The sequence below is a fragment of the Ensifer sp. genome (genome assembly GCF_035999185.1).
Classification (GTDB): domain Bacteria; phylum Pseudomonadota; class Alphaproteobacteria; order Rhizobiales; family Rhizobiaceae; genus Ensifer.
Genome location: NZ_DASYHB010000029.1, coordinates 1 through 46,513 on the forward strand (window position 1 = coordinate 1; position 46,513 = coordinate 46,513).

47 protein-coding genes are annotated in these 46,513 nt (G+C 62.3%); 17 read left to right on the forward strand and 30 right to left on the reverse strand.

Annotated features, from left to right (window positions below; translation table 11 throughout):
• From VGO04_RS02810 to VGO04_RS02820, 3 genes are all read left to right on the forward strand, one after another.
• Nucleotides 1–361: aromatic amino acid lyase (locus tag VGO04_RS02810; protein WP_327494443.1), on the forward strand; the 361-nt coding region annotated here is incomplete at its 5' end.
• Between the two features lie 14 nt (nucleotides 362–375).
• The gene (gene hutU / locus VGO04_RS02815) at nucleotides 376–2,049 is read left to right on the forward strand and encodes a urocanate hydratase (RefSeq protein ID WP_327494444.1); all 1,674 of its coding nucleotides are present in this window, start codon (nucleotides 376–378) and stop codon (nucleotides 2,047–2,049) included.
• Nucleotides 2,050–2,315: 266 nt separating this feature from the next.
• Nucleotides 2,316–2,954 (forward strand): hypothetical protein, encoded by a 639-nt coding sequence (locus tag VGO04_RS02820; RefSeq protein ID WP_327494445.1) that lies wholly within the window; start codon nucleotides 2,316–2,318, stop codon nucleotides 2,952–2,954.
• Nucleotides 2,955–2,960: 6 nt separating this feature from the next.
• Here VGO04_RS02820 and VGO04_RS02825 read toward each other — a convergent pair whose 3' ends face one another.
• The 6 genes from VGO04_RS02825 to VGO04_RS02850 all read right to left on the reverse strand — a co-directional run bounded on the left by VGO04_RS02825 (nucleotide 2,961) and on the right by VGO04_RS02850 (nucleotide 9,734).
• Nucleotides 2,961–4,178, reverse strand: coding sequence for an MFS transporter (locus tag VGO04_RS02825; protein WP_327494446.1), 1,218 nt, complete (start codon nucleotides 4,176–4,178; stop codon nucleotides 2,961–2,963).
• 86 nt (nucleotides 4,179–4,264) lie between these two features.
• Nucleotides 4,265–5,707, reverse strand: coding sequence for a M81 family metallopeptidase (locus VGO04_RS02830; RefSeq protein ID WP_327494447.1), 1,443 nt, complete (start codon nucleotides 5,705–5,707; stop codon nucleotides 4,265–4,267).
• An 11-nt stretch (nucleotides 5,708–5,718) separates the two neighbouring features.
• A complete protein-coding gene (locus VGO04_RS02835) occupies nucleotides 5,719–7,638 on the reverse strand; it encodes a beta-N-acetylhexosaminidase (RefSeq protein ID WP_327494448.1) in 1,920 nt (639 codons plus the stop codon).
• 22 nt (nucleotides 7,639–7,660) lie between these two features.
• Nucleotides 7,661–8,437: an SDR family oxidoreductase gene (locus tag VGO04_RS02840; protein WP_327494449.1), complete on the reverse strand. Its 777-nt coding sequence runs from the start codon at nucleotides 8,435–8,437 to the stop codon at nucleotides 7,661–7,663.
• A gap of 21 nt (nucleotides 8,438–8,458) precedes the next feature.
• Entirely contained in the window at nucleotides 8,459–9,322 is an 864-nt protein-coding gene (locus tag VGO04_RS02845; RefSeq protein ID WP_327494450.1) for a MurR/RpiR family transcriptional regulator, read from the reverse strand.
• A 22-nt stretch (nucleotides 9,323–9,344) separates the two neighbouring features.
• Nucleotides 9,345–9,734: a RidA family protein gene (locus tag VGO04_RS02850; protein WP_327494451.1), complete on the reverse strand. Its 390-nt coding sequence runs from the start codon at nucleotides 9,732–9,734 to the stop codon at nucleotides 9,345–9,347.
• 113 nt (nucleotides 9,735–9,847) lie between these two features.
• Here VGO04_RS02850 and VGO04_RS02855 point away from each other — a divergent pair, with 113 nt between their 5' ends.
• Nucleotides 9,848–10,339 (forward strand): hypothetical protein, encoded by a 492-nt coding sequence (locus VGO04_RS02855; protein ID WP_327494485.1) that lies wholly within the window; start codon nucleotides 9,848–9,850, stop codon nucleotides 10,337–10,339.
• A 31-nt stretch (nucleotides 10,340–10,370) separates the two neighbouring features.
• Complete coding sequence (locus VGO04_RS02860) at nucleotides 10,371–11,846, forward strand: M81 family metallopeptidase (protein ID WP_327494486.1); 1,476 nt, start codon at nucleotides 10,371–10,373, stop codon at nucleotides 11,844–11,846.
• A gap of 188 nt (nucleotides 11,847–12,034) precedes the next feature.
• On the opposite strand, the gene VGO04_RS02865 is transcribed toward VGO04_RS02860, so the two are convergent.
• The 10 genes from VGO04_RS02865 to osmF all read right to left on the reverse strand — a co-directional run bounded on the left by VGO04_RS02865 (nucleotide 12,035) and on the right by osmF (nucleotide 22,417).
• Nucleotides 12,035–13,168: a sn-glycerol-3-phosphate ABC transporter ATP-binding protein UgpC gene (locus tag VGO04_RS02865; protein ID WP_327494452.1), complete on the reverse strand. Its 1,134-nt coding sequence runs from the start codon at nucleotides 13,166–13,168 to the stop codon at nucleotides 12,035–12,037.
• A gap of 90 nt (nucleotides 13,169–13,258) precedes the next feature.
• Nucleotides 13,259–14,488, reverse strand: a complete 1,230-nt coding sequence (locus tag VGO04_RS02870) for an ABC transporter substrate-binding protein (protein ID WP_327494453.1) — start codon at nucleotides 14,486–14,488, stop codon at nucleotides 13,259–13,261.
• A gap of 37 nt (nucleotides 14,489–14,525) precedes the next feature.
• A complete protein-coding gene (locus VGO04_RS02875) occupies nucleotides 14,526–15,383 on the reverse strand; it encodes a carbohydrate ABC transporter permease (protein ID WP_327494454.1) in 858 nt (285 codons plus the stop codon).
• A complete protein-coding gene (locus tag VGO04_RS02880; RefSeq protein WP_327494455.1) occupies nucleotides 15,380–16,264 on the reverse strand; it encodes a sugar ABC transporter permease in 885 nt (294 codons plus the stop codon). The genes VGO04_RS02875 and VGO04_RS02880 overlap by 4 nt, the downstream gene beginning before the upstream one ends.
• A 13-nt stretch (nucleotides 16,265–16,277) precedes the next feature.
• Nucleotides 16,278–17,435 (reverse strand): Gfo/Idh/MocA family oxidoreductase, encoded by a 1,158-nt coding sequence (locus tag VGO04_RS02885; protein WP_327494456.1) that lies wholly within the window; start codon nucleotides 17,433–17,435, stop codon nucleotides 16,278–16,280.
• A 241-nt stretch (nucleotides 17,436–17,676) separates the two neighbouring features.
• Nucleotides 17,677–18,489, reverse strand: coding sequence for a pirin family protein (locus VGO04_RS02890; protein ID WP_327494457.1), 813 nt, complete (start codon nucleotides 18,487–18,489; stop codon nucleotides 17,677–17,679).
• A 75-nt stretch (nucleotides 18,490–18,564) separates the two neighbouring features.
• Nucleotides 18,565–19,302, reverse strand: a complete 738-nt coding sequence (locus tag VGO04_RS02895) for an ABC transporter permease (RefSeq protein ID WP_327494458.1) — start codon at nucleotides 19,300–19,302, stop codon at nucleotides 18,565–18,567.
• Nucleotides 19,302–20,240, reverse strand: coding sequence for an ABC transporter ATP-binding protein (locus VGO04_RS02900; protein ID WP_327494459.1), 939 nt, complete (start codon nucleotides 20,238–20,240; stop codon nucleotides 19,302–19,304). Before VGO04_RS02900 ends, VGO04_RS02895 begins: the two co-directional genes overlap by 1 nt.
• Nucleotides 20,237–21,457: an ABC transporter permease gene (locus VGO04_RS02905; RefSeq protein WP_327494460.1), complete on the reverse strand. Its 1,221-nt coding sequence runs from the start codon at nucleotides 21,455–21,457 to the stop codon at nucleotides 20,237–20,239. Before VGO04_RS02905 ends, VGO04_RS02900 begins: the two co-directional genes overlap by 4 nt.
• A gap of 48 nt (nucleotides 21,458–21,505) precedes the next feature.
• Complete coding sequence (gene osmF / locus VGO04_RS02910) at nucleotides 21,506–22,417, reverse strand: glycine betaine ABC transporter substrate-binding protein OsmF (RefSeq protein WP_327494461.1); 912 nt, start codon at nucleotides 22,415–22,417, stop codon at nucleotides 21,506–21,508.
• Nucleotides 22,418–22,753: 336 nt separating this feature from the next.
• On the opposite strand from osmF, the gene VGO04_RS02915 reads away from it, so the two are divergent.
• Nucleotides 22,754–23,221, forward strand: coding sequence for a DUF4126 domain-containing protein (locus tag VGO04_RS02915; RefSeq protein ID WP_327494462.1), 468 nt, complete (start codon nucleotides 22,754–22,756; stop codon nucleotides 23,219–23,221).
• On the forward strand, nucleotides 23,218–24,594 hold the full coding sequence (locus tag VGO04_RS02920; protein WP_327494463.1) for an FAD-containing oxidoreductase: 1,377 nt from the start codon (nucleotides 23,218–23,220) through the stop codon (nucleotides 24,592–24,594). Before VGO04_RS02915 ends, VGO04_RS02920 begins: the two co-directional genes overlap by 4 nt.
• A gap of 30 nt (nucleotides 24,595–24,624) precedes the next feature.
• On the opposite strand, the gene VGO04_RS02925 is transcribed toward VGO04_RS02920, so the two are convergent.
• The 8 genes from VGO04_RS02925 to VGO04_RS02960 all read right to left on the reverse strand — a co-directional run bounded on the left by VGO04_RS02925 (nucleotide 24,625) and on the right by VGO04_RS02960 (nucleotide 31,853).
• Nucleotides 24,625–25,776: a M20 aminoacylase family protein gene (locus VGO04_RS02925; RefSeq protein WP_327494464.1), complete on the reverse strand. Its 1,152-nt coding sequence runs from the start codon at nucleotides 25,774–25,776 to the stop codon at nucleotides 24,625–24,627.
• Nucleotides 25,777–25,786: 10 nt separating this feature from the next.
• A complete protein-coding gene (locus tag VGO04_RS02930; RefSeq protein ID WP_327494465.1) occupies nucleotides 25,787–26,551 on the reverse strand; it encodes an ABC transporter ATP-binding protein in 765 nt (254 codons plus the stop codon).
• A 15-nt stretch (nucleotides 26,552–26,566) separates the two neighbouring features.
• Entirely contained in the window at nucleotides 26,567–27,268 is a 702-nt protein-coding gene (locus tag VGO04_RS02935; RefSeq protein ID WP_327494466.1) for an ABC transporter permease subunit, read from the reverse strand.
• Nucleotides 27,268–27,981 (reverse strand): ABC transporter permease subunit, encoded by a 714-nt coding sequence (locus VGO04_RS02940; RefSeq protein WP_327494467.1) that lies wholly within the window; start codon nucleotides 27,979–27,981, stop codon nucleotides 27,268–27,270. The genes VGO04_RS02935 and VGO04_RS02940 overlap by 1 nt, the downstream gene beginning before the upstream one ends.
• Nucleotides 27,982–28,132: 151 nt before the next feature.
• Nucleotides 28,133–28,933 (reverse strand): transporter substrate-binding domain-containing protein, encoded by an 801-nt coding sequence (locus tag VGO04_RS02945; RefSeq protein ID WP_327494468.1) that lies wholly within the window; start codon nucleotides 28,931–28,933, stop codon nucleotides 28,133–28,135.
• Between the two features lie 29 nt (nucleotides 28,934–28,962).
• Nucleotides 28,963–29,766 carry a dimethylarginine dimethylaminohydrolase family protein gene (locus tag VGO04_RS02950; RefSeq protein ID WP_327494469.1) on the reverse strand — a complete coding sequence of 268 codons (804 nt, stop codon included), beginning with the start codon at nucleotides 29,764–29,766 and terminating at the stop codon, nucleotides 28,963–28,965.
• 31 nt (nucleotides 29,767–29,797) lie between these two features.
• Nucleotides 29,798–30,769: a citrulline utilization hydrolase CtlX gene (gene ctlX / locus VGO04_RS02955; protein ID WP_327494470.1), complete on the reverse strand. Its 972-nt coding sequence runs from the start codon at nucleotides 30,767–30,769 to the stop codon at nucleotides 29,798–29,800.
• A 1-nt stretch (nucleotide 30,770) separates the two neighbouring features.
• Complete coding sequence (locus VGO04_RS02960) at nucleotides 30,771–31,853, reverse strand: ornithine cyclodeaminase (RefSeq protein WP_327494487.1); 1,083 nt, start codon at nucleotides 31,851–31,853, stop codon at nucleotides 30,771–30,773.
• Between the two features lie 92 nt (nucleotides 31,854–31,945).
• Between VGO04_RS02960 and VGO04_RS02965 the strand changes: the two genes are divergently transcribed.
• From VGO04_RS02965 to VGO04_RS02985, 5 genes are all read left to right on the forward strand, one after another.
• Nucleotides 31,946–32,371 (forward strand): Lrp/AsnC family transcriptional regulator, encoded by a 426-nt coding sequence (locus VGO04_RS02965; RefSeq protein WP_043613515.1) that lies wholly within the window; start codon nucleotides 31,946–31,948, stop codon nucleotides 32,369–32,371.
• Between the two features lie 52 nt (nucleotides 32,372–32,423).
• Nucleotides 32,424–32,945 (forward strand): hypothetical protein, encoded by a 522-nt coding sequence (locus VGO04_RS02970; RefSeq protein WP_327494471.1) that lies wholly within the window; start codon nucleotides 32,424–32,426, stop codon nucleotides 32,943–32,945.
• 56 nt (nucleotides 32,946–33,001) lie between these two features.
• Nucleotides 33,002–33,529 carry an N-acetyltransferase gene (locus tag VGO04_RS02975; protein WP_327494472.1) on the forward strand — a complete coding sequence of 176 codons (528 nt, stop codon included), beginning with the start codon at nucleotides 33,002–33,004 and terminating at the stop codon, nucleotides 33,527–33,529.
• A 53-nt stretch (nucleotides 33,530–33,582) separates the two neighbouring features.
• Nucleotides 33,583–33,999 (forward strand): MarR family winged helix-turn-helix transcriptional regulator, encoded by a 417-nt coding sequence (locus VGO04_RS02980; RefSeq protein WP_327494473.1) that lies wholly within the window; start codon nucleotides 33,583–33,585, stop codon nucleotides 33,997–33,999.
• A 185-nt stretch (nucleotides 34,000–34,184) separates the two neighbouring features.
• Nucleotides 34,185–35,480, forward strand: a complete 1,296-nt coding sequence (locus VGO04_RS02985) for an MFS transporter (protein ID WP_327494474.1) — start codon at nucleotides 34,185–34,187, stop codon at nucleotides 35,478–35,480.
• Between the two features lie 58 nt (nucleotides 35,481–35,538).
• On the opposite strand, the gene VGO04_RS02990 is transcribed toward VGO04_RS02985, so the two are convergent.
• The 3 genes from VGO04_RS02990 to VGO04_RS03000 form a co-directional block, all read right to left on the reverse strand.
• Entirely contained in the window at nucleotides 35,539–35,967 is a 429-nt protein-coding gene (locus VGO04_RS02990; RefSeq protein ID WP_327494475.1) for an OsmC family protein, read from the reverse strand.
• Nucleotides 35,968–36,089: 122 nt separating this feature from the next.
• Complete coding sequence (locus VGO04_RS02995) at nucleotides 36,090–37,679, reverse strand: ABC transporter substrate-binding protein (protein ID WP_327494476.1); 1,590 nt, start codon at nucleotides 37,677–37,679, stop codon at nucleotides 36,090–36,092.
• Between the two features lie 10 nt (nucleotides 37,680–37,689).
• The gene (locus VGO04_RS03000) at nucleotides 37,690–38,379 is read right to left on the reverse strand and encodes an XRE family transcriptional regulator (protein WP_327494477.1); all 690 of its coding nucleotides are present in this window, start codon (nucleotides 38,377–38,379) and stop codon (nucleotides 37,690–37,692) included.
• Nucleotides 38,380–38,580: 201 nt separating this feature from the next.
• Here VGO04_RS03000 and VGO04_RS03005 point away from each other — a divergent pair, with 201 nt between their 5' ends.
• Genes VGO04_RS03005 through VGO04_RS03025 form a run of 5 tightly spaced genes read left to right on the forward strand, consistent with a single transcriptional unit; the run spans nucleotide 38,581 to nucleotide 42,621 of the window.
• Nucleotides 38,581–39,573 (forward strand): ABC transporter permease, encoded by a 993-nt coding sequence (locus VGO04_RS03005; protein WP_327494488.1) that lies wholly within the window; start codon nucleotides 38,581–38,583, stop codon nucleotides 39,571–39,573.
• 13 nt (nucleotides 39,574–39,586) lie between these two features.
• Nucleotides 39,587–40,492: an ABC transporter permease gene (locus tag VGO04_RS03010; protein ID WP_327494478.1), complete on the forward strand. Its 906-nt coding sequence runs from the start codon at nucleotides 39,587–39,589 to the stop codon at nucleotides 40,490–40,492.
• Complete coding sequence (locus VGO04_RS03015) at nucleotides 40,492–41,325, forward strand: ABC transporter ATP-binding protein (protein WP_327494479.1); 834 nt, start codon at nucleotides 40,492–40,494, stop codon at nucleotides 41,323–41,325. Before VGO04_RS03010 ends, VGO04_RS03015 begins: the two co-directional genes overlap by 1 nt.
• Nucleotides 41,322–42,062 carry an ABC transporter ATP-binding protein gene (locus VGO04_RS03020; RefSeq protein ID WP_327494480.1) on the forward strand — a complete coding sequence of 247 codons (741 nt, stop codon included), beginning with the start codon at nucleotides 41,322–41,324 and terminating at the stop codon, nucleotides 42,060–42,062. The genes VGO04_RS03015 and VGO04_RS03020 overlap by 4 nt, the downstream gene beginning before the upstream one ends.
• 52 nt (nucleotides 42,063–42,114) lie before the next feature.
• Nucleotides 42,115–42,621, forward strand: coding sequence for a GAF domain-containing protein (locus VGO04_RS03025; protein WP_327494481.1), 507 nt, complete (start codon nucleotides 42,115–42,117; stop codon nucleotides 42,619–42,621).
• Nucleotides 42,622–42,767: 146 nt separating this feature from the next.
• On the opposite strand, the gene VGO04_RS03030 is transcribed toward VGO04_RS03025, so the two are convergent.
• From VGO04_RS03030 to VGO04_RS03040, 3 genes are all read right to left on the reverse strand, one after another.
• The gene (locus VGO04_RS03030; protein ID WP_327494482.1) at nucleotides 42,768–43,859 is read right to left on the reverse strand and encodes a sn-glycerol-3-phosphate ABC transporter ATP-binding protein UgpC; all 1,092 of its coding nucleotides are present in this window, start codon (nucleotides 43,857–43,859) and stop codon (nucleotides 42,768–42,770) included.
• Between the two features lie 84 nt (nucleotides 43,860–43,943).
• Nucleotides 43,944–45,398 carry an extracellular solute-binding protein gene (locus tag VGO04_RS03035; RefSeq protein ID WP_327494483.1) on the reverse strand — a complete coding sequence of 485 codons (1,455 nt, stop codon included), beginning with the start codon at nucleotides 45,396–45,398 and terminating at the stop codon, nucleotides 43,944–43,946.
• Between the two features lie 40 nt (nucleotides 45,399–45,438).
• Nucleotides 45,439–46,467, reverse strand: coding sequence for a carbohydrate ABC transporter permease (locus tag VGO04_RS03040; protein WP_327494484.1), 1,029 nt, complete (start codon nucleotides 46,465–46,467; stop codon nucleotides 45,439–45,441).
• Between the last annotated feature and the right edge of the window lie 46 nt (nucleotides 46,468–46,513).

The following is a 46,513-nucleotide window of genomic DNA, read 5'->3' on the forward strand; positions in this document are numbered from 1 at the left end:
CAAGCAGCGCGCCGCCGCCTGCTCGATCGACTCGACGCCGACCAGCGCCAATCAGGAAGACCACGTCTCGATGGCGGCGCATGCCGCGCGACGCCTCTCCGAGATGGCCGACAATCTCGCCAATATTCTCGGCATCGAACTCCTGGTCGCCGCGCAAGGCATTGAGCTGCGCGCGCCGCTGCAAACCAGCCGCGCCCTGTCGGCCGTCATCGCGCGGCTGCGGGAGCGCGTCCCGCCGCTCGATGCCGATCGCTATATGGCGGACGACCTCGCTGCTGCGGCGGCGCTCGCTGCAAGCGACGACCTTGCCGACGCTGCGCGGCCCGCGCTTGCGCATGATCCTTTCCCACCGCTCCTCTGACCAAGAGACCCGCCATGAACCGCCGCCTCGACAACGCCCGCATCATCAAGAGCCCGCATGGGACTAACTTGAGCGCGAAGAGCTGGTTGACCGAAGCGCCGCTGCGCATGCTGATGAACAACCTCGACCCGAACGTCGCGGAAAACCCGCACGAACTGGTCGTCTATGGCGGCATTGGCCGGGCTGCGCGCACCTGGGCCGATTTCGACAAGATCGTCGAGACGCTCAAGGACCTCAACGACGACGAGACGCTGATGGTGCAGTCCGGAAAGCCGGTCGGCGTCTTCCGCACGCACAAGGACGCGCCACGCGTTCTGATCGCCAACTCCAACCTCGTGCCGCACTGGGCGAACTGGGATCATTTCAACGAGCTGGATAAGAAGGGTCTCGCCATGTACGGCCAGATGACCGCTGGCTCGTGGATCTACATCGGCACGCAGGGCATCGTTCAGGGCACCTACGAGACCTTCGTGGAAGCCGGCCGCCAGCATTACGGCGGCAACCTCAAGGGCAAGTGGGTGCTGACCGGCGGCCTCGGCGGCATGGGCGGCGCCCAGCCGCTCGCAGCGGTCATGGCCGGCGCGTCGTGCCTTGCGGTCGAATGCAACCCGGACTCGATCGATTTCCGCCTGCGCACCCGCTACCTCGACGAAAAGGCCGAGACGCTGGATGAGGCGATGGAAATCATCGCCCGCTGGACCAAGAACGGCGAAGCGAAGTCCGTCGGCCTGCTCGGCAACACCGCCGAAATCCTGCCCGAGATGGTTCGCCGCGGCATCCGCCCCGACATGGTCACCGACCAGACCTCTGCCCACGACCCGGTCAACGGCTACCTGCCGAAGGGCTGGACCATGGCCGAGTGGAAGGCCAAGCGCGAAAGCGACCCGAAGGCCGTCGAAAAGGCAGCGCGCGCCTCGATGCGCGAACATGTCGAAGCGATGATCGCCTTCCAGGACATGGGCATCCCCACCTTCGACTACGGCAACAACATCCGCCAGGTCGCCAAGGAAGAGGGCCTCGAATACGCCTTCGCCTTCCCGGGCTTCGTCCCGGCCTATATCCGTCCGCTGTTTTGCCGCGGCATCGGCCCGTTCCGCTGGGCGGCGCTGTCGGGCGATCCGGAAGACATCTACAAGACTGACGCCAAGGTCAAGGAACTGCTGCCCGACAACAAGCACCTGCACAACTGGCTGGACATGGCGCGCGAGCGCATCTCCTTCCAGGGTCTGCCGGCACGCATCTGCTGGGTCGGCCTCGGCGACCGCCACCGCCTCGGCCTCGCCTTCAACGAGATGGTCAGGAATGGCGAGCTGAAGGCCCCTGTTGTCATCGGCCGTGACCACCTCGACAGCGGTTCGGTCGCCTCGCCGAACCGCGAGACCGAAGCGATGAAGGACGGCTCGGACGCCGTTTCCGACTGGCCGCTCTTGAACGCGCTGCTCAACACCGCATCGGGCGCCACCTGGGTCTCGCTTCATCACGGCGGCGGCGTCGGCATGGGCTTCTCGCAGCACTCGGGCGTCGTCATCTGCGCCGACGGTACCGATGATGCGGCCAAGCGCCTGGAGCGGGTGCTCTGGAACGACCCGGCAACTGGTGTCATGCGCCACGCCGATGCGGGCTACGACATCGCGCTCGAATGCGCCAAGGAAAAGGGGCTGCGCCTGCCGGGCATTCTCGGCAACTGATCCGCTCTCGACCGACATCTCAAGGACATACTGATTGGGGCGCCGAAAGGCGCCCCAATCACTTTTTGATGAGACTAGCGTCAGGACTGCGTCTTCCTCGCTCCGGCGCCTTGCAGCTGTTGATAGCAATGCTAGAAAAATCGAGATGCCATCGCATTGCCGGCGACCCGTTGCGGAACATCTTTGCTCGCTCAGCAAGCGCTGGTTTTTTATGAGAAAGCTTCATGCACTAGGGCAGGTACGGGAGAAGAACCATTAGACATCTTATGTTTGCCACCGGGCTTCTTGCGAGCGTCTTTGTTGCCTCGTCTGCGGTCGCTCAAAACGTGAGTTTCTTCGGCCCAGTTCGCAATGGAGAACGGCATTTTACCGCCTTCCCGGAATTTGTCGGCGTCGGAATGAGCCAAGGGGAGACCAAGAAGAGGGACGTCGTCTTCTCTACAATTCAAATGATCGCCATGGCCGCCGGAATTGAGACCAAGGCCCAACCGGGGCTCGGAAGAAACACCATCGGCGTGATCTTCAGAAAGGACGTCGTCAAGAATGGCCGGGTCGACGTCAGCAAGATTGAAGATTTCGGCTTCGACCCCTACTACGAGCGGCTGCTGAACGATACTGCGGCAACTGGCGTGCCAAATTGCGCTTCCGCCGTGAACTATTCCGCCGAAGGGCGATTTGACCGAGCTGTCATCGTTGCAAACAGCGATGTCCCCGATCAGGAATTGGCGACCTGCGTGGCGCAGGCCCAGGCGCACGCTCTGGGGATCGCCACGTTCACCTCCAGCAAAGCCGACTTTTCGCGCTTCTTCGCGAGGATCATGATCCTCGCCGATCAAAAGAAGAAATGTCTCCAGGACAACCAGACCAAACTCACCTGCAGTTTTGTCGACGAGCCCTGGGACTAAGCCCATCTAGCGACGGATCTTACCCTTCCCTGTTCTATCGCCATCAAGCGCCAACAGCAGCAACAGGCCGGCAAATCCCCCGACACCGCCGAGCAGCGCCGTTCCTGAATAATCACTGAGCCGAGTGCCGAGTGCAAAAAGCCCGGCGCAAAGGCCGCCGCTTAAAAACAGGTTCACCGCGATCAGCGAGCTTCCCAAGCCCGGCCGATCGGCGATCAGTTCCTGAAGGTAGCTGATGGGGATGGTGATCAATGCCGCTGCACCAAAGGCGCTGATCAGCGTGAGGGCGTAGATCTGCCACGTCGCCGTCGAAAACCCGAGTAGCACCATGTAGCCGATGTAGATGGCCGTCCCCAATGCCAGCGCCTTGAACGGCACCAAGCTCATCTGGATGCGCGCCCAGACGAAGATGAAGACGACTTCGAGGAAGGCGACGATGCCGACGATGATGCCGATGTCGGTAACGCTGCCGCCGATCTCGTCGGTCATGATCAAGGGCAGAACCGCGGCATTGACATGCAGCGTCGATGTGATGGTGGCGACCGCTATCACCCTGAAGAAGATGCGCGGTGCCAGGATCTCCCGAAACGACGTCCAGTAGGAAAGCCGCTTGCCGAGCGAAGCGTCGGCCCCGCCTTCGTTGGGCAGTCGAAAATAGACGATCAACAGATTGGCGAGGCAACCAAGGCAGGCGAGCAGATAGGCGGGCAGCATGCTTTCGCCACCCGCCAGCGCGAAGCCGACCAAGCCAGGTACCAGAACCCAGGACACCGATATCGCCGCGCGCGCGCCCGTCGTCAGCGATGCCGCGTCATGCCCGCTCATGCGGCGCGCGATGCTGCGAACATTGGCGAAAAGCAGCGTGTAGAGCGCACCGTAGATCGGCAGGAACACCAGGACACTGACGACGAAGCTCGCCTGGTAAGGCAATACATAGACAATGCCGTAACCGACAACGCCGAACAGGATCGCCGTCGACATCAACAGCCGATAGTTGCCGACACGATCGGCCAGGATGCCGATCGAGACGCTGACGATGACATTGACCGTGGAGGCAAGCAGGATCAGCAGCGAATAGACGGCGTCGCTCAGGCCCAGTTCGTTGATGCCGACGACGGATTGGTAAGGAGATGTGGCAGCACCGGCAAAGCCGAAGAGAAAGATCGCCAGCATGCTGATCCGCATGCCTGGGTTGCGCATGGCGCTGAGAAGGGTCGAAGTCATGGTAAAAGGCGGCCACAAAGTGGAGGAAAGCGGGGAAGGAGAAAGCCCGCCCGATGCCGGGCGGGGTAAAATAGAAATGCCAAGTTTCAGTCGTGGTCCGACCAGCGCGCGGACAAGCGGGCGACGGGTTCGAAAGCAAAGTCCGGGTCGAAGGGGAAGGTCGGCCGTTGCCGACGTTGGCTGGCAAGGCCGGCGATATCCTGATTGACGACACCTTCCGTCAGCGCCATCAGGTTGGGATTGGCGATCGGCGCCAGTTCGGGCGAAAGGTAGCCCGACTTGACGACGAGCAGCCGCACCGCCTGCGGATCGAGGCCAAGCCGACGGAAATCCTCGATATTGTGGTAGGGCCTGCGCCGCGCGGCAATGACGATATCGATGGCGCCGACGCGAACCACGGCCTGCCGTTCCTTCACCGCTCCCGGATCGTCCAGCCTGACGATCCCCACCAACATCTCGGCGGCTGGGCTTGCCGGGTCGAGGCTGCCTCCGATCTTCAGCATCAGGGTATCGCCGACGCTGGCCGCAAAACACGCCTCGACCGCCGGTCGATCCGTTATGCCGGCAATCAGTGCGCCGCGCCAACCGCGAGCCAGGAGCGCCTTCAGCACATCGGCCCGGTCGCCGACGCCGCCGCCCGTCGGATTGTCACCGGAATCGGCAAGAATGATCGGCGCCGTTGTCGCCCGTTCGGCGATATCCAGCATTTCGTTGAGCGGCCCTGTGACCGGGCCGAAACGGAAGTTGCGCCGTTCGCGCCAGTATCCGGCAGCGATTTCCTCCGCCGCCTGTTTGGCTGCGATCCTGTCCGAACCAGTGACCACGGCGCAGGATGTCGCCCGCGGCTCGTCGGCCCAGACGTAACCCACCATCAGATTGGCGTCGAGAATGCCCGGCCGCTTGTCGATCTCAGGCAACTGCGCATAGAGCGCCTTTGCCGGTTCATCCTCGGTGGACGTGCATTCTCCGGGCAGAAGCACGGGCACCGGGGCCCAGGCGACGCCCGGACGCGTCCCGTCGCGCAACGCTGCGACGAGCATCGACCAGGCGCGCGTCATCGTTTCCGGCGTATCGATATGCGGCGCAGTCCGGTAGGCAGCAAAGATGTCGAGCTGATCGATGATCCTCTGGCTGACGTTGCCGTGCAGATCGTAGCTTGCGGCAATCGGGCAATCTGGCCCGACGACCGCGCGGGCGGCCGATATCCAGTCGCCTTCTGCATCGTCCATCCCATCGACCTTGATCGCGCCATGCATGGCGAGGTAGAGCCCGTCGATCGGCAGGGCGCCACGGAGCAATGCCAGGAATTCCGCCTTGAAAGCGTCGTAAGTTGCGCGAGACACGGGACCGCCGGGAACGGCGCGCGCATGCAGCAACGGGAGATGCTCGACGCCTTCGGCCTTCATGAAGCTGAAATAGTCTGCGTCCAGCAACGTTTGTCCGCGCAGCACGCGAAAGTCCTCTTCCGTCATGAGGACGGGCGAATAGGTGCTGCATTCGGTGTGGATGCCACCAACGGCAATGCGCATGAGCGGTTCTCTCAAAGATTGGGGCTGAGCGGGGCGATCGCTGCGAAACGCAGCCAGTCCTTTTCCGCCTTCGGCGTCCAGGCGGCTTCCGCAATTGCCGGCAGTCGCGGGAAGACGAGATGGTTGAAGTAGTCGCGCGAAAGGAAATGCTCACACCAGATGCAAGCCTGGATGCCTCTGAGGCGCGGTTTCAGGGCATCGGGGAAATCGCCCTCGGCCTCGTAACCATAGGTATGAGCCGGTGTCGCCGTGCCGGCCCAGCTTGCACCGGGCTCCTGCCAGGCATCGGCCTGCGCCATATCAAGGTAGTAGGCCTGTCCTGGGGTCATCACCACGTCATAGCCTTCGCGTGCCAGCTCGATGCCGGCCTCCGGGCGCTCCCAGGCCATCAGCAACGTGTCGACCGTTGACACGCCGCCGCCATGCGCCACTTCGTTCCAGCCGGCCAGCTTGCGTCCGCGCGCCGTCAGCATCGCCTTTATGCGCCTGAGGAAGTATGACTGCAGCGCAAATGTACCGGAAATGCCTTCCCGTTCCATCAGCTTCTTGGCCAGTGGCGAGGCGAGCCACGAACCGTTGGCGACCTCGTCGCCACCTATGTGGATGTATTCGCTTGGGAAGAGCTCGACCATCTCGTCGAACACCTTCTCGAGAAACTCATAGGTAAACGCAACGGCCGGGTTGAGCGCATTGTTCGGATAACCCTGGACCGAATGATAGCTCTCCGGCGCTTCCTGGCCGTCGGTCAGGTCCGGCAGCGCGACGAGCGTGGCCGTCGAATGACCGGGAATGTCGATCTCCGGCACGACATCGACATGAAGTGCTGCTGCCCGTGCGACGATCGCCTTGACGTCCGCCTGACTGTAGAAGCCGCCGACCGGTTCTGCGCCGTTGCCGAGTTGCGGCAAGAGTGGCTCGTCCGGGCCACGCAGGACGCCGAGCGTCGTCAAGGCCGGGAAAGCCCTGATTTCCAGGCGCCAGGCCTCGTCGTCCGACAGGTGCCAGTGGAAGACGTTCATCTTGAACCAGGCGAGAATGTCGATCAGTCGGGCCACATCGGCAGCCGGATAGAACTGGCGCGATACGTCAAGATGGCAACCGCGCCAACCATAGCGCGGCGCATCCGAGATCGTGCCGCTCTCGGGAAAGCGGAACGTGCCGGGATGCTTGCGCGCGCCATCCAGGAGTTGGACGAGGCTCGTCAGGCCGTATTGCCGACCGGCGCTGCCACCGAAACCTAGGCGGATCTCGGTCGCCGAAAAATCGAGGCGATAGCCGTCACTCGGCAGGGACTTGTCCGAGGTGAACACGACCGGGCGTCCCTGGGCGGAAGCAGACAGGCTGAAGGGTGCGTGCGCGGCAGGAAACAGCCGATGGAACATCGCAAGGACGGTGTCGATCGCTGCGATCGCTTCGCGATCGGTGCCGTGTGCCGGATAGAGAACCACGGGAAAGCCCTGCCCTGGGCGAAGCGCAAGTGTCGCCGGCCAGGGTTGCAGCGCGTAGGGCTGGTCGAGTTTGCCCTCCGGCAGCCGCTGAGGTGGCGGCTCGCTGACGGCGTTTTCCAGCAGCAGGTCGGAAACCGCGACCGGCACATGCCGGCCATCGCCAAGTGTCAGATAGGCGGACTTCGCACCGTCGGTGCAATGGCGCGCGTTGCGATGCAGGCCGCTGACCGTGAAGACCCAGCTTTCTCCGTTTTCGATCATCAGGCCCGCAGGCGGCGCGAATTCGTGAAAATTGGCATTGCGCCGCAGGAAGACCGCATTCTCGCAAGCCTTGGGATCGATGACGCGTGTCAGCGAGGTATAGGCAATCGTGAAACCCGACAACGGGCCACCGGAGAAATTGTAGAGCGTGAAGGTAAACCGCCCGAACGGCCCGCCGTCCGGCTGCCAGGAGGCCTCGAGACGATAGGAAACCGGATGCATGCACGTCCTCCGAATGCTGATGTCAGTAATGGCTCGATTGTGAGAATGTCCGCGCCAGCTCCGCCTGCCCGGCGGTGAGGCCGCAATCGACCGGCAGGCAGACGCCCGATATCGCAGCGGCGAGCGGCCCCGCCAGGAAATGCACGGCATTGGCCACATCGTCCGGGTTGACGATCCGCTGCAGCGGATACCAACGGCGCGCCTCCTCGAAGACCTCAGGATTTACCGCAGCCCTCGCCTCCCAGGCCTGGGTCCGCACCGTGCCGGGCGCCACCGCGTTCGATCGGATGCCGAACTTGCCGTACTCGACCGCGATAAGGCGGGTCAGATGCAAAAGCCCCGCCTTTGCCGCGCTATAGGCCGGATGCCCGAAGACGTTCATACCGTTGACCGAGGCGATGTTGACCACCGATCCGCGTGTCTCTTTCAACATGTCCTCGACTGCACGAAAGGTGAGAAACGCCGCTTCGAGGTTCAGCGCATTGTCCATGCGCCAGATCTCGGGCGTCGTGTCCTGCAGGCTGACGGCGCGGGCAGCACCCGCATTGTTGACGAGCGTGCGAACCGCGCCTCCGCCCTTCGCAGCTGCCGCCATCGCCGCGACACTCTCGGCATTGGTCACGTCGCACGGCGTGGCGATGAAACGCGGGCCGCCGCCAAGTTCGCGCGCCGCCCGTTCCGCCGCCTCCGCATCGATGTCCACGAGCAGGATAACATCATGATCGTCGGACAGGCGCCGGGCGATGGCACGGCCGATATCACCGGCTGCACCGGTTACGATCGCAAGCGATTGCGTCATGGGCGGACCTTTCGCGGCACGTCAGTCTCCGAGCAACTGGCGATCGTCACCGTCGCGGTGTGTCACCAGCTGCTGCTTGATGCGCCGAAGTGTTGTGGTCGCCTGCGGCTGCACGCGGTAAGCGACGAGGCTGGAGAGGATATCGAGCAAAGCCAGATAGGCGATGCGGGTGGAGGTGGGACGGTAGATATTGTTGCCTTCGGGCAAATCGACCGGAACCGTGATGCTGGCGGCAGCTGCAACCGGGCTGCCGCTCTGCGTCAATGCGATGGTCGGCACCTTCAATTCGCGCGCCAGCGTGAAGGCGCGTACGAGCTCGGCGTTGCGACCGGAAAAGGACGAGCCGATGAGCACGTCCGTCGGCCGTGCCGCCGCCGCCATCATCAGCTGCATGCTGTGGTCTGAACTGGCGGTAATGCGCAGGCCGTAGCGAAAGAGCCGGTTCTGCAGCTCGCCGGCGATCATCGAGGAATTGCCGCCGGAACCAAAGGCGTAGATCATTTCCGCTGCAGCAATGCGCTCGACCGCCTGCTCGATCGCCGCAAGATCGAGCGATCGATGCAGCAGGAACAGCGCGTTCTGCGACTTGGTGATGATGTCCTGGGCGACATCGCCGGTTTCGCGGCTTTTCGGCTCCGGCTTGAGGTAACGCATGCCGATATAGGCCGTGCGGGCGAGCTGCACCTTGAAGTCGGAGAAGCTGTCGCAACCGAGCCGGCGACAGAAGCGGGTGACGGTCGGCGGAGACACGTCCGCCTTGCTCGCGAGCTCGATGATGGAGGCGTTTACCGCGAACTCGAAGTCATTCAGCAGAATATCGGCAATCCGGTTTTCCGATTGGGAGAGCCGCCCTTTTTCTTCCTGCAGTGTCGCGAAGATGTCCATCGCCCGCTTACGCCTTGCTTGATCAGCCTTCCTTCGGCTTGTAGGCGACGCAGTCGATCTCAACCTTGCAATCGACCATCATCGACGACTGGACACAGGCCCGCGCCGGCGGATGTGCACCGAAATACTCCTGGTAGATCTTGTTGAATGTCCAGAAATCACGCGGGTCGTCGAGCCAGACGCCGCAACGAACCACATGTTCCGGACCGTACCCGGCCTCCGTGAGAATGGCCAGCACATTGGCGATCGTCTTATGCGTCTGCGGGATGATCCCACCTTCGATGATCTCGCCGTTTTCCATGGCGACCTGCCCGGAGACATAGAGCCAACCGTCGGCCTCGACTGCACGTGCGAAGGGCAAGGGCTTGCCGCCAGCACCGACTTGCACAGTACCGTATCTCTTGATGGTCATGTCCGCCTTCGTGCAAATTATTTTCTTCGATCGTTGACAAGTGACCATAGAAAGCGGAATTTGACCAGCGAAAAACACCGTTCATGAAAAGAATTTCAATCCAGGGCGAGAATATGCGGGATCCCTTCCTCAACCCATTCCCCTCCTCCGACGTCGCACGTCATTCGATCTGGGAGATGCTTGTCTCGCGCGACATCACCGCTTTTCTGGCTGCGGACTGGTCGATGGTGTCAGGCGATTTCGTCGAGGAGGGCTTCATCGGCATCGACGGCCGCCGCGAAACCAATCCGGACAATTGGCGGCTGACGTTCCCGTCGCTTGCCGCCTATCGCGACGAGTGGCTGCGCCAGGCGAACGACTTCGCGAAGGAGAGCTTCGCCGAAGATCCGCGCAACGCGATCTTCACGACGACGACGCTCGAAGACATCGAGATCAACGGCGACCAGGCGCTCGCGCGCAAGAAGTTCGACGGAAGCCTCAAGAAGTCGGACGGCAGTGTCGACGTCCTGAAATGGCAGACCGTCTATTACTGCCGCTTCCATCAAGGGCGCTGGAAGATTGCCGGTTTCACCGGTTACCTGCCGAACCCGATGGGCGCGGCCTAAGCGCGACGCGGCACAGAAAAAGGCAATGGCATTGCGGATCTTCACAGCGGCGCTCGCGACCGAAACCAATACCTTCTCACCGATCTGCATCGACCGCCGGGCGTTCGAAGCCTCGCTCTATGCGCCTCCCGGACAACACCCGGAAACACCGACGCTCTGCACCGCGCCGATCACGGTCGGCCGCGGCGTCTGCGCAGAGAAGGGCTGGACGCTGATCGAGGGCACCGCGACCTGGGCCGACCCGGCCGGCCTCGTCAACCGAGAGACCTATGAGAGCCTGCGCGACGAAATCCTCGGTCAGTTGCGGGCAGCCATGCCCGTCGACGCCGTGGTTCTCGGTCTGCATGGAGCCATGGTCGCCGACGGTTACGAAGACCCGGAAGGTGACCTGCTCTCGCGCGTTCGCGAGATCGTCGGGCCTGATATCCTCGTCTGCGCCGAACTTGACCCCCACAGCCACCTGACGGCCAAGCGTGCGGCAGCGTCGAACTTTTTCGTCTACTTCAAAGAGTTTCCGCACACCGATTTCGTCGATCGTGCCGAGGATCTCTGGCGGATTGTTGTCGCGACACTCGAGGGCCGGGCAAATCCGGTGATGTCGATCTTTGACTGTCGGATGATCGACGTCTACCCGACCTCGCGTGAGCCGATGCGGTCCTTCGTCGACAAGCTGATGCGGATCGAGAAGGAAGATCAGGACGTCCTTTCGCTCTCCGTCATCCATGGATTCATGGCGGGCGATGTGCCGGAAATGGGCACGAAGCTTCTTGCCGTCACCAACGGCAAGCCGGAAAAGGGCGCAAGCCTGGCGCGTGAGCTGGGGCTCGAGCTTTTCTCCCATCGCGGAACCTTCATCATGCCGCAGATCGACGAGAAGGAAGCCGTTTCCCAGGCGCTCGCTGCATCGAAGGGTCCTGTCGTGATCGCCGATGTCTGGGACAATCCAGGCGGCGGCACGGCCGGCGACGCGACGGTTCTGCTTGAGGAACTGCTGGCGCGGGGCGCAACCGACGTCGCCGTTGGCACGATCTGGGATCCGATGGCCGTGCAGATCTGCATGGCAGCTGGCGAAGGGGCCGAGATCCCGCTGCGCTTCGGCGCCAAGTCGGCGCCCGGAACCGGTAATCCGGTCGATGGAACGGTCAAGGTGGTCAAGCTCGTACGTGACGCCGAAATGCGTTTCGGCGAGAGTTTCGCGCCTTTCGGCGATGCCGCTCACATCCACCTCAATGGCATCGACATTATCCTCAATTCCACCCGCGCGCAGAGCTTCGATCCGAGCCTATTTTCGGTGATGGGCATCGACCCGACAGCCATGAAGATCCTGGTCATCAAGTCGACGAATCACTTCTACGCATCGTTCTCGAAGATCGCGTCTGAGATCCTCTATTGTTCGGCCGGAACGCCCTACCCGAACAACCCGGCAAGGACCGACTACAAGCGGGCCCGCAAGGATATTTGGCCCAAGGTCGCCAATCCGCACGAAACGGAAAAGGGCGCGGCCTGATCCGTTTCTACGGAGCCGCGCGTCTTTCTCAGGCACGCAAAGGTCGCTGTCGCTCTACGAATACAAGAAACGTGCAGTCGCGTGCAGACACCGCGCTTCGCCGGTGCTGCGACGGTCTCAAGACTAAAAATGAATGGACCGCCATCTCGTCAAGGACAGCGGTCCATTTCCTTTTCTGAACGCCGCAATCAGGCCGCAGCCGGATCCAGCACGCCCATGTCGATGTCGGTCAGTTCGACCCGGCGCTCGAGCGCAAGACCGGCCTCGTCAAAGAGGTGGCAATCGGCAGCGCGAATGCCGGTCTGCACCGTCTCTTCCGGCCGGATGGCCGCGGTGCCTGGCAACATGGCGCAGAAATTCTCGCCCTCACCGCCGACCGCCGCATAGGCGACCGTGTGAGCGCCGAGGCGCTCGATCACCGTTGGCGTCACCTTGAGGGCAAGATCGGCGGTGCCGAGCACAATGTGCTCCGGCCGCACCCCCAGCGTCAGCGTCCGTCCGACGAGGTTGCCCCGCGGCGTGACGGGGATGACTGCGGTCTGCCCCTTGTAATCCACCTCAACCCCTGCATCGCTGACCGCTTTGCAGGTGACCGGCAGGAAGTTCATCTTCGGATTGCCGATAAAGCCGGCAACGAAGGTGTTGGCAGGCTTGTGATAGAGCTCCAGCGGCGCGCCGGTCTGGGCAATCTCACCGGCATTGAGCACGACGATCCGGTCCGCCATCGTCATCGCCTCGACCTGGTCGTGCGTGACGTAGATCATCGTTGCCTTCAATTGCCGGTGCAGTTTCGCCAGTTCGATGCGCATGTCCGCTCTGAGGGCCGCATCAAGGTTCGACAGCGGCTCGTCGAAGAGAAAGATCTTCGGCTCGCGCACGATCGCTCGCCCGATCGCGACACGCTGGCGTTGGCCGCCGGACAACATGCCCGGCTTCTGCTGCAAGCGTTGGTCCAGGTGCAGGATGCGCGCGGCATGCTCCACCTTTGCCTTCAGCTTGTCCTCCGCCATCTTTTCCACCCGAAGCGGAAAGGCGATGTTCTCGAAGACGGTCATGTGCGGGTAGAGCGCGTAGGACTGGAAGACCATGGCGATGCCGCGCTTGACCGGCGGCAGATCGTTGACGCGCTTGTTCTCAATCAGGATGTCCCCCGAGCTGGTCTCATCGAGGCCGGCTATCATCCTGAGCAAGGTCGACTTGCCGCAACCGGAGGGTCCGACGAAAACGACGAACTCACCGTTCTTGACTTCGAGATCGATGCCTTTCAGCACCTCGAACGTCCCGTAGAATTTCTGAACCTTGTTGAGATTGAGCTGTCCCAAGAAACTGTCTCCGGCCACCGGCGAGAAGCGGCTCATTTATAGCAAAACAAAGTAGGGGCCGCGAACCCTAAAGCCCGCGGCCCGATGGCTTTACTTGAATTCTTCGAGGTCGCCAGCGGCCTTCTTCAGGGCATCCGCCGGCTCGGCCTTGCCGGTCACGACCGACTGGACCATCTCGATGATGACGTTCTGGAAGCCCTTGTAGTCGGTGAAGAGCGGCTCCGGACCACCATAGGTGATGCCGTCGATGAACGGCTTCCAATAGGGATCCTTCTTGACGAATTCGTCGACCATCGGCGACGGACGCAGCGGCGTCAGACCGGCGCCGCCCTGGAGTTCATATTCGCCTTGCGGACCCGGCGAGGTGATGAACTTCGCGAACTCGATTGCCTTCTCCTCGACGCCCGAACCCTTGAAGATCGCCAGGCTGTCGGTGATGAGCAGCGTGCCCTCGCCCTTGGCTTCCGGGCCGAGCGGCAGCGGCGCAACGCCCCAGTTGACCTTGGTTTCCTTCAGGCGCGTCGCCGCACCCGAACCAGCCTGAATCATGCCGACCTTGCCATCGAGGAAGATGGCGCGGATTTCGTTCTGCTCGTAGGCAGTGGCGCCTTCGACCGAGTAGGGCGTGATGTCCTTGTAGGCCTGGAGAGCTGCAAGCACCTGCGGGCTGTCGATAACGATCTTGTCGCCGTCGATGACCTTGCCGTTGTTGGTGTACACCCAGTGCATGAACTGGTGCATCGTGTTGTCGAAGGTCTTGGCCGGCAGGCCGTAACCGGCAATACCGGTCTTTTCCTTGATAGCCTTGGCGAACTCGATTTCTTCGGCCCAGGTCTTCGGCGGCGTCTCGGGGTCAAGGCCAGCCTGCTTGAACAGGTCCTTGTTCCAGTACAGCGCCTTGGTGGAGAACGCGATCGGAACGCCCCACTGGTTGTTGTCGAAGGTTACGGTATCGACGATGTTCGGATAGTAGGTCTTCTTTTCGTCGTCCGTCATCGGCACCGGAACGATAAGGTCGTTCTGGGCGAATTCCTTCAGCGTGCGCGAGCCGACATAGGCCATGGCGACCGGTGTTCCGGCGGCAGCAAGCGTTGTGGCCTTGTCCTGGCACTGGGCCCAGCCGACGACTTCCGGGGTTACCTTCCAGCCCGGGTTTTTCTCTTCCCACTGCTTGATGTACTTCTCGTGCACCGCATCCATGGTGTCGCCGCAATAGATCCAGCTGATCTCCTGATCAGCCGCCTTGGCGGTCACTGCGCCGAGCGCGGTCGAGCCGAGCAGGGCAAGGGCGAGTACCCCCGTCTTGAATTGGATAGACACTTTTTAAGCTCCCGTTCTCTGGTGGTTGACTTAAGTCTTATTGTTTCACCGCGCCCGCGGTCAGCCCGCTGACGAGATAGCGTTGCAAGAGGAAGATCACGACGACGGCCGGCGCAATGCCGACGAAGCTTGCGGCCATCAGCTCGTTCCAGACCACTTCCTGGCGTCCGAAATAGGCGAAGAGGCCGACCGGCAGCGGCATGTACTCACTCTTGGAATTGAAGGTCAGCGCGTAGATGAACTGCTGGGCATAGGCGCCGATGAAGGTGGTGATCGCCACCACGGTGATACCAGGCATGGCGATCGGCAGGATCACCCGGCGCAGCGTGTAGAAGTGGCTGGCTCCGTCGACGAAGGCTGCCTCGTCCAGTTCACGCGGGATACGCATCATGTAAGTGCGCAACAGCCAGATCGCCGAGGGGATCAGGAAGGCGACACCCGGCACGATCATCGCAAGATAGGTGTTGAGCACGCCGAAGGTGCGCATCAGCCGGAACAGCGGTATGAGCAGCACCGCGCCCGAAAACATGTTGACGGCCAGGAACGCGCCGAGAAGAACGCCGGCGCCGCGGAAGTTGAAGCGGGCGAAAGCGTAAGCGGCGGGAATGACCAGCACCAGCACGATGGCCGTGACGATGGTGGAGATGAAGAAGGAATTGAAGATGTAGCGGGCAAAACCCGGCACGCTTTCCCACATCGTGAAGTAGGCGGTGAAGGAGCCGTTTTCCGGCCAGAAGCGATAGGGCGAGGAGAACAAAAGCCCGAGCGGCTTCAGCGACACCAGGAACCCTTCGACGAAGGGCGCGAGGATGAAACACAGGAAAAGGAAGATGCCGGCATAGATGCCCACAAGTTCGTACCAGCGGTAGCGATTGATCAGCGCAGGCTGGCTCATTTCTGTTCCCCCTGAGAAAGGCGGCTTGTGACCCGGAAATAGGCAAAGCAGAAGATCGACAGGAAGATGCAGATCAGCACCGCACGCGCCGCCCCTTCGCCATACTTCTTCGACCCGATCGCGGTGCGATAGGTATCGATGATCATCGTGGTCGTCTCGCCGTTGGGGCCGCCCTGGGTGAGAATCCAGATGATGTCGAAGGAGTTGAAGGTCGCGATCAGCGACAGCATCGACATGGTGATCAGCGACGGCACGAGCAGCGGCAACGTGATGCGGCGGAAGCGGTAGAAACGACCCGCCCCGTCGGTCCAGGCGGCCTCGTAGAGATCCTGCGGGATCGCCTGCATGGCCGCTAGCATGTAGAGCGTCACCAGCGGCACGCCAATCCAGACGTCGGTGATGATCGTCGCCCAGAACGCGGTCTCGCCGCGGGCAAGGAAGGCGACCGGTCCATCGACGACGCCGAGGTTTTGCAGCACGCCGGAGATCATGCCGAACTGGCCGTTGTACATCCAGCCCCACATGAAGATGCCGATGGCCATCGGCACGATCCATGGCGGCATGGTGAGCAGGCGGAAAAGCGCCCGGCCGGGCACGGCCGCGTTCAGCATGGTCGCGCCGAACACGCCGATGATCATCTTGATCGACACCGAGAAGAACGTCCAGATGAAGGTCCGGAAGATGACCTCGGCAAAGGTCTCGTTGAAGATCTTGTCGTAGTTGGTCCAGCCGACCCAGTTGGTCGTCTTCTTCAGCGACGCGTCCGTAAACGACAGGATGAACGTATCGACCAGCGGATAGGCGACGATCACCGTGACGTAAAGGACAGCGGGAAGAAGCAGGATCCAGGCGAAGATGACCGTGCTGCGTTGAACACTCATCCCTCGCCTCCCCTTACGCCGCGCGGGAATGCAGGGCTTCGTCGAAACGGTCCCAGATGGGCCTAAGGTCGATGACGCTCTTCTTGCGTCGTGCCTCGTCCATCGAGAGCGCCAGGATACCTGCCTCCAACGCATCAAGCGTCGATACCGGCAACGGCCTGCCGTCGCGGACATGGCCGATGATATCGGTCGCCATCTGCTCGTCGGCGCCGTAATGCTGCGACAGTTCCGTGGCAGCGTACTTGTTCTCGACGACCTTCTTGCCGGTCAGCATTTCGTGCACGTCGAAGTAGCCGCGGATGAAATCGCCCTCGGCCATGCCGCGCGACCCCATGATGCAGAAGCGGCGGAACTGGTCCGGCACGTTGAGATTGGTGTGGAAGTTCATGCCGACGCCGTTGGCGTATTCGACGATCGCCACCTGGTAGTCGATGATGTCGCCGTCGCTGTCGAAGACCTTGTCGGAACCCATCCATCCGCTCGGCTTGCGGTGGAAGAGTTCGAGATCGTTGATGCCTTCGCGCGCCGGATCGTTGGCGGGAATAAAGCTCTTGCGGCCGCCGAAGCTTGCGACCCGTTCCGGCCGGGCACCGACGACACCATTGTAGAGATCGAGGTCGTGGCAGCATTTCTCCAGCATGAAGCTGCCGGAGTAGCGCTCGTAGCGACGCCAGTCGCGCATGAAAAAGGCGCCGTGATAGGGCTCGATATGCTCCGAAGCCTCGATCGAAACGACCTGGCCGAGCTTGCCTTCGGCAAGGGCTGCGCGCAGGTCGCGGTACATCGGCGCGTAACGCAGCACGAGACCGACCATCAATCGCTCGTGGCCGAACTTCGCCATCAGGCCAGCGAGTTCCAGGCTTTCCTGGACCGTCGTAACGATCGGCTTTTCGCTGAAGACCTTGAGGCCCGCCTCGAGACCGGTACGGATATGGTCGAGGTGCATATGGTTGGGCGAGCCGATCATCAAGAGATCGAGCTTCTCGTTGGCGATCAGTTCCTCGGGCGTCGCATAGGCCTTGCCGGCAGAGATGCCTTTTTCCGTGAGCGTGGGCAATCCGGCCGGATTCGGATCAACATAACCCGCAATCTCGAAGCTCTCGTCCATGGCTTTGAAGACATAGCCGAGATAACCCAAACGGAATCCGAGTCCGATGATGCCGACTTTCATGCTCGCACTGTTCCCTTGCCTTTTGGCGTAATTTATTTTCGCAGACTGGGACAGTTTTTTCAGGCCGTCAACTCAAATCCGCATATTTTGTAAAACTGTGAAATTCATTTTCATGAAGAAGGCAAATGCTGAGAAAGCAGGCATTTTACGGACAACCAAGAAGGGTGCCATTGCCGCAACTCTACAGCAGGAGGAAAGCGGTCCAGACCACTTCACGTTGCGTGAGAGGCTGCTGATCCAGTCAACCTTGTCCGCGCAGGCGATTGCGCCAGGCGAGCAGCCGCAGCAACGGCCTGGCAAGAAGGGGCGGTGGGATCTTCGGATGGTCCCCGATCGTGCCTTGCCGCACCACCCGCGCGTGCGGGTCAATCAGAAACGCGACGATCAGCGAAGCAGCGAAGGCACGGAGTTCCAGGGCGGCGTCAGACACATAAAGCCCCTGATCTCCCGCGCCGAACCTGATGCCTCCAGCATCGACTCCGCCCGAAAAGACATGGAAATAGAGATGCCGCCCCTCGGCCCGGGGAAACGCCAAGTGCGCCCCGGCTTCGACCCGGAGGTCGAACACGTCTACAGCGTTGCGCATGAAAAACGGCGCGGTGCCGCCTTCCGGGCCGACAAGATGGCGCCACTGATTGACAGGCACCGTGACGATCGGACCGTGCTGGATGTTCGGCGGAAGGTCGGGGGCCGACGGGCGCACGAGTATCTGCAGCATCCGCAATGGCGGATCGCTCGGCAAAGTCTCTTCCGAATGCCAAAAGCTCTGTCCGGCATTCATCACCATCAGGTGTGCGCTATCGGTGATCAAGCGACCGGTCGCACGGTCATCGTGGCGCATGACCCCGTCAGGCACCCAGGACAGGATTTCATCGTTTCGGTGCTCGTGCATGGCGACCAACCGGCCCGGATCCAGCATCGTCTCCGCAACCATTGCCAGCGGCCCGTAGCCATGGTCGCGCGGCCACGGCAGCAGCCAGCCGGGCATGTTCAGCCTAACCCTGAACCCGCCCATATCCCTGACAACAGGGCTCTTTGCGCCGCGATAAAGCATGGGCCATCCTAGCACGCGTTATCGTCGTTTGGCGCCATCGCCGCGGCATTTGTCGCTGCCGGCTTTCTCGGACGCCTAGCGGCCCATTCGAACGGCGAGCCTTCTCTCGACCGCCTGCAGCGCGTCGTGCAGCAACACGGCAAGAACAGCGACGATCAGTCCGCCCTGAACGACAAAGGCGAGATTGTTGGATTGCAGCCCGGCGATGATGACTTCGCCCAGGGTCTTCGCCGCGACCGTCGATCCGATCGTCGCCGTTGCGAGGCTGATGACGATCGACAGCCTGATACCGGCGAGGATCACGGGCATGGCAAGCGGCAGCTCGACCCTGACGAGGCGCTGGGCACCCGTCATGCCCGCGCCGCGCGCCGCCTCCATCACCGAGGGCGGCAAAGTCGTCAGCCCCGTCAAGGCATTCTCGAAAATCGGCAGCAGGCCGTAGAGGAACAGCGCGATCAAAGTCGGCTTTTCGCCAAAGCCGAAGATGGGAACGGCAAGGGCGAGCACCGCAACCGGCGGGAAGGTCTGGCCGATGTTCACCAGGCTGCGCGACAGCGGCAGGAACTCCGCGCCCGACGCGCGCGTCACGAGAATGGCAAGGGCCAGAGCCACAACCGTGGCGGCCGCCGTCGCAATGGCAACGGTGCGCAGATGCAGGAGCGTCAGCTGCAGCAGGCTGCCCTGGTTATAGATAACCGGCGCATTATCCTGGACGAGCGGCCGCAGCACCGGCTCGAACCAATGGGGCTGGAGCAGAAAAGCCATCAGCACGACGAAGGCCGCGAGGCGAAGAAGAACAGGCAGTTTCAGCATCACGTCGGCCCGGCCGCCCGTCGCGCCAACCCTTCGAGGCTGATCTTTCCTATGATTGCACCGTCGGGGCCGGCGACCGGCAAAGCGTTGCGGCCGGACCACAGCAGCGCGGCGAGCGCCTCCCTTTGGGTAAGCGCGCTCGATATCGGTGCCCCCTCGGCCGCACCCGGCTCCACGGCACCTGCGACCGGCGCGATCGCCAACAGGCGATACGGCCGCTCGCCCGCCCCGATCAGGCTTTCAACGAAGGGCGTCGCGGGCTGCCGCAGCATCTCTGTCGGCGTGGCGTATTGCACAAGCTTGCCCTTGTCCATGACCGCGATGTGATCGGCGAGCTGAAAGGCTTCCTCCATATCGTGGGTGACGAGAATGATCGTCGTCTCGAAGTGCTTCTGGATCGCGAGCAGATCGTCCTGTGCCTTGGCGCGGATGATCGGATCAAGCGCCCCGAAGGGTTCGTCCATCAGCAGGACCTTCGGCTCGGCGGCGAGCGCACGGGCGACCCCGACCCGCTGTTGCTGGCCGCCCGAAAGCTCGTGTGGAAAGCGCGGGCCAAACGATGCCGGATCGAGTTGGAAGAGGTTCAGGAGTTCTGTCACCTTGGCGTCGATACGCGACCGCTCCCAACCGAGCAGCGTTGGCACCGTCGCAATGTTCTGGGCGACGGTGCGGTGCGGGAACAGGCCGTGGCCCTGGATGGCGTAGCCGATGCGTCGGCGCAGCTCGTAACCCGGCAACGAACGATTGTCCTCGCCGTCGAGGCGGATCGCTCCGGACGTCGGCTCCACCAGCCGGTTGACCATGCGCAGCAGCGTCGTCTTGCCGGAGCCGGAGGTGCCGACGATCACGGTAACCGTGCGTGGCGCGATCGTCAGACTGACGTCGTCGACAACGGCGGTTTCGCCATAGCGCTTGGTGATGTTCTCGATCTCGATCATGCGGCCTCTGCCTGTCTGTTGTTGGGCCTGGCCATCTCGATCAGGGCGTCGAGCACGATGGCTGCGGCAAAGGCGAGCACGACGGTCGGCACAGCACCGAGCAGCACCAGATCCATCGCGGTCTGGCCCACCCCTTGAAAGACGAAGACGCCGAAGCCGCCGCCGCCGATGAGCGCTGCGATGGTGGCAAGACCGATGTTCTGGACGAGAACGATGCGGATGCCGGTGAGGATCACCGGGAAGGCCAGCGGAAACTCGACACCAACCAACCGCTGCCAGTCGGTCATCCCGATGCCGCGAGCCGCGTCGTTTGCATCCCTCGGAACGCCGGCAAGGCCGACGACGGTATTGGCAACCACCGGCAGCAGCGAATAGAGGAAGAGGGCAACAAAAGCGGGCGCGACGCCGATGCCGCGAATGCCGATCGCAGCCGCACCCGGAACGTTGACGGCGATCCAGCCGAGCGGTGCGATGAGAATGCCGAAAAGCGCAATCGACGGGATCGTCTGGACGGCGTTGAGGACGCCAAGCAAGCCGTCGCGCACACGAGCCACCCGGTGGCACAGGATGCCGAGCGGCAGGCCGACGATCGTCGCAGCGGCGAGCGAACCGAGCGCCAGCGTCACGTGCTTGCGGGCTTCGGCCCAAAACGTATCGGCACGACCAGCATATTCCCTAAGGATCGACAGTTCGTCCCAGGCGCCGAAGAAAAGGATGACGCCGGCAAAGGCAAGCACGGCGGCAAGCACGCCGATGCGCACGGAAGGTGTTGGGCGCAACCGCGTCAGGGCGTCGGCGGCGAGAAGACCAAAGGCAAAGAGCATGATCCAGAAGCCGGAGGCCGGCGAGATGCGGGCATAACTGTTGCCTTCGGGCGTAAGGAACCCGGCAGCAACGCCGATCGCGAGCGCCAGAACGGCCAGCGCCGCGAAGGCCGCCGCAAGGCGCAGAGCGACCGGGGACCGCAAAGCGGCGACTGCGATAGCGGCCAGGACGACAAGCAGCAGGCCCGCGCTCCAAATCTGCGGGAGCGACTCGACGATTGTCTTTGCCTCACCGGCGACAATGCGATTGGCGCGAAACGTCGCGAACGGCGCTATAAACGCGCCACCGAGCGCCAAGGCCGCAACAATCGCTCCGAGCTTGTCAAAGCGGAGTCCGTTCAAACTGCATACCCTCCCCGCCTGTGCCGGCGCGTTCCCGGCACCTGCAGGCATAGGCCGGGAGCGCTGGCCATCGGACCAGCGCCCCGGTTATCCGTCAACCTATTTCAGAAAGCCGTTCTTCTTCAGGAAATCCTCGGCGACAGCCTTGGCCGGCTCGCCGCCGACCTGGACACGGCCGTTCAGATCCTGGAGCGTGACGAGATCGAGCTTTTCGAACACCGGCTTCAGCAGTTCCTCGATCTGCGGATTCTCCTTCAGCACCGCTTCGCGGATGATCGGGGCAGGCTGGTAGACCGGCTGCACCGACTTGTCGTCTTCGAGCACCACGAGACCGGAGGGCGCGATGCCGCCGTCGGTGCCATAGACCATCGCCGCGTTGGCGCCGTTCGTCTGGTTGGCCGCAGCCGCAATGGTCGCCGCCGTATCACCGCCGGAAAGCGTGATGAGCTGGTCCTGCTTCAGCGTGAAGCCGTAGGTGGTCTGGAACGCCGGAAGGGCGGCGGCCGAGTTGACGAATTCGGACGACGCCGCAAGCACGACCTTGCCACCGCCAGCAACATATTTGCCGAAATCGCTCAGCGTCTTCAGCTTGTTTTCGTCCGCCACATCCTTGCGCAGGCCGATCGCCCAGGTGTTGTTGGCCGGCGACGGCGTCAGCCAGACGATCTTGTTGGCGTCGTAGTCGAGCTTCTTGGCCGCTTCGTAACCCTTGGCAGCATCCTTCCAGACCGGGTCATCAGCCTTCTCAAAGAAGAAGGCGGCATTTCCGGTATATTCCGGGTAGATGTCGATCTCGCCGGCGGCGATCGCCTTGCGCACGACCGGCGTCGCGCCGAGCTGGACGCGATCGACCGTCTTGATGTTGTTGGCGTTGAGCACGGCAAGAATGATGTTGCCAAGCACGCCGCCTTCGGTGTCGATCTTCGAGGAGACGACCACGTCGGCACTCGCCGCAGCAGCAGTCAGTGTAAAGGCAAAGGCAGTTCCGATAAGCAGTCTAGTCAAGCGCATGAGTTTCTCCCTCGAAATTCGCTCCGCAAGTTTGATCACGGAAAATCCGCCGCGTCCGGGCAAGCCATTCCATATATGTCAGCCCCCAGCGAAAAATAGGGTTGCACCTAGAGACTGCAGCAGGCGAATATTTTCCTACATCGACAAACACGATCGAAAGCATAGACTACCGTTTATTGCGGTAGCTGATTGGGCGTTGCAATCGACGGCATTGTCGGCCACTCTGATCGCGGCCCGCCAGAAACATCCGCTTTCACTCTTGGTTGCGATGCCGCTCGACCCGAACCGCTTGGGGGCTGGTGGCTTGGGTTCGCCCGGCGAACGTTCGGGGACACGATGTCGATCTATTTTCTCACGCTCATTATCGGCGTGGTCGCTGGCCTTCGGGCGATGACCGCCCCTGCCGCGGTCAGTATTGCGGCCGCCGCCGGCTGGTTGCCGCTTGGCACCACCTGGGCAGCCTTCATGGGATTTCGCTTCACGCCTTACATCTTTGGCCTTCTGGCCCTGGTTGAGTTTGTCACCGACCAATTGCCGAGCACACCGAGCCGAAAGGTGCCGCAACAGTTCGGCGCCCGCGTCGTCAGCGGCGCCTTCTGCGGCGCCGCGCTCGGATTGACCGGACATGCTATGCTGCAAGGATTGGTCGCCGGCGTCATCGGTGCGGTTATCGGCACGCTCGGCGGCTATGAAGCCCGCAAGCGCCTCGTCGCGGCCACCGGCGGAAAGGACCTGCCGATTGCGCTTCTCGAGGATGTCGTTGCCGTTCTCCTCGCACTTTGGGTGGTGTCCTCCGTGTCATGACAAAACATTTCGACGCGATCATCATTGGGTCCGGCCAGGCCGGCCCTTCGCTTGCCGGCCGGCTGACGGATGCAGGCAAGACCGTTGCCTTCGTCGAGCGCAAGCACTTCGGCGGCACCTGCGTCAACACCGGTTGCATGCCGACCAAAGCGATGGTCGCCAGTGCCTATGCCGCGCATCTGGCGCGTCGTGGTGAAGATTTCGGCGTCTCTACCGGGCCCGTCTCCATCGATTTTGCCCGCGTCATGGCACGCAAGGACACGGTGCGGTTCACCTCGCGCAAGAACATCGAAAACTGGCTGAAGGGAATGCAGAACATCACGGTCTTCGAGGGCCATGCACGGTTCGAAGGCCCGCATGAGGTGCGCATCGGCGGCGACCTCATTTCGGCAGACCAGATCTTCCTGAATGTCGGCGGTCGCGCTGCAACACCGGATTTTCCCGGGGTGGCGGACGTACCCTACCTCACCAATGTCTCGATCATGGATCTCGACGCCCTGCCCCGCCACCTGATCGTCGTCGGCGGCAGCTACATCGGGCTCGAATTCGCGCAGATGTTCCGCCGCTTCGGCTCCGAGGTGACAGTGATCGAAAAAGGACCGCGCCTGATAGGCCGCGAGGATGCTGACGTCTCCGACGCGATCCTCGCGATCCTCGAAAAAGAAGGCATAAATTTCCGGCTCAACGCCGAGTGCATCCGCTTTGCCAAGCGCGGCGACGACGTTATCGCCGGCGTGGACTGCACCGCGGGGACGCCCGAGATCGTCGGCTCCCATCTGCTGCTGGCGACCGGTCGCCGACCGAACACCGATGATCTCGATCTCGACCGCGCCGGCGTCAAGACCGACGGCCGCGGCTATGTCGAGGTCGACGAAACGCTCAGGACCAATGTCCCGCACATCTTTGCCATGGGAGATTGCAACGGTCGCGGCGCCTTTACCCACACCGCCTACAACGACTTCGAGATCATCGCGGCAAACCTGCTCGACGGTGGAACCAGGAAGGTCAGCGATCGCATTTCGACCTACGGCCTCTTCATCGACCCGCCGCTTGGCCGCGCCGGCATGACGGAGACGGAAGCGCGGAAATCAGGGCGCAAGCTTATGATCGGCACCAGACCGATGAGCCGTGTCGGCCGCGCCGTCGAAAAGGGCGAGACCGAGGGGTTCATGAAGGTGATCGTCGACGCCGACAGCAAGGAGATCCTCGGCGCCTCGATCCTCGGGACCGGCGGCGACGAGGCCGTGCAGAGCATCCTCGATGTGATGTATGCCGGGAAACCCTACACGACGATCACCCATGCAGTGCACATCCATCCGACCGTGTCGGAGCTTATCCCGACGGTGTTTGGTGACCTGCACCCGGCCACCTGAGCGGCCGGGTCGATCCGATTCCGGTCCGATTTAGACCAGTGCGGCGCGCGCGAGATTGTAGAAATAGGTCGCGCCGCGCTCGAGGATGTCGTCGTTGAAGTCGTAGCGGGTGGTATGCAGTCCCGAGCTGTCGCCGTTACCGATCAGCACATAGGCGCCGGGCACTTTCTCCAGCAGGAAGGAAAAGTCCTCGCTGCCCATCAGCGGCTCCGGCAATTCGACATAGGCATCGGCGCCAAATGTCTCGGCGATCACGGAACGCGCGTCGTCTATCGCCTCGGTATCATTGATCGTCGCGGGATAGCCGACCTGCCAGTCGAACGTGGCCTCGGCATTGTAGCTTTCCGCCTGCAGGCGGGCGATCTGTTCGACCCGCTCCTGCAACTGCTTGCGAACCGTCGGATCCATCGCGCGCATGCTGATTTCGAGCACCGCCGTATCGGGGATGATGTTGGAGGCAGAGCCCGCCTGGAACGAGCCGACCGTCAGCACCGACGGCTGGTGCGGAGAAATGTTGCGCGAGACCAACGTCTGCAACGCCATCACCACGCTGGAACCGACGACAACAGGATCGACCGTCAGTTCCGGCTGCGCGCCATGCCCGCCCTTGCCCTTGATGGTCAGCGTCAGCACGTCGATCGACGCGGCGATCGCACCGGCGCGGCTGGAGAATTGGCCAACCGGCAGGCCCGGCCAGTTGTGCAACGCGTAGACCCGTTCGCAGGGGAACCGTTCGAACAGACCGTCCTCGATCATCAGCTTGCCGCCGCCGAAATTCTCCTCGGCCGGCTGGAAGATGAGATGCACCGTGCCGTTGAAGCTTTCGTCCTTCGACAGCGCCCAGGCGGCGCCGAGCAGCATGCTGGTGTGGCCGTCGTGACCGCAGGCATGCATCGCGCCCGGATGCTTGCTCTGATAGGCAAGCCCGGTTTCTTCCTGCATCGGCAGCGCGTCCATGTCGGCGCGAAAGCCGATGGCGCGGTTGCTGTTGCCGCGCTTCAGCGTCGCGACGATGCCCGTCGTCGCAAGGCCGCGCGTGACCTCGAAACCCCAGGACTGCAGCAGACCTGCGACATAGTCCGAGGTCTTCACTTCGGACAGGCCGATCTCGGGCATTTCGTGCAGGGTGTGGCGGATATTGACGAGTTCCGGCAGGAACTCAGAAAAACTGGCATCGCGCATTTCGGCCTCCTCAAGCCATCTGCAGAAACTGGCGCAGCCGCGCCGATTGCGGGTCACGCATCATCTGCGACGGCGCGCCGCGTTCTTCGACCAGGCCCTTGTGCAGGAAGATGACTTCGCTGGAGATATCACGGGCGAGTGACATTTCGTGGGTGACCATCACCATGGTGCGGCCTTCCTCGGCAAGCTTCTTGATGACGAGCAGCACTTCGTTGACGAGCTCCGGATCGAGCGCCGAAGTCGGCTCGTCGAAGAGCATGACCTCCGGCTTCATCGCCAGCGCCCGGGCTATCGCCGCGCGCTGCTGCTGGCCGCCCGAGAGCTGGTTCGGATAATGGTCGCGCTTCGGCGTGATGCCGACCTTTTCCATCAAGAGCTCGGCTTCGCCGATCGCGTCCTTGCGGGCCATGCCGAGCACATGGATCGGCCCTTCGATGATGTTTTCGAGAATGGTCTTGTGGGACCAGAGATTGAAGCTCTGGAACACCATGCCAAGGCGAGTGCGGATATGCTCGAGCTGCCGCTTGTCGGCGGCGTGGAACTTGCCGTCCTTGCCCTTGACGGTGCGGATCACCTCGCCCGAGACGGAGATCTGCCCCTCGTCCGGCGTCTCCAGATAGTTGATGCAGCGCAGAAGCGTACTCTTGCCCGAACCGCTGCTGCCGATCAGCGATATGACGTCGCCGGACTTTGCTTCGAAGGATACGCCTTTCAGCACCTCGACGGATCCGAAGCTCTTGTGAATATTGTCTACGGAAAGCGCAATTGCAGCCATGTCCGTTCCTCCTCGTTAAGCCTTCGCCGTGCGGTAGCGGGTGAGCCGCTTCTCGACCACGCCCATGACGCGGGTCAGGATGAAGACGACGGTGAAATAGATGATGCCTGCGGCAATCAACGGTTCGAAGATCAGAAGCGACTGGCGCTGCAGCATGCGGGCGGTGCCCATGACCTCGAGGATGGTGATGGTCGAGGCGAGTGATGTCGTCTTCAACAGGATGATCAGGTCACCCGTCAAAACCGGCAGGCACGAGCGGAGCGCCTGCGGCAAGGTGATGCGACGAAGGATCATCGAAGAGCGCATGCCGATCGACTTTGCCGCCTCGATCTGGCCGCGCGGGATCGCCTTGATCGCGCCGCGGATGACCTCGGCATTATAGGACGCCTGGTTGAGGCTAAGCGCGAAGATCGCATACCAGAGGCCATCGCGAAGATAGGGCCAGAGGAAGCTGTGGCGCACCCAGGTGCCGGGCAGGATCTGCCCGAGGCCGTAGTAGATCAGATAGATCTGCACCAGCAGTGGCGTTCCCCGGAAGGCGAAGGTGAAGACATAGGCCGGGACCGAGAGGACCCGGCGGCCGGACAGTCGGGCGAGCGCCACGAGCGTGCCGATGACGAGGCCGAAGACGCCGGCAACGGCCGTCAGAAGCAGGGTCAGCGGCGTCGCCTTGATCAGCGCCGGCAGGAAGCCGATGACGTTGGAGATCGTTTCCATCAGTTGTGCCCCCGATTGAGGCGGCGCTCGATCTGAGCAATCACCAGGACGGAAACGAGCGTGATCGCCAGGAACAGGATGGCCGTCAGCCCGTAGAAGAAGATGTATTGCTTGGTGCCTGCGGCCGCGCGGTAACCGGTGTAGAGCAGCTCGCTGAACGAGCCGAGCACGCTGATGATGGCGCTTTCCTTGGTGATCGATAGCCAGAGATTGCCCATGCCGGGCACGGCGTGGCGCATCATCTGCGGGAAGACGATGCGGGTGAAGATCTTCTGCCTGTTCATGCCGATCGAGACGGCGGCCTCGATCTGGCCCGGCGGCACGGCGAGATAGGCCGAGCGCAGCACCTCGGTCATGAAGGCGCCGGAAACGAATGCGAGTGCGATGATCGCAGCCCAGAACGAGCTGAACTGGAAGGTTTCAGCCACGAGCCCAAAGTGCTTCAACAGGCGTTCCGCACCGCTTGCGACCGAGAAATAGAGAAGCAGGATGACGAGCAGCTCGGGCAGCGAGCGCACAACCGTCGTGTAGATATCGGCAAGGAACCGCGGGAACCGGTGCTTCGACAGTTTGCCCGCCGCCCCCAGGAAACCGAAGAGAACCGCAACCGCATAGGCGACCACGGAGACCTGCAGGGTCATCAAGAGGCCCCAGGCGAAATCGTCGCCCCAGCCCTCGCCGCCCCAGGCAAGCAATTGCCAGTAATAGTCCATCCGTCGTTACCTGTTCCCGATTGTCACGTCAGCCCGGCGCCGCCCGTCCGAGCAGAGGTCGCCATCGCAGTGGCCGCGGTGATGCCCCGGCGCTGCGGCCGGTTGTGGCGAATGAGGGCGGCGAGCTGGCCGCCGCCCTCGGAAATACGGCTTACTTCTTGCCGAAGATCCACTTGTCGACGAGCCTCTGCGTCGTGCCGTCCTTTTCAAGCGCGGCAAGACCGGCATTGACCTTGTCGAGCGTCGCCGCGTCGCCCTTGCGCACGGCATAGGCAACACCTTCGCCGAGCGTGACGTTCTTCGGCACCTCGACCTTGACCTCGTAGTCGGCGCCCTCAGGCGACTTCAGGAGGGTCTGGATGTAGAGGTCCGGGATCAGCACGTAGTCGACACGGCCGGCAATGAGGTCGGCGACAGAGTTGTCGGCGGTGTCATAGCTCTTGGCTTCGGCACCCGTGAGGTACTTGGCGACGTAGGCCGACTGCACGCTGGAGGTCTGGACGCCGATGATCTTGCCCTCGACACTTGCCGGATCGATGATCTTACCCGAGCCGTCAGCCGCGTCGGCGGTCTTGATCTCGCTGGTGTCGCCCTTAGAGCCAACGAAAGACGTTCCCTCGGTGTAGTAGGGCGTCGAGAAGTCGACGACCTGGCGACGTTCGTCGGTGATCGAGAAGGCGCCGATGATGAAGTCGACCTTGTTCTCCTTCAGCGACGGGATGAGACCATCCCATGCCATCTGGTTGATGTCGCACTTCACGGCCATCTTTTCGCAGAGTGCGCGGGAAAGATCGGCTTCGAGGCCTTCCCATTCGCCACCAGAGTTCACCTGGGTGAAGGGCATGTAGGGTTCCGGCGTCATGCCGAGGCGCAGCGTGTCCTCGGCAAATGCGCTGCCTGCAGCCATGGAAAGGGCGATCCCTGCGAACAGGGCGGTCTTCAACGTCTTCATTTTGTTTCCTCCTCGGGGATTGCGTCGGATCAGAGCGTGTTGCTGAACCAGCGCAGCGACATGCAGGAAAGACCTGCGTCGATCTTGCCGATCTCCGTCGTCTTCATCGGCACGACCTTGTAGCCGAGCTTGTCGAGCATCTCGATCGTGCGCGGGAAGTCGGAACCGACCATGACGACGTCGTTGACGCGCAGCGCGTTTGCCGCCGGCTCTTCGCCTTCAGGAATGATCACCTGCTTGAAGCGCTCGAAAGCGCCGGACTTGGCAAGGCGTGCGGTCGAAAGCACGGTCTCGTCGTCGAGCAGCGAGCAATCGGTCTTGAAGTGCAGAACGCCTTCCGGGGTCGCGACGATCTCGCTCTTGCGGCCGAGCTTGGCAAGGCAAGCCTGCAATGCTTCGGCGCCCACCTTGTTGGTGCGGGCCGAAAGTCCGATCATGACGCTTTCGCGGGTGGTCAGAACGTCGCCGCCATCGGCAAAGCCGTTGCCCGGCAGATCGAGCACGGTCTCGAACATGGCGCGCAGAGTCGGTTCGATTTCCGGCGTCTCCTTGACGCGGGTTTCCGCACCCGGACGCAGCAGGATTGCGCCTTCGGTGAAGACCAGCGCGGGATCTTCGACGAAGATCGAATCCGGGAAAGCTTCGAGCGCCGGCAGCACCGTCACCTTCACGCCCGCGTCCTTCATCGCCGCGATGTAGGCGTCGTGTTCGGCCTTCACGCCTTCAAAGGTGGGGTTGCCGCGATCGTCGGCACGCAGGCCGTTGACGACCGACTTCGACGGGGTGCGAACGATGATGTTGTTGAACTGGTAGACGGGGCGTGACTGCGACATTTGTAGGACCTTTGGCTTGGATGAGGTGCTTCTATCGATCGGATGTGGCGGCGTAAAGCTTTTGCGTACCGGCCGGTTCTCTTCGTGACAAATGAACGCCGGCGAGCATGCAGCGCACGGAACCGCCGGCAAGCTCGATGGTCGGAACGTCGAACGCGAGGACGCAGGCGGACGCTTCGAGCGCCTTGATCTGGTCGGGGCGGAGCGAGGCGAGCGCGCGGGCAGACATGACCACGACGCGACCGTCGGCGCCATCCAGCTCGATGGCGTTGCCGGCGAAATTCTCGATCTGATCGAGTGTCAGATCAATCACCTGGCGGCCGGTTTCCTCGAGGCGCGCGCAGATTTCCTGGCGGCGGGCGACGTCCGGGATCATGCTCGTTCCGATCAGAGCAAACTCCGTGCCGATGCACATCAGGACATTGGTGTGATAGATCGAGTTGCCTTGGCGGTCGACAGCACCGAAGATCATCGGCTCGAAATTGAAGTGGGTGCAGAAACGCTCCAGCGCCACTTCGTTGGTGCGGTTGGAGCGCGCGGCATAGGCGACGCGGCCGATATGGTCGAGAACCATGGCGCCGGTGCCTTCAAGATAGACGCCGTCCTTTTCGAGGCCGGAATAGTCGATCACGTCCTGAACACGGTACTCGGTCTTCAGCATCTCGATGATGTCGGCGCGGCGCTCGCTCTGGCGGCTTTCCGAATACATCGGATAAATAGCCACATGGCCGCCCGCATGGGTCGAGAACCAGTTGTTCGGGAAAACCGAGTCGGGACGGGTCGTCGTCTCATCTTCAAAGAGATGGACCGCAACGCCGGCATCCGAAAGCCCGTCGGCCATACGGCTGACTTCGTCAAAGGCGGCCTTGGCGATCGCCGTCGGCTGTCGTGCCTCGTCGGTCGCCTGGAAGGCGTTGTCCTTCGCCGTCATCGGGTTCGGGCCAAAATGGTGGGGGCGGATCATCACGACGCCCTTCGGCGCCTGTACGGACAGTCTCTTCATGTTATGCAGCGCTCCGCTCGGCAGGGGCCGCCGGCTGCTGCCGGAACAGGCCGTAGAGATCGCGCGGATGGTCCGGCTGGGTCGTCAGATCGAGCTCGGTATAGAACGCGGTGCCCTGGATCTTGTCGCGCAGGAAGCGCAGCGCCGAGAAATCTTCGGTGGCAAAGCCGACGGAATCGAAGATGGTGATCTGGGCGCTCGAGCGGCGGCCTTCGGCTTCACCGGCAATCACCTGCCAGAGTTCGGTCACCGGGAAATCCGGCGCCATCTGCTGGATCTCGCCCTCGATGCGGGTCTGCTCCGGATATTCGACGAAGACGTCGGCGCGGCGGAGAATGTCGCCCTGCAATTCGGTCTTGCCTGGGCAGTCGCCGCCGACCGCGTTGATGTGAACGCCGGCACCGACCATGTTGTCGGAGAGGATCGTGGCGTTACGCTTGTCGGCTGTGACCGTCGTGATGATGTCGGCGCCGGATACCGCTTCTTCAGCGGTGGCGGCAACGACGATCTCAAAATCCATGTCGGCGAGGTTGTTGCAGAACTTGTCGGCGGCTTCCGCGTCGATATCGAAGACCTGCAGCCGCTTGACGCCGAGAAGGGCGCGGAATGCGAGCGCCTGGAATTCCGACTGGGCGCCGAGGCCGATGATCGCCATCGAACGGGCGTCGGGCCGCGCGAGATACTTGGCCGCGAGCGCCGAGGTGGCAGCCGTCCTCAGGCCCGTCATGATCGTCATTTCGGAAACGAGACAGGGATAGCCGGTGCTGACGTCGGAGAGGACACCGAAGGCAGTGACCGTCTGCAACCCGACATTCGGGTTCTTCGGATGGCCATTGACGTATTTGAAGCCGTAATGCTCGCCGTCCGACGTCGGCATCAGTTCGATGACGCCGGTCTTCGAATGGCTCGCAAGCCGCGGCGTTTTTTCGAATGCGTTCCACCGGCGGAAATCATCCTCGATGTATTCCGCAAGACCCACAAGGAACGTCTCAATGCCGATCGATTTGACCAGCTCGATTACGTTGCCGACACCGACATACTGAACCACGTTTAAAACTCCATCGGAGAAATTCGATGAAGTCAGCCTAGGCAGGCAAGAAGTGAGTTGAAATTTTAAACTTGCTCAAAATTGACGGAGATATTGAGCAATTTGCGCAATCGTAATATACAGATTTCATGCATATCTTCGATGACCTCGATCACCAGCTCATCTCGCTATTGCGAGAAGACGGCCGCGCGCCCTACTCCAAGATCGCCGCCGTGCTTGGCATTTCGAGGGCGACCGTGCAGACGCGGATCGATCGGCTGCTCGAAAGCGGAGCGGTGCTCGGCTTCACCCTGCGCGTGCGGCAGGATTATGACGATCGCGCCATCCGTGCGATCATGATGATCGAGGTCAGCGGCCGCAACACCACCAAGGTGATCAAGTACCTGCGCGGCCTGCCCGAACTTTACGCCCTTCACACGACCAATGGCGGCTGGGACCTTGTCGCCGAAATCCGCGCCAACAGCCTCAGCGATTTCGACCGCATCCTGCGCGAAGTGCGCGATGTCGACGGCGTGTCGAACAGCGAGACGAGCATCCTGCTCAGCACCGTTTGATCCCATTCTCACAAGCGCGCCAGCCGCGCAGCATTCAAAGACAGGCAAGACCGTGAGCCATATCCCGCACATCGACTACGACACCGCATCAGACGAAATCCGCGCCGCCCACGACGAGGAAGTGCGGGTGCGTGGACGCATGACCAACATGAAGCGCACACTTCTGCATTCGCCGGTTGCGCACCGCATTTACGCGGAATGGTTCACGCTGCGCGAGGAACTGCGACCCGCCCTCAACGACCGGGAGATCTGGTTCCTCTCCCATTCGATCTCCGAAGCAATGAAATCCCCGATCGCCATGGGTTTCTTCCGTCGCGCCTTCGCCAACGCCGGTATCGACTTTCACACCGTCCAACCGACCGAGGACGAACAACGGCTGGTCGCCTTCGGCCATGCGATCGTTGCCGACAGCAATGCCGTCCCCGAGGAGATCTGGATCGGCCTGAAGGCGCGATACGACGCCAAGGCCCTGGTCGACCTCGTCGCCTTCTCCGGCATCATGGTCGCGACCGCCCTCTTCAACAATGTCGTCGAGGTCGAGTTCGATAGGGAACTCGAACCGTTTGTCGACTGACAGGCGGACTGCCGTCCCTCCCATTGGCCAATGCCGAGAACCTGAAAGTCGAGACCGTGATCAGACGCGCAACGCTTGAGGATGCATCCAGCCTCGCCGCCATCAGCCTTGAGGTCTGGCTCAACACCTACATCCGCGACGGCGTCAACGCGTTCTTTGCCGACTATGCGCTCGAGGCGTTTACCGCCGGGCGCTTCAGGGACGTTCTGTCCCGCGAAACCGAGATCCTGTGGGTTTCTGAGAACAAGGTGGGGATCGACGGCTTCTTGCGCATGTCGTTGAACTCCACGGCCCCGGTCGACGTTGCCTCGGACCTCGAAATTGCAACGCTCTATGTGCAGCCGCGCCACCACGGTCGCGGCGTGGGCAAGAGACTGCTTGCGACCGGCCTTGAATTCTGCCGGGACGCTGAGCGGCCGAGCACCTGGCTCGCGGTCAACGTCGAAAACGACAAGGCCGCATCCTTCTACCTTGCGAACGGCTTCGAGAAGGTCGGGGAAACCCATTTCCGGATTGGCGACCAGGCCTATCTGAACGACGTTCTGCGGTTCTCCTTTGAAAAAGAGCGCGCTGTGAACGCCTAGCGCGCGACGATCCGTGCTCCAATCTTCTCAACCGAATGCTTGACGCCTCGCCAATGCGTGTATATACACACGTCATGGCTCGTTGTTATTGTGCACTCTTACGCAAGGCTACCCGGAGAACGACGTCGATCTACGACGACGCGCTGCAACCGGTTGGCCTCAACCTCGCCCAGTTCAGTCTGCTTCGGCACATCGCGCGCGACGAGCCGATTTCCATGACCGAGCTTGGCCGCAAGATCGAACTCGAGCGCTCGACGGTCAGCCGTAACGTCAAGGTTCTGGAAGGAATGGGCTTGGCGGCAACGGGCAGCGGAAAGGACCAAAGGGAGGCCACTGTCGGACTGACCGAAAGCGGCCGCCAGATTCTCATTGACGGCGCTCCGCTTTGGCAGGCGGCACAGGACAAGATCGAGGCGCGATTGGGGCCGGACGCGGCCGCCCAGCTGGAAGATCTGCTGCTGGCACTCTAACGCATTGAACCGATAGACTTTTCCCGCATCAAGTGATCGCACTTGAGCGCGAAGGCGTTCGACATCCTGGTTTGCCAGGAGCCGGTAATACGCCGCCAAACCAAGCATGAGCGTGCGAAATGCGCTGCGAAAGCCTGCGCACCCCTTTCGCGCACCCTAAAAACACGGACAGAAGGAAATCGACGATGCTCGGTCCGGCGCTTGCGCGTTATCTTGCCAGACACAACATTCACTACGGCTGGGCCATGGCCGCCGTCACCTTTCTCGTCATGCTGTCAACCGCCGGCGCCATGGGCTCGGCCGGCGTGCTGATCAAGCCGCTTGAAACCGAATTCGGCTGGTCGAACGCCGAGATCTCGATGGCGCTGGCGATCCGGCTTTGCCTGTTCGGTCTGCTTGGCCCGTTTGCCGCCTCGTTCATGAACCATTTTGGCGTCAGGCAAGTCGTTTCCACCGCGCTCATACTGATCCTCGCGGGGATCGCCGCCTCGTTCTACATGACGGAACTCTGGCATCTCGTTGCGCTCTGGGGCGTCGTCCTCGGCGTCGGCACCGGCATGACCGCGCTGGTCCTCGGCGCCACCATCGCCACGCGCTGGTTCGACATGCGACGCGGGCTCGTCGTCGGTCTGATGACCGCCAGCAACGCCACCGGCCAGCTCGTCTTCCAGCCGCTGCTTGCGTCCCTCACCGAAACGATCGGCTGGCGCTCGGCCCTGACGCTCGTCATCGTCGTTCTGACGGCCGCTTTCGCCCTGGTGCTCTTGTTCATGCAGGACCGGCCGAGCGATCTCGGCCTTGCGCCCTACGGCGGCAAGCAGGTCGTTCCCGCACCGGCAAGGGCCCAGAATTTCGGTGCGCTGCTGATGGCGCCGATTCGAGCCCTCGGCGATGCCGCAAAGACCAACACCTTCTGGGTGCTCTTTGCCACCTTCTTCGTCTGCGGCTTCAGCACCAACGGCCTGATCCAGACCCATTGGGTGTCGATCTGCGGTGACGTCGGCATTGCTGCCGTCGGTGCGGCCAGCTTCCTCGCCCTGATCGGCCTGTTCGACCTGATCGGCACCGTCGGCTCCGGCTGGCTGTCCGACCGCTACGACAATCGCTGGCTGCTGTTCTGGTTCTACGGCTTGCGCGGCCTGTCGCTGATGTTCCTGCCGTTCAGCGGCTTCAATATCTACACCCTGTCGCTGTTTGCGGTCTTCTATGGCCTCGACTGGGTCGCAACGGTTCCGCCAACCGTCAAACTTGCGGCCGAACGTTTCGGCCCGGAACGGGCCGCGCTTGTCTTCGGCTGGATTTTTGCCGGCCACCAGCTTGGTGCAGCCAGCGCCGCGTTCCTGGCAGGTGCGAGCCGGACGTCGCTCGAGACCTATACGCCGGCGCTGCTGGCCGCCGGCGCGCTCTGTGTCGTCGCAGCACTACTGGTGCTCACCATCGGCCGGCGCCAACCGTCAGGGCTGGCAGCGCAACCCGCGTAATTTGTGCGAGCGCACGTCAAAAGGGCCGGCCGCCAAAGCAGCCGGCTCTTTTTCATGGTCAGGATACGAACTCGGTCACGAATTCCGGATTGCCGCGGATGGTGTTGCTGACGGTGCAGATCTCGTTTTCGGCCGCTTCCGCAATTGCATGACGGACCGCATCGTCGAAGTCGCCCTTGATGTCGAAGACGATCTTGAACGTGGCGACACGCGACGGTTCGTCATGCGCTTTCTCGCCAGTCACTTTGGCGCTCACCTCCGTCAGCCGATCGAGCACGCCGTAACGGCTGGCAGCGATGCGTGCGCTCAGCACCAGGCAGCTTGCGAGCGACGCATAGAGCAGGTCGAGCGGACCATAACCGGCCTGCGACGGGCCGGTGACGATATCGAGTTCACCGCCAGTCACCGAGGTCACATGCGGAAAGCCCGTCTTGCCGACGACCGCCGTTGCCCCGGTTTCCCGCGTTCTAACCTTCACATCCGCCATTTCACAAAACCTTCCAGAACTTTCAAAACCGATCGGTAGAAACACGTCGCCCCGGGCTGCAAGGCCCAGGGCGTTTGATATGTGCGCCTTTTGGGATCGGCGCAAGGGTGACCGCAAGTGGATCAGTTCTTCTTCACCAGGCGGTAGAAGACGAAGTCCGAAGTGGCGCCGTTGACGTAGCCTTCGACCTTGTCCTTCATCGCGACCTGGGTCGCGGCCTGGAACATGATCACGATCGGCGACTTTTCCTGCACCTTGCGCTGCAGGTCGACATAGAGCGCGTCGCGCTTGGCCGGATCGGCTTCCTTGAGCGCTGCCTTGGTCGCCTCGTTGAGTTCGGCCGGAACCGCCCAGCCGTTACGCCAGGTGGTCGTCGACTGATACTTGTCGTCGGCGTTGTCTTCGTTATAGGCAAAGGCCTTGGCGTTCGAATGCGGGTCCATGAAATCCGGGCCCCAATAGAGAAGCATGGCTTCATGCGTGCGGGCGCGGTACTTGGTGATCACCTGGCTGCCGGTGCCCGGGATGATCTCGAAGTTGATGCCGGCTTCGGCGAACGACGCCTGCAGCGACTGCGCCATGTCGGTGAACGGCGTCGAGTTGATGACGTCGAGGGTCACCTTGATCGGCGTCTTGATGCCGGCGTCGGCAAGGATCTTCTTCGCCTTTTCGACGTCGTAGCTATAAGGCGTTTCGTCGAGCGAGCCCGGGAAGCCCTTCGGCCAGAAGGCCTGGTGGACATCCATCTGGCCCTTGAGGAAGCTGTCGGTCATGCCCTTGTAATCGACGAGATAGCGGGCGGCTTCCCAGACGGCCGGCGGCTGCAGGGCCGCGTCCTTCTGGTTGAACGACAGGAAGTGCACGGCCGCCTGCGGGTAGGATTCGACCTTCACACCGTCCTTGCCTTCGAGACCCGATACCTGGTCCGGCGTCAGGTTCTTCGCCATGTCGACGTCGCCGGTCTGCAGCATCAGCTGCTGGGTGGCCGCTTCAGCCACGTGGCGGATGATGACGCCCTTGATCGCCGGAGCGCCGCCGAAGTAGGTCGGGTTGCTGGCAAGGTTCAAGAGTTCGCCGGCGCGGAAGGCTTTGAGCACGAAGGGACCGGTACCGGCCGAATTGGCCTTCAGCCAGGCATTGCCGAAGTCGCCATCGGCCTCGTTAGCCTTGACGGTTTCCGCATCGACGACGGAGGCCGGACGGGCGGCAAGAACGTTGAGAACGAAGGCCGACGAGAAGTCGCCTTCGTACTTGATCGTGACCTTGTTGCCGTCGGCGGTCACCATCTTGTCGATGTTTTCGGGCGTCCAGCCGAGCTGCGTCAGGATGAAGGCCGGTGCCTTGTTGAGCACGACGACGCGCTTGAAGGAGTAGACGACATCTTCGCCGCGCAGCGGGTTTCCGGAGGTGAAGGTGACGCCATCACGCAGCGTGAAGGTGATCGTCTTGGCGGCATCGTCGGCCGTCCATTCGGAGGCAAGGCCCGGCGCCAGCTTCTTCACGTCGGGGGCATCGTACTGTACCAGGCGGTCATAGGTCTGGGTGACGTATTCGCCGGAGGAAAACTCGTAGGCTTCGGCCGGGTCGATGCTGACGATGTCGTCGATGTTCTGGGCGACGACCAGCACTTCGGCCGGGGTTTCAGCGAGTGCGGCCGGCGCCACGCTCAGCATAAGGGACGCCGCGAGAGCCGCGGCCTTGAACATTCTCATCATCATTCTCCTATTTTCGATGAGGCTTGGTTTTTGTCGTCGCCGGCTTCGGGAGCGCCTGCGGCGCGCCGGTCTCGTTGGATTGGGAAGCGCGCGGCCGGAACAGCGGCAAGGTGCCGGTCCAGATCAGCCGCACGGGCTTGTCCGTCTTATTCCACCAATAGTGGGGCTGGATACCTCGGAAATGCAGGCCATCGCCTGGCGTGAGCATGGTGTCGTCGCCGTCGAGCCCGAACAGGATTTCGCCCTCGAGCATGTAAACGAGCTCTTCCCCCTCATGGCTGAAGACCTCCGAACGGTGCCCCGGCGGGATGGTAATGACGAAACTCGAAAGCTGGTTGCCGGCAAAATCCGCACCGATCCGCTCATAGGAAACCGGCGAGCCTCCGACCGAAAAGACCATGCGCCCTTCTGCACGCGACAGGCCGGTGTCGATCGCCGGCGCGAGGATGAAATGGTTGAGTTCGGCGCCCAGCCCTTGAGCAATCTGGGCCAGCGTACCGAGCGACGGCATGGCGAGATCGCGTTCGATCTGGCTGAGATAGCCGACCGAAACGCCCGCCGCGTCGCTCAACGACTGCAATGTCATATGCATCTGCCGCCGGCGCGTGCGCACCAGGGCACCCACCTTCGGTTGCCCTGCCACGGACTTACCTGAAACGGCCTGCGCATCCTCCGACGCATCGCTCACAGCGGTCATCCCTCCCATTTCCGCCCCAGTAAAATTTTTTTGATTTAAGCAAACTTATTTATATACTCCAAGCGAATTTTTGCGGTATCGACAATTCAGACCGCAAGCGAGAAGGGATGGAATCGCCACGTGGCAAACGACAGCACGACAGCAGCCGCGCCGGCACGCCGCGCCGCGAGACCGAGCCGGAGCCGGCAGCGCCTCACCTCATTGGCAGGCTTTCTTGTTACCCTCGCGGTGACCTTCCTCGGTTTGCTCGCCATCACCTTCTTCATCGGCCGCATCGTGCCGATCGACCCGGTTCTGGCTGTCGTCGGCGACCGTGCACCGGTCGCAGTTTACGAGCGCGTCCGCCAGGAAATGGGTCTCGACCAGCCGCTGATCACCCAGTTCGTGAGCTATGTCGGCGACGTCGCCACGGGTAATTTCGGCACCTCGGTCTCGACCGGCAAACCTGTTATCGAGGACCTTGCCCGCGTGTTCCCGGCGACGCTCGAAATGGCGACGCTCGGCATTATTCTCGGCGTGCTGATCGGCGTGCCGCTCGGCGTTTTTGCCGCCGCCCGCCGCGGCTCGTGGCTTGATCAGGGCATCCGCGTCATCGGCCTTCTCGGCTATTCCGTGCCCGCCTTCTGGCTCGGCCTCGTCGGCCTTGCGGTTTTCTACGCGAAGCTGAAATGGGTGGGCGGCCCGGGCCGTGTCGATATCTTCTATGACGGCATGGTCTCGCCGGTGACCGGCCTGATCCTCATCGACAGCATCATCGCCGGCGAGTGGGAGATCTTCCGCAACGCCGTCTGGCACCTGATCCTGCCGGCCTCCTGCCTCGGCTTCTTCTCGCTCGCCTACATCGCCCGCATGACGCGCTCCTTCATGCTCGACCAGTTGAGCCAGGAATATGTGACAACGGCGCGCGTCAAGGGCGTGCCGGAGCGCCTGGTCATCTGGCGTCATGCCTTCCGGCCGATCCGCGTGCCGCTGATCACCGTCATCGGGCTCTCCTATGCCGGCCTGCTTGAAGGCTCCGTCATGATCGAGACGATCTTCTCGTGGCCCGGTATCGGCAACTACCTGACCGTCGCCCTGCTCAACGCCGACATGGCGGCCGTGCTCGGCTCGACCCTTGTCATCGGCGCGGTTTTCATCGGCATCAACAAGATTTCGGACGTGCTCTACCGCGTGCTCGATCCGCGTGCACGCTAAGGAGGAGGCGGACATGACCACTTTTCGCGACTGGCTGATCGACGACAGCCCCTCCTCGCCGATGCAGGCACGCCTCGGCCGCTTCTACCGCATCTTCGGCGCGCTGATGCGCAATCCGCTGGCCGTCGTCGGCGGCGTCATCATCCTCGTTCTGGTGCTGACCGCCCTCTTTGCCCCGTGGCTCGCAACCCACGATCCGCTGCGCCAGTCGCTCGGCGAACGCCTGCTGCCGCCGAGTGCCGCCCACTGGATGGGAACCGACGAGCTCGGCCGCGACATCTGGTCCCGCGTCGTTTACGGCTCACGCATCACGCTGGCGATCGTCACGCTCGTCGCCGTGCTCGCAGCACCCGCCGGTCTGGTGATCGGCGTTGCCGCAGGCTACTTCGGCGGCTGGGTCGACCGCATCCTCATGGGCATCACCGACGTCTTCCTGTCGTTGCCTAAGCTGATCCTGGCACTTGCCTTCGTTGCGGCCCTCGGTCCGGGCATCGAGAACGCGATCATCGCCATCGCCATCACCTCCTGGCCCGGATATGCCCGGGTGGCGCGCGCCGAAACGCTGACCTTCAAGAACTCCGAGTTCATCTCGGCGGTCCGTCTGCTGGGTGCTTCCAGCCTGCGGGTCAACCTCGGCCACGTGCTGCCGCTCTGCACCTCCTCGATGATCGTGCGTGTCACGCTCGACATGGCCGGCATCATCCTGACGGCCGCGGGTCTCGGCTTTATCGGCCTTGGCGCCCAGCCGCCGTTGCCTGAATGGGGTGCGATGATCTCGCGCGGCCGCTCGTTCATTCTCGACCAGTGGTGGGTTGCGACCATGCCGGGCTTTGCCATCATCCTCGTCAGCCTCGGGTTCTGCTTCCTCGGTGATGGCCTGCGTGACGTGCTCGATCCGAAGAGCGGGGAGCAGCGCTGATGACAAACCTTCTCGAAGTCGAAAACCTGCGCGTCACCTTCCCCACACCCCGTGGTGATCTCGACGTCGTACGCGGTATTTCCTTCACGCTCGGCCGCGAGCGCCTCGGCATCGTTGGCGAGAGCGGCTCGGGCAAATCGATGACCGGCCGGTCGATCCTGCAGCTGATCCGCGCGCCGGGCCGGGTCACCGCCGACAAGCTTGTCTTCGACGGCATTGACCTTCTGAAGCAGTCCGAGCGACAGATGCGCGCCATCCGCGGTGCCCGCATCTCGATGGTGATGCAGGACCCGAAGTTCTCGCTGAACCCGGTCATGACCATCGGCGAGCAGATTGCCGAGGCGCTGCTGACGCACCAGAAGCTGCCGCGCCGCGAGGTCAACGCCCGCATGCTCGCCATGCTGGAATCGGTGCGCATCGCCGATCCGGAGCGCGTTGCCAAGCTCTATCCGCACGAAGTCTCCGGCGGCATGGGCCAGCGCGTGATGATCGCCATGATGCTGATCCCCGAGCCGGACCTGCTGATCGCCGACGAGCCGACCTCGGCGCTCGACGTCTCGGTCCAGGCGCAGGTGCTCGACATCATTGACGAGTTGGTGAAGCGCAAGGGCATGGGGCTGATCTTCATCAGCCATGACCTCAACCTCGTCTCCAGTTACTGCGACCGCATTCTCGTGATGAACACCGGCGAGGTGGTCGAGGAATGCAAGGCCGGCGAGCTGATGGCAGCCAAGCACCCCTATACGCGCGGGCTGATCGCCTCGATCCCGCGCCTCGATGAAACACGCGACGAGCTGCCGGTGCTTGACCGCAGCGCATGGGCCAAGTCATGACCGCGCTTTCTCTGAAGAACCTCGACATCTCCTATGGCGACGTGCAGATCACCCACGACGTCAATCTCGACATCGCCGACGGCGAGAGCTTTGCCCTTGTGGGCGAAAGCGGCTCGGGCAAATCGACGGTGCTGAAGGCGATCGCCGGCCTCGCGCCGGAATGGTCGGGCGAAATCACAGTGCTCGGTTCACCCCGCGGCCACGGCATCGACCGCGCTTTCTCGCGCCAGTGCCAGATGGTGTTCCAGGACCCCTACGGTTCGCTGCATCCGCGCAAGACCGTCGACGCGACCCTCGGCGAAGCACTGACGATCCACGGCATCGGCGACCGCAATGCCCGGATCGAGGAGGTGATGACGTCGGTCGGCCTCGACCGCAAGTTCCGCTTCCGCTTTCCGCACCAGCTTTCGGGCGGTCAGCGCCAGCGCGTCGCGATCGCCCGCGCCCTCATGCTGAAGCCGAAGGTGCTTCTGCTCGACGAGCCGACGTCGGCGCTCGACGTCTCGGTGCAGGCCGAAATCCTCAACCTGTTGAAGCGCCTGAGGCGCGAACAGAACCTCACCTTCCTGATGGTCACCCACAATCTGGCCGTCGTCTCCTTCCTCTGCGACCGCCTCGCCGTCATGCGTCAGGGCCGCATCGTCGAAGTCGCCGACGTCGCCGATCTCAAGCGCGGCGACCTGAAGGAAGCCTATTCGCGCGAGCTGATGCAGATCAGCGCCGCGCATGCCAACTAGAGCGGGACATCGTAGATCCGCCCTACAAATCGAGTAACTGCAAGGACATAGCATGAACAGTGAACAGATCGCTGCCGCGCTGGCGGAATTCGACGCGGCGATTGCCAAGACCACCGATGCCGATGCGGTATGGACCGCGCTGCAGACGCTTAGCCGCCAGATCATCGGCGCCAAGCTCTTCACCATCATGACGGTCGACATGGTCAACGAAGTCGCCCGCCGCGCCTACACCTCACATCCCGAGGAATATCCGACCTCCGGCACCAAGCCGATCCGCTACGACAGCTGGTTCGACATCGTGCACAAGGCGCACCAGACCTTCGTCGCCAACACGATCGTCGACATCTCCAAGGTCTTCGGCGACCACGAAACCATCTGGTCGCTCGGCTGCGGCTCGGTCGCCAATATCCCGGTCGTGGTCGGTGGCGAACTGCTCGGCACGGTCAACTGCCTCGACGTAGAGCACCACTACACGCCGGAGCGCGTGGCGCTTTCCAAGCACCTGGAAATGCCGGCGAAGCTCGCTTTCCTCGCCGCCGCGCGCGCCGAGCAGAAGTAATATTCAGAGCCGAAGGCATCACCGCCTTCGGCTCTGTCTTTCGGTCTGACTGTTTCATTGCTTCTTCGGAACAGTGAACCAGTCTATCTCTTTGAAAAGACGCAATTCCGGGCGGAAAACCGTTTCAAACTTTTCCTGGAACTGCTCTACCGACCGATCGCCGTCCCTGTTTCCTTCAGGAAGAAATGCATCTTTTCCGCCTCGATCGGCACTTCGATCTGATCGTCGGGGCCGATACGTGACGCAGCGTGAACCTGTGCGGTGAAGGCGCCCTGTCCCACCCTGCCGAGCGCCAGCGTGTGCGGCCCGAGCGGCTCGACGTCGCGCACCGTGAGCTTCACGGTCGGCGCCCCAATATCCGCCGCCATCGTGTGCTCAGGACGAATACCGAGCACGACGTCCTTGCCGGCAAACGTGGCGAGCTTTTCCGCGCGGCTCTGCGGAACCGCAATTGCAACATCGCCCTCCGCCCGGAACGTCAACCCGCCGTCGCCGCGCTCAAGCCGACCTTCGATGAAATTCATGCTGGGCGCGCCGATGAAGGCGGCGACGAAGAGATTGGCGGGCTGCTCGTAGAGCGTGATCGGATCGGCCGCCTGTTCGATGCGCCCCTGGTTCATGACGACGACCCGGTCTGCCATGGTCATGGCTTCCACCTGATCGTGCGTGACGTAGACGGCAGTCGTCTGAAGGCGTCGGTGCAACAATTTGATTTCCGTGCGCATTTCAATGCGCAGCTTGGCGTCGAGATTGGACAGCGGCTCGTCGAACAGAAAGACATCCGGCTGGCGCACGATCGCCCGGCCGATCGCGACGCGCTGGCGCTGGCCGCCCGATAGCGCGCTCGGCTTGCGGTTGAGATATGCGCCAAGATTGAGAATGCGCGCGGCGTCCGCCACGGCCTTGTCGATCTCTGCCTTGGGCGTGCCGCGCACCTTCATGCCGTAGCCGATGTTTTCGGCAACGGTCATGTGCGGATAGAGCGCGTAGTTCTGAAACACCATCGAGCAATTGCGCAAACCGGGGCGCAGATCCGTCACGTCGCGATCGCCGATCCGGATCGAACCCGACGACGCGGTTTCGAGACCGGCGATCATCCGAAGCGTCGTCGTCTTGCCGCAGCCGGACGGCCCGACGAGCACCACGAACTCGCGATCGGCAATCTGAAGATCGAGCGGCGGAATGACCGTGACGTTCCCGAAGGACTTGGTGATCTGCTCCAGTCGGACCTGTGACATGCGAAAACCCTTGCTGCTGTCGGTGCCCGGTCGCACCGGGACGGTGGCGCCCGCCCCGATCGTCTCGGGGCGGGCGTGGTCATGTTACTGCTGTGGCAGGCCCATCGAGGCACGATAGGCGGCGAGCTGCTTGTCGCGGCCGAACTCGTCGGTCAGCTTGTTCCACTGCTCGGCGACGCTATCGAGCGCCTGTTGCGGCGTCACTTCACCGGCAAGCGCCTTGGAAAGCTCGATTTCCAGCACTTCGGTGTAGGAGAAGTAACCGGGCAGACGCATGTCGAGCGCGATGTTCTTGGCCGTCACCGCGTCCTTCTGCGCACCGAGATATTCCTTCGCCTCACGCTCGGAGAAGATCTTCGACCAGAGATCGAGGTTGGTCGTGTGCGAGATGCGGTAGGGGTTGACGCCGGTGCCGCCGGTGATCGCCGCCTGGCCGGAAACGGCCGGGCTCGTCAGGTACTGGATATAGTTCCAGGCTGCCTCTTGTTTGGTCGAGGTTGCGGGCACCGCCGCCTGCCAGCCGCCGAAGGCCATGAACGAGGTCTGGACGACGTGGTCGAACTTGTCCCACTTCTTGGTCTTGTAGTTCCAGATCTCGTCGGAGCCCGGCAGCGACGCCGAACCGACATTGCCGGCGACCTTCGACTGCTTCGGATCGGCGCCGATGACACCGGTGTCACCCCAGCCGATCGATTCCGCCACCTGACCGCCGGCAAAGGCGGCGTTCACTTCACCGAAGGAGAAGTTCAGCGCATTCGGCGGCGCGAGCTTGGAGGCGCGGATATATTCCTCGAGGCCGCGAACCCAGCCGGGATTGTTGACCTGAGCGTCCATCGTCTCGGGATTGAAGAACATCGCGCCCGGATTGTCCGGGTGGCTGGTATAGCCTGCGACATGGCTGAACAGGAACCAGAACTGCTGGCCGCCGCGACGGAAGGCCTCCGCCGTGCCCCAGAGGTTGTTGGCCGGCTGGTTGAAGTATTCGGCGATGTCGAGATACTGTTTCCAGGTCTTCGGCGGCGCCAGGTCGTAGCCATACTTTTCCTTGAAGGCCTTCTGGTTATCGGCGTTTTCAAAGAGGTCGATGCGGTAACTGTAGGTATGGGCGTCGCCGTCCATCGTCTGCGACAGAACCTTGCCGTTCCAGACCATCAACTGTTCGCGGTAAACCGGGGCTATGTCGTCCCAGTCTGCGCCCTTCTGCATGTCCGCCGGCATTTCCGACAGGAAGTCGGTAAAGTCGGGCGCCCAGGCGGGAGCAAAGGCGATGACGTCGAAGGCGTCTTCGCCTGATGTCAGCGAGGTCACGATCTTCGGATAGAGTTCCGACCACGGGAACTCGACGACCTTGACCTTGCCGCAGGTCTTTTCTTCCCAGCCCTTGGCCGCAAGCTGCAGCGCCGAGGCGATGTAAGGGCCGGTCTGGGTGGTCGCCGTCAGTTCGACGCCGGTGTAATCCGGATCGCAGGCAAGCGCCGTTCCGGCACTCCCCGATGCAAGTGCGGCAAGCGATGCAGATGCCAGTAGCAATTTCCTCATTCTATCCTCCTGTTGAATGAATTCATGCCAAAGCGGTTGATTACTTGATTGCTCCCAGAAGCAGGCCGGAGCGCATGAGCCGGCTTAGAAGCCCGGCCATGACCATCATCGGGATGATGGCAACGAGCGCGGCAGCGGAAATCGCCCACCATTCATCACCACGCTGGCTGTTCTGGCCGGCAACGAGAATGGGCAGCGTCTGCCATTTGGAATTGGTGAGAAACAGCGCGAACAGGAACTCGTTCCACACGAACGCGAGCGTGATCATGAAGGTGGCGATCAGCCCCGGCTTCGACATCGGCAGGACGATGCCGAAGAAGATGCGCCAGGAGGGAACGTTGTCGACCATGGCCGCTTCCTCGACCTCGACCGGCAGCGCCTCGAAGAAGTCGCGCATCAGCCAGATGACGATCGGCAGCGAAAACGCGATATAGGCGAAGGTGAGGCCGATGTAGCTGTCGACCAGCTTGAAGCCGAGTTTGCCCATCTCCGTGTACATCAGGTAGAGCGCGAAGGCTGCGACGATCGGCGGGAACATGCGCTGGCTGACGAACCAGAAGACGATGTCGTTGTTGCCGAGCTCCGGCCCCGGCAGACGGAATCGGCTGGAAAGGACCGCAAGCGCGAGCGCTGCAACGAAGGAATAGACCAGCGAGATGCCCTGGCCGTAGCCCAGCACATGACGGCCGAGAAGGAAGCCGCCGAAGGCGATGACCACGAAGATCAGTGTCGACAGCAGCTTGAAGCGGAAGGTGAAGCGCACCAGCGCATAGGCGGCCATCGCGCCGATGAAGGTCGCCGCAATCGATGCCGAAAGCCCGATGATCGTCGACGCCCAGAAGGTGTTGAAGAACTGCCCGCGCTGGCCCGACAGAAGCTCGCTCCAGGCCGTCAAGCTCGGCTCGAAATCGACGAAGGGCAGATAGGTCGGACCGCCGACGACGGCGATCGGTGTCTTGAACGAGGTGATCAGCACCCAGTAGAGCGGAAAGAAGGTGATGGCGAGCCAGATGAGGCAGCCGCCGAGCGCCAGCCAGCGCCCTTTTCCCTTGAGAGTGCGCACGCTCATTTGTGCTTCTCCAGATAGGGCTTGAGGATGGCGAGATAGACGAGGC

What these genes read in the sequence shown, in the direction of transcription:
- hutU (WP_327494444.1), top strand. Translation starts at nt 376, where the DNA reads ATGAACCGCCGCCTCGACAACGCCCGCATCATCAAGAGCCCGCATGGG.
- VGO04_RS02820 (WP_327494445.1), top strand. Translation starts at nt 2,316, where the DNA reads ATGTTTGCCACCGGGCTTCTTGCGAGCGTCTTTGTTGCCTCGTCTGCG.
- VGO04_RS02825 (WP_327494446.1), bottom strand. Translation starts at nt 4,178, where the DNA reads ATGACTTCGACCCTTCTCAGCGCCATGCGCAACCCAGGCATGCGGATC.
- VGO04_RS02830 (WP_327494447.1), bottom strand. Translation starts at nt 5,707, where the DNA reads ATGCGCATTGCCGTTGGTGGCATCCACACCGAATGCAGCACCTATTCG.
- VGO04_RS02835 (WP_327494448.1), bottom strand. Translation starts at nt 7,638, where the DNA reads ATGCATCCGGTTTCCTATCGTCTCGAGGCCTCCTGGCAGCCGGACGGC.
- VGO04_RS02840 (WP_327494449.1), bottom strand. Translation starts at nt 8,437, where the DNA reads ATGACGCAATCGCTTGCGATCGTAACCGGTGCAGCCGGTGATATCGGC.
- VGO04_RS02845 (WP_327494450.1), bottom strand. Translation starts at nt 9,322, where the DNA reads ATGGACATCTTCGCGACACTGCAGGAAGAAAAAGGGCGGCTCTCCCAA.
- VGO04_RS02850 (WP_327494451.1), bottom strand. Translation starts at nt 9,734, where the DNA reads ATGACCATCAAGAGATACGGTACTGTGCAAGTCGGTGCTGGCGGCAAG.
- VGO04_RS02855 (WP_327494485.1), top strand. Translation starts at nt 9,848, where the DNA reads ATGCGGGATCCCTTCCTCAACCCATTCCCCTCCTCCGACGTCGCACGT.
- VGO04_RS02875 (WP_327494454.1), bottom strand. Translation starts at nt 15,383, where the DNA reads ATGAGCCAGCCTGCGCTGATCAATCGCTACCGCTGGTACGAACTTGTG.
- VGO04_RS02880 (WP_327494455.1), bottom strand. Translation starts at nt 16,264, where the DNA reads ATGAGTGTTCAACGCAGCACGGTCATCTTCGCCTGGATCCTGCTTCTT.
- VGO04_RS02885 (WP_327494456.1), bottom strand. Translation starts at nt 17,435, where the DNA reads ATGAAAGTCGGCATCATCGGACTCGGATTCCGTTTGGGTTATCTCGGC.
- VGO04_RS02890 (WP_327494457.1), bottom strand. Translation starts at nt 18,489, where the DNA reads ATGCTTTATCGCGGCGCAAAGAGCCCTGTTGTCAGGGATATGGGCGGG.
- VGO04_RS02895 (WP_327494458.1), bottom strand. Translation starts at nt 19,302, where the DNA reads ATGCTGAAACTGCCTGTTCTTCTTCGCCTCGCGGCCTTCGTCGTGCTG.
- VGO04_RS02900 (WP_327494459.1), bottom strand. Translation starts at nt 20,240, where the DNA reads ATGATCGAGATCGAGAACATCACCAAGCGCTATGGCGAAACCGCCGTT.
- VGO04_RS02905 (WP_327494460.1), bottom strand. Translation starts at nt 21,457, where the DNA reads ATGCCTGCAGGTGCCGGGAACGCGCCGGCACAGGCGGGGAGGGTATGC.
- osmF (WP_327494461.1), bottom strand. Translation starts at nt 22,417, where the DNA reads ATGCGCTTGACTAGACTGCTTATCGGAACTGCCTTTGCCTTTACACTG.
- VGO04_RS02915 (WP_327494462.1), top strand. Translation starts at nt 22,754, where the DNA reads ATGTCGATCTATTTTCTCACGCTCATTATCGGCGTGGTCGCTGGCCTT.
- VGO04_RS02920 (WP_327494463.1), top strand. Translation starts at nt 23,218, where the DNA reads ATGACAAAACATTTCGACGCGATCATCATTGGGTCCGGCCAGGCCGGC.
- VGO04_RS02925 (WP_327494464.1), bottom strand. Translation starts at nt 25,776, where the DNA reads ATGCGCGATGCCAGTTTTTCTGAGTTCCTGCCGGAACTCGTCAATATC.
- VGO04_RS02930 (WP_327494465.1), bottom strand. Translation starts at nt 26,551, where the DNA reads ATGGCTGCAATTGCGCTTTCCGTAGACAATATTCACAAGAGCTTCGGA.
- VGO04_RS02935 (WP_327494466.1), bottom strand. Translation starts at nt 27,268, where the DNA reads ATGGAAACGATCTCCAACGTCATCGGCTTCCTGCCGGCGCTGATCAAG.
- VGO04_RS02940 (WP_327494467.1), bottom strand. Translation starts at nt 27,981, where the DNA reads ATGGACTATTACTGGCAATTGCTTGCCTGGGGCGGCGAGGGCTGGGGC.
- VGO04_RS02945 (WP_327494468.1), bottom strand. Translation starts at nt 28,933, where the DNA reads ATGAAGACGTTGAAGACCGCCCTGTTCGCAGGGATCGCCCTTTCCATG.
- VGO04_RS02950 (WP_327494469.1), bottom strand. Translation starts at nt 29,766, where the DNA reads ATGTCGCAGTCACGCCCCGTCTACCAGTTCAACAACATCATCGTTCGC.
- ctlX (WP_327494470.1), bottom strand. Translation starts at nt 30,769, where the DNA reads ATGAAGAGACTGTCCGTACAGGCGCCGAAGGGCGTCGTGATGATCCGC.
- VGO04_RS02965 (WP_043613515.1), top strand. Translation starts at nt 31,946, where the DNA reads ATGCATATCTTCGATGACCTCGATCACCAGCTCATCTCGCTATTGCGA.
- VGO04_RS02980 (WP_327494473.1), top strand. Translation starts at nt 33,583, where the DNA reads ATGCGTGTATATACACACGTCATGGCTCGTTGTTATTGTGCACTCTTA.
- VGO04_RS02985 (WP_327494474.1), top strand. Translation starts at nt 34,185, where the DNA reads ATGCTCGGTCCGGCGCTTGCGCGTTATCTTGCCAGACACAACATTCAC.
- VGO04_RS02990 (WP_327494475.1), bottom strand. Translation starts at nt 35,967, where the DNA reads ATGGCGGATGTGAAGGTTAGAACGCGGGAAACCGGGGCAACGGCGGTC.
- VGO04_RS02995 (WP_327494476.1), bottom strand. Translation starts at nt 37,679, where the DNA reads ATGAGAATGTTCAAGGCCGCGGCTCTCGCGGCGTCCCTTATGCTGAGC.
- VGO04_RS03000 (WP_327494477.1), bottom strand. Translation starts at nt 38,379, where the DNA reads ATGACCGCTGTGAGCGATGCGTCGGAGGATGCGCAGGCCGTTTCAGGT.
- VGO04_RS03010 (WP_327494478.1), top strand. Translation starts at nt 39,587, where the DNA reads ATGACCACTTTTCGCGACTGGCTGATCGACGACAGCCCCTCCTCGCCG.
- VGO04_RS03015 (WP_327494479.1), top strand. Translation starts at nt 40,492, where the DNA reads ATGACAAACCTTCTCGAAGTCGAAAACCTGCGCGTCACCTTCCCCACA.
- VGO04_RS03020 (WP_327494480.1), top strand. Translation starts at nt 41,322, where the DNA reads ATGACCGCGCTTTCTCTGAAGAACCTCGACATCTCCTATGGCGACGTG.
- VGO04_RS03025 (WP_327494481.1), top strand. Translation starts at nt 42,115, where the DNA reads ATGAACAGTGAACAGATCGCTGCCGCGCTGGCGGAATTCGACGCGGCG.
- VGO04_RS03030 (WP_327494482.1), bottom strand. Translation starts at nt 43,859, where the DNA reads ATGTCACAGGTCCGACTGGAGCAGATCACCAAGTCCTTCGGGAACGTC.
- VGO04_RS03035 (WP_327494483.1), bottom strand. Translation starts at nt 45,398, where the DNA reads ATGAGGAAATTGCTACTGGCATCTGCATCGCTTGCCGCACTTGCATCG.
- VGO04_RS03040 (WP_327494484.1), bottom strand. Translation starts at nt 46,467, where the DNA reads ATGAGCGTGCGCACTCTCAAGGGAAAAGGGCGCTGGCTGGCGCTCGGC.